Annotated in this window: 50 protein-coding genes, 2 rRNA genes and 1 pseudogene (1 of these 53 running past the window's edge); 22 read left to right on the top strand and 31 right to left on the bottom strand. The window is 43.4% G+C overall.

What is annotated here, in order from left to right:
- From AXF12_RS05605 to AXF12_RS05585, 5 genes are all read left to right on the top strand, one after another.
- Nucleotides 1-153, top strand: partial view of an LUD domain-containing protein gene (locus AXF12_RS05605; RefSeq protein WP_066429073.1) — the 3' portion only. The gene continues 456 nt to the left of window position 1, outside the view; only the last 153 of its 609 coding nucleotides appear in the window; the start codon falls outside the window, past its left edge; the stop codon is at nt 151-153.
- Nucleotides 154-156: 3 nt separating this feature from the next.
- Complete coding sequence (locus AXF12_RS05600) at nt 157-1,044, top strand: phosphatidate cytidylyltransferase (protein WP_066429071.1); 888 nt, start codon at nt 157-159, stop codon at nt 1,042-1,044.
- A gap of 9 nt (nt 1,045-1,053) precedes the next feature.
- Nucleotides 1,054-1,839, top strand: a complete 786-nt coding sequence (gene dapF / locus AXF12_RS05595) for a diaminopimelate epimerase (protein ID WP_066429069.1) — start codon at nt 1,054-1,056, stop codon at nt 1,837-1,839.
- A gap of 6 nt (nt 1,840-1,845) precedes the next feature.
- Nucleotides 1,846-2,367 (top strand): GNAT family N-acetyltransferase, encoded by a 522-nt coding sequence (locus AXF12_RS05590; RefSeq protein ID WP_066429067.1) that lies wholly within the window; start codon nt 1,846-1,848, stop codon nt 2,365-2,367.
- A gap of 189 nt (nt 2,368-2,556) precedes the next feature.
- Nucleotides 2,557-3,375, top strand: coding sequence for a ZIP family metal transporter (locus tag AXF12_RS05585; protein ID WP_066429066.1), 819 nt, complete (start codon nt 2,557-2,559; stop codon nt 3,373-3,375).
- A 59-nt stretch (nt 3,376-3,434) separates the two neighbouring features.
- Here AXF12_RS05585 and AXF12_RS05580 read toward each other — a convergent pair whose 3' ends face one another.
- From AXF12_RS05580 to AXF12_RS05560, 5 genes are all read right to left on the bottom strand, one after another.
- Nucleotides 3,435-3,761 (bottom strand): hypothetical protein, encoded by a 327-nt coding sequence (locus AXF12_RS05580; RefSeq protein ID WP_066429064.1) that lies wholly within the window; start codon nt 3,759-3,761, stop codon nt 3,435-3,437.
- Between the two features lie 42 nt (nt 3,762-3,803).
- Nucleotides 3,804-4,358 (bottom strand): hypothetical protein, encoded by a 555-nt coding sequence (locus AXF12_RS05575; protein ID WP_143325067.1) that lies wholly within the window; start codon nt 4,356-4,358, stop codon nt 3,804-3,806.
- Between the two features lie 13 nt (nt 4,359-4,371).
- Complete coding sequence (locus AXF12_RS05570) at nt 4,372-4,920, bottom strand: hypothetical protein (protein ID WP_066429060.1); 549 nt, start codon at nt 4,918-4,920, stop codon at nt 4,372-4,374.
- An 83-nt stretch (nt 4,921-5,003) separates the two neighbouring features.
- Nucleotides 5,004-5,327 (bottom strand): hypothetical protein, encoded by a 324-nt coding sequence (locus tag AXF12_RS05565; RefSeq protein ID WP_066429059.1) that lies wholly within the window; start codon nt 5,325-5,327, stop codon nt 5,004-5,006.
- Between the two features lie 88 nt (nt 5,328-5,415).
- Nucleotides 5,416-6,441: a hypothetical protein gene (locus AXF12_RS05560; RefSeq protein WP_143325066.1), complete on the bottom strand. Its 1,026-nt coding sequence runs from the start codon at nt 6,439-6,441 to the stop codon at nt 5,416-5,418.
- A gap of 451 nt (nt 6,442-6,892) precedes the next feature.
- Here AXF12_RS05560 and AXF12_RS05555 point away from each other — a divergent pair, with 451 nt between their 5' ends.
- The 3 genes from AXF12_RS05555 to ftsH all read left to right on the top strand — a co-directional run bounded on the left by AXF12_RS05555 (nt 6,893) and on the right by ftsH (nt 11,967).
- Nucleotides 6,893-9,109, top strand: coding sequence for an FAD-dependent oxidoreductase (locus tag AXF12_RS05555; protein WP_066429055.1), 2,217 nt, complete (start codon nt 6,893-6,895; stop codon nt 9,107-9,109).
- A gap of 413 nt (nt 9,110-9,522) precedes the next feature.
- The gene (gene rsfS / locus AXF12_RS05550) at nt 9,523-9,894 is read left to right on the top strand and encodes a ribosome silencing factor (RefSeq protein ID WP_066429053.1); all 372 of its coding nucleotides are present in this window, start codon (nt 9,523-9,525) and stop codon (nt 9,892-9,894) included.
- A gap of 3 nt (nt 9,895-9,897) precedes the next feature.
- Entirely contained in the window at nt 9,898-11,967 is a 2,070-nt protein-coding gene (gene ftsH / locus AXF12_RS05545; protein ID WP_066429051.1) for an ATP-dependent zinc metalloprotease FtsH, read from the top strand.
- Nucleotides 11,968-12,297: 330 nt separating this feature from the next.
- Here the strand turns inward: ftsH and AXF12_RS05540 are convergent, their stop codons facing one another.
- From AXF12_RS05540 to AXF12_RS05480, 13 genes are all read right to left on the bottom strand, one after another.
- Entirely contained in the window at nt 12,298-14,169 is a 1,872-nt protein-coding gene (locus AXF12_RS05540) for a BamA/TamA family outer membrane protein (protein ID WP_066429049.1), read from the bottom strand.
- Nucleotides 14,166-14,603: a nucleoside deaminase gene (locus AXF12_RS05535; RefSeq protein WP_066429048.1), complete on the bottom strand. Its 438-nt coding sequence runs from the start codon at nt 14,601-14,603 to the stop codon at nt 14,166-14,168. Before AXF12_RS05535 ends, AXF12_RS05540 begins: the two co-directional genes overlap by 4 nt.
- Before the next feature lie 143 nt (nt 14,604-14,746).
- Entirely contained in the window at nt 14,747-15,133 is a 387-nt protein-coding gene (locus tag AXF12_RS05530) for a DUF937 domain-containing protein (RefSeq protein ID WP_066429047.1), read from the bottom strand.
- Between the two features lie 11 nt (nt 15,134-15,144).
- Nucleotides 15,145-16,095, bottom strand: coding sequence for a D-2-hydroxyacid dehydrogenase (locus AXF12_RS05525; protein ID WP_066429046.1), 951 nt, complete (start codon nt 16,093-16,095; stop codon nt 15,145-15,147).
- Between the two features lie 208 nt (nt 16,096-16,303).
- Complete coding sequence (locus AXF12_RS05520; protein ID WP_066429045.1) at nt 16,304-16,987, bottom strand: cell division ATP-binding protein FtsE; 684 nt, start codon at nt 16,985-16,987, stop codon at nt 16,304-16,306.
- A gap of 8 nt (nt 16,988-16,995) precedes the next feature.
- Entirely contained in the window at nt 16,996-17,910 is a 915-nt protein-coding gene (locus AXF12_RS05515; protein ID WP_066429043.1) for a UDP-3-O-(3-hydroxymyristoyl)glucosamine N-acyltransferase, read from the bottom strand.
- A gap of 14 nt (nt 17,911-17,924) precedes the next feature.
- The gene (efp, locus tag AXF12_RS05510; protein WP_066429041.1) at nt 17,925-18,491 is read right to left on the bottom strand and encodes an elongation factor P; all 567 of its coding nucleotides are present in this window, start codon (nt 18,489-18,491) and stop codon (nt 17,925-17,927) included.
- A 74-nt stretch (nt 18,492-18,565) separates the two neighbouring features.
- Nucleotides 18,566-19,351, bottom strand: a complete 786-nt coding sequence (gene lpxA, locus AXF12_RS05505; protein ID WP_066429039.1) for an acyl-ACP--UDP-N-acetylglucosamine O-acyltransferase — start codon at nt 19,349-19,351, stop codon at nt 18,566-18,568.
- Between the two features lie 6 nt (nt 19,352-19,357).
- Complete coding sequence (locus AXF12_RS05500) at nt 19,358-20,746, bottom strand: bifunctional UDP-3-O-[3-hydroxymyristoyl] N-acetylglucosamine deacetylase/3-hydroxyacyl-ACP dehydratase (protein WP_066429038.1); 1,389 nt, start codon at nt 20,744-20,746, stop codon at nt 19,358-19,360.
- Between the two features lie 13 nt (nt 20,747-20,759).
- Nucleotides 20,760-21,785 (bottom strand): UDP-3-O-(3-hydroxymyristoyl)glucosamine N-acyltransferase, encoded by a 1,026-nt coding sequence (lpxD, locus tag AXF12_RS05495; protein ID WP_066429036.1) that lies wholly within the window; start codon nt 21,783-21,785, stop codon nt 20,760-20,762.
- Between the two features lie 199 nt (nt 21,786-21,984).
- Nucleotides 21,985-23,637 carry an MBOAT family O-acyltransferase gene (locus AXF12_RS05490; RefSeq protein WP_066429034.1) on the bottom strand — a complete coding sequence of 551 codons (1,653 nt, stop codon included), beginning with the start codon at nt 23,635-23,637 and terminating at the stop codon, nt 21,985-21,987.
- A 26-nt stretch (nt 23,638-23,663) separates the two neighbouring features.
- Nucleotides 23,664-25,229, bottom strand: coding sequence for a LysM peptidoglycan-binding domain-containing protein (locus AXF12_RS05485; protein ID WP_066429032.1), 1,566 nt, complete (start codon nt 25,227-25,229; stop codon nt 23,664-23,666).
- Nucleotides 25,230-25,256: 27 nt separating this feature from the next.
- Complete coding sequence (locus tag AXF12_RS05480; protein WP_394336594.1) at nt 25,257-26,786, bottom strand: GDSL-type esterase/lipase family protein; 1,530 nt, start codon at nt 26,784-26,786, stop codon at nt 25,257-25,259.
- A 687-nt stretch (nt 26,787-27,473) separates the two neighbouring features.
- Here AXF12_RS05480 and AXF12_RS05475 point away from each other — a divergent pair.
- A complete protein-coding gene (locus AXF12_RS05475) occupies nt 27,474-28,592 on the top strand; it encodes a toxin-antitoxin system YwqK family antitoxin (protein ID WP_066429028.1) in 1,119 nt (372 codons plus the stop codon).
- 101 nt (nt 28,593-28,693) lie between these two features.
- Here the strand turns inward: AXF12_RS05475 and mtaB are convergent, their stop codons facing one another.
- The 3 genes from mtaB to AXF12_RS05460 form a co-directional block, all read right to left on the bottom strand.
- Entirely contained in the window at nt 28,694-30,034 is a 1,341-nt protein-coding gene (gene mtaB / locus AXF12_RS05470; protein ID WP_066429026.1) for a tRNA (N(6)-L-threonylcarbamoyladenosine(37)-C(2))-methylthiotransferase MtaB, read from the bottom strand.
- 92 nt (nt 30,035-30,126) lie between these two features.
- Nucleotides 30,127-30,480 (bottom strand): hypothetical protein, encoded by a 354-nt coding sequence (locus AXF12_RS05465; protein ID WP_066429024.1) that lies wholly within the window; start codon nt 30,478-30,480, stop codon nt 30,127-30,129.
- Nucleotides 30,481-30,488: 8 nt separating this feature from the next.
- A complete protein-coding gene (locus tag AXF12_RS05460) occupies nt 30,489-31,247 on the bottom strand; it encodes a tetratricopeptide repeat protein (RefSeq protein ID WP_066429022.1) in 759 nt (252 codons plus the stop codon).
- A 463-nt stretch (nt 31,248-31,710) separates the two neighbouring features.
- Here AXF12_RS05460 and pfkA point away from each other — a divergent pair, with 463 nt between their 5' ends.
- From pfkA to AXF12_RS05445, 3 genes are all read left to right on the top strand, one after another.
- A complete protein-coding gene (pfkA, locus tag AXF12_RS05455) occupies nt 31,711-32,691 on the top strand; it encodes a 6-phosphofructokinase (protein WP_066429020.1) in 981 nt (326 codons plus the stop codon).
- A gap of 73 nt (nt 32,692-32,764) precedes the next feature.
- Nucleotides 32,765-33,766, top strand: coding sequence for a type I glyceraldehyde-3-phosphate dehydrogenase (gap, locus tag AXF12_RS05450; protein ID WP_066429018.1), 1,002 nt, complete (start codon nt 32,765-32,767; stop codon nt 33,764-33,766).
- 134 nt (nt 33,767-33,900) lie between these two features.
- Complete coding sequence (locus AXF12_RS05445) at nt 33,901-34,758, top strand: N-acetylglucosamine kinase (protein WP_066429016.1); 858 nt, start codon at nt 33,901-33,903, stop codon at nt 34,756-34,758.
- 46 nt (nt 34,759-34,804) lie between these two features.
- Here AXF12_RS05445 and AXF12_RS05440 read toward each other — a convergent pair whose 3' ends face one another.
- Together AXF12_RS05440 and AXF12_RS05435 are read right to left on the bottom strand one after the other, a co-directional pair.
- A complete protein-coding gene (locus AXF12_RS05440; RefSeq protein ID WP_066429014.1) occupies nt 34,805-35,419 on the bottom strand; it encodes a deoxynucleoside kinase in 615 nt (204 codons plus the stop codon).
- A gap of 4 nt (nt 35,420-35,423) precedes the next feature.
- Nucleotides 35,424-35,924, bottom strand: a complete 501-nt coding sequence (locus AXF12_RS05435; RefSeq protein ID WP_066429012.1) for an Lrp/AsnC family transcriptional regulator — start codon at nt 35,922-35,924, stop codon at nt 35,424-35,426.
- 383 nt (nt 35,925-36,307) lie between these two features.
- On the opposite strand from AXF12_RS05435, the gene AXF12_RS05430 reads away from it, so the two are divergent.
- From AXF12_RS05430 to AXF12_RS05385, 10 genes and pseudogenes are all read left to right on the top strand, one after another.
- Complete coding sequence (locus tag AXF12_RS05430) at nt 36,308-37,390, top strand: AMP-binding protein (RefSeq protein WP_066429011.1); 1,083 nt, start codon at nt 36,308-36,310, stop codon at nt 37,388-37,390.
- Entirely contained in the window at nt 37,390-39,216 is a 1,827-nt protein-coding gene (locus tag AXF12_RS05425; RefSeq protein ID WP_066429010.1) for an ABC transporter ATP-binding protein, read from the top strand. The genes AXF12_RS05430 and AXF12_RS05425 overlap by 1 nt, the downstream gene beginning before the upstream one ends.
- A 735-nt stretch (nt 39,217-39,951) precedes the next feature.
- The gene (locus AXF12_RS05410) at nt 39,952-41,046 is read left to right on the top strand and encodes a hypothetical protein (protein WP_143325065.1); all 1,095 of its coding nucleotides are present in this window, start codon (nt 39,952-39,954) and stop codon (nt 41,044-41,046) included.
- Nucleotides 41,047-41,261: 215 nt separating this feature from the next.
- The gene (gene dnaN, locus AXF12_RS05405) at nt 41,262-42,380 is read left to right on the top strand and encodes a DNA polymerase III subunit beta (protein WP_066429004.1); all 1,119 of its coding nucleotides are present in this window, start codon (nt 41,262-41,264) and stop codon (nt 42,378-42,380) included.
- Nucleotides 42,381-42,530: 150 nt separating this feature from the next.
- Nucleotides 42,531-42,695: pseudogene (locus tag AXF12_RS12720) on the top strand (MarR family transcriptional regulator); the annotation flags it as partial.
- Nucleotides 42,696-42,842, top strand: a complete 147-nt coding sequence (locus AXF12_RS12505; RefSeq protein ID WP_231909938.1) for a helix-turn-helix domain-containing protein — start codon at nt 42,696-42,698, stop codon at nt 42,840-42,842.
- A 158-nt stretch (nt 42,843-43,000) separates the two neighbouring features.
- Nucleotides 43,001-43,135: a hypothetical protein gene (locus AXF12_RS12650; protein WP_257721647.1), complete on the top strand. Its 135-nt coding sequence runs from the start codon at nt 43,001-43,003 to the stop codon at nt 43,133-43,135.
- Nucleotides 43,132-43,374 carry a DoxX family protein gene (locus tag AXF12_RS12500; protein WP_231909939.1) on the top strand — a complete coding sequence of 81 codons (243 nt, stop codon included), beginning with the start codon at nt 43,132-43,134 and terminating at the stop codon, nt 43,372-43,374. Before AXF12_RS12650 ends, AXF12_RS12500 begins: the two co-directional genes overlap by 4 nt.
- Nucleotides 43,375-43,500: 126 nt before the next feature.
- Nucleotides 43,501-45,621, top strand: a complete 2,121-nt coding sequence (locus AXF12_RS05390) for an LTA synthase family protein (RefSeq protein ID WP_066428999.1) — start codon at nt 43,501-43,503, stop codon at nt 45,619-45,621.
- Nucleotides 45,605-46,837 (top strand): HD domain-containing protein, encoded by a 1,233-nt coding sequence (locus tag AXF12_RS05385; protein ID WP_066428998.1) that lies wholly within the window; start codon nt 45,605-45,607, stop codon nt 46,835-46,837. The genes AXF12_RS05390 and AXF12_RS05385 overlap by 17 nt, the downstream gene beginning before the upstream one ends.
- A 280-nt stretch (nt 46,838-47,117) precedes the next feature.
- Here the strand turns inward: AXF12_RS05385 and AXF12_RS05380 are convergent, their stop codons facing one another.
- The 8 genes from AXF12_RS05380 to AXF12_RS05350 all read right to left on the bottom strand — a co-directional run bounded on the left by AXF12_RS05380 (nt 47,118) and on the right by AXF12_RS05350 (nt 57,577).
- Nucleotides 47,118-47,930: a DUF6261 family protein gene (locus tag AXF12_RS05380; RefSeq protein ID WP_066428996.1), complete on the bottom strand. Its 813-nt coding sequence runs from the start codon at nt 47,928-47,930 to the stop codon at nt 47,118-47,120.
- A 142-nt stretch (nt 47,931-48,072) separates the two neighbouring features.
- Nucleotides 48,073-48,384, bottom strand: a complete 312-nt coding sequence (locus tag AXF12_RS12070; RefSeq protein WP_143325064.1) for a hypothetical protein — start codon at nt 48,382-48,384, stop codon at nt 48,073-48,075.
- A 299-nt stretch (nt 48,385-48,683) separates the two neighbouring features.
- A complete protein-coding gene (locus AXF12_RS05375; protein ID WP_066428995.1) occupies nt 48,684-49,349 on the bottom strand; it encodes a hypothetical protein in 666 nt (221 codons plus the stop codon).
- Entirely contained in the window at nt 49,350-50,519 is a 1,170-nt protein-coding gene (locus tag AXF12_RS05370; protein ID WP_066428993.1) for a hypothetical protein, read from the bottom strand. It lies immediately after the preceding gene.
- Nucleotides 50,520-50,627: 108 nt separating this feature from the next.
- Nucleotides 50,628-51,902, bottom strand: a complete 1,275-nt coding sequence (locus AXF12_RS05365) for an NAD(P)/FAD-dependent oxidoreductase (protein WP_066428991.1) — start codon at nt 51,900-51,902, stop codon at nt 50,628-50,630.
- Between the two features lie 26 nt (nt 51,903-51,928).
- Entirely contained in the window at nt 51,929-54,352 is a 2,424-nt protein-coding gene (locus AXF12_RS05360) for an efflux RND transporter permease subunit (protein WP_066428990.1), read from the bottom strand.
- A gap of 158 nt (nt 54,353-54,510) precedes the next feature.
- Nucleotides 54,511-54,618: ribosomal RNA gene (rrf, locus tag AXF12_RS05355) — 5S ribosomal RNA — on the bottom strand.
- A 112-nt stretch (nt 54,619-54,730) separates the two neighbouring features.
- Nucleotides 54,731-57,577 (bottom strand): 23S ribosomal RNA (locus tag AXF12_RS05350).
- Nucleotides 57,578-57,671: the final 94 nt, after the last annotated feature.

The raw sequence follows: 57,671 nt of genomic DNA, 5'->3' as shown, positions 1-57,671 counted from the left end.
AACTCAAAATATCCACAGCAAAAGCCTACAGGGCTAATTACCTTAAAGTGTTTCCGAGAGAAGAAAAGCGATAACAATATCAATGATTTAGGTAGTAAATTCAAAAATACCTATCTTATTTTGTTGGAAGATTTACCCATTGAAAAACCATAATTTATGAACGAACTGTTCAAGCGAACGATAACAGGCTTCATCTACATATTTTTGCTCCTATCAGCCATTATGCTTGATGCGAGCGCTTTTGACTTTTTATTTTTGTCCTTTGGGATTATATGCTTATTTGAGTTCAAGAGGCTTATCCGCTTAAAGGAATTGCACATTTTTCTGATATTTTTATTCACTTGGTGGCTATATATCCATTTAAAAGTGAGTGTTTTTGCTATTTACACCTTACTTTTAGCTACTTTACTGACGAATATCTACCTAACGATGTCACTTTTTAATGAGAAATTGCCCTTGCGCAAGAGGAGCAACAACACAAAGTTACTCGTTAGTCTGCTATATGTGGGAGGAGGCTGTATCTTTGTACCTCTTATCTACAAATTTGAGTCATCAGTTTACAGGACGCAGTTTTATACTGACTTTTTTGGTCAGTTATTTTTCAATAACACCATACCACAAGAAGGCTTTCCCAATGCTGCACAGATTACAATGATAGGGATTTTATGTATTATATGGGCGAGCGATAGCTTTGCCTACCTTTCGGGTAAAGCCTTTGGTAGGCACAAACTCTTTGAGCGTATTTCTCCTAAAAAGACAATTGAAGGTTTTATAGGAGGGCTACTTGGGGCAGTATTTGTAGCGGTACTTATCGCTTATTATTACAGTGAAAAACCTATATGGCAATGGGTGGTTTTGGCAATTGTACTGGTGGTTACTGGCACAGTTGGTGATCTTGTAGAGTCGAGCTTTAAACGCACTGCTAAGGTAAAAGATAGCGGCACTATCCTCCCAGGACACGGAGGACTTTTAGACCGCTTAGATAGCTTGATTTTTGCTTCTCCATTTGCCTTTCTCACTTTATTGATTTTTGAACTCTTCTAAAACAAACAAATGAAGGTACATTTCTACAAATACCAAGGTACAGGCAATGACTTTGTGATGATTGACAATCGTAGTCTTTTTTTTCCAAAAGAAAACCAGCAGCTTATCACTTCACTATGTGATAGGCGTTTTGGCATAGGTGCTGATGGGCTTATCCTTTTGGAAAATACCTCTAATTACGACTTTCGTATGATATACTACAATTCTGATGGGAGGCAAGGAACTATGTGTGGCAATGGGGGACGCTGTGTAGTCGCTTTTGCCAAACAACTGGGAATCATTACTGAAAAAGCGTTGTTCATTGCTGTCGATGGTGAGCATAATGCACTAATTGACCCTAAAAACGAAGTACAATTGCAGATGAAGGATGTCAATACTATTGACGTGCACGAAGGTTACACTTTTCTCAATACAGGGTCGCCTCATCACATAATATTTGTAGATGATGTAGAAGCAATTGACGTGAAGACCGAAGGGGCTGCTATTCGCTATGGGGTATTGTATCGAGATAAAGGCGGCAGCAATGTTAACTTTGTTGAAAGGGTGAGCCCAACGGTGCTTAAAGTGCGTACTTATGAGCGCGGCGTAGAGGATGAGACTTATTCCTGTGGCACTGGGGTAACTGCGGCAGCCATAGCAGCTTTTCACACTAAAATAACTACTTCAAGCCCTGTAGAACTCCATACCAAAGGGGGAAACTTAAAAGTGCTTTTTGACATAGAGGATAATAGATATAAAAATGTATACCTCTGTGGAAAAGCCTCTTTCGTTTTTGAAGGAACTATCACTACATAACAAACTATGAACCATAACACTGCACTAACATCTTGCTATCTGCGTGCCTTAGAACCTGAGGATATAGATTTTCTTTATCATCTTGAAAATGAAGAAGAGCTCTGGGAGGTAAGCCAAACACAACTTCCTTTTTCAAAATACCTCCTGCTATCGTATATCCAGAATGCTACCCAAGATATTTATGAGGCTCATCAATATCGATTTGTAATTTGTGATAATGACAATCATCCTGTAGGATTAATTGATTTATACGACTTTGACCCTAAGAATAAACGCGCCTCAGTGGGAGTTGCCCTTTTAAAAGAAGCAAGAGAAAAGGGATATGCCTCTGAAGCTTTGCAATTACTGATGCAGCACAGCCAAACTTACTTAGATCTACATCAACTTGTAGCCTACATACCGAATGATAATCAGGCAAGTATAAAGCTCTTTGAGAAGACTGGTTTTGCTAAATCAGCTCTGTTAAAAGATTGGATTTACTTCAAAGGTAGCTATAAAGATGTGCTTATTTATCAATATATTTTTTAGTAATACCAGTCTTAAATATATCAGTTCAAGTGAAATAATCTATTCATTTATAGCTATATAAGAGTATTACACACTATACACATTAAATATTATTATAAAAATATTTTTCCACTTATCTAAAAATAATTACTTTTGCAGTCTGAAAATAAGATTCGTAGGATATGGTATTATCCTCAAAAACATTAGACGATGATACAAAGTATTATAGATTATTTAGAGACTATCAACCCCATATTGGCAGCGGGTTATGCCACTATCTTTACGTGGGGAGTAACGGCATTGGGGGCTGCCTTGGTGTTTTTCTTCAAGAAGGAAAATAAGTATGTGATGGACGGGATGCTCGGCTTCACGGGTGGGGTGATGTTTGCCGCGAGTATTTGGAGTCTTATCATTCCTGCCATTAGTATGTCGGGGGGTGAAGGCTTTGTGAAGGTGATGCCTACCATTGCGGGTATCTTTATGGGGGCAGGCTTCCTTTATTTGCTCGACAAGCTGCTGCCACACTTCCACGCTAATTTTAAACAAACAGAAGGTATCAAAACGCACTGGCAACGCACTACACTGCTAATCCTCGCTATTACGTTGCACAATATCCCTGAGGGATTGGCTGTGGGGGTGCTCTTCGGTGGAGTGGCAGCGGGTATTCCTGAGGCGTCTATCGCTGGGGCAGTAACCCTCGCCATTGGTATTGGCTTGCAGAACTTCCCTGAGGGGATTGCGGTCTCAATGCCTTTGCGCCGTATGGGCGTGGGCAGGTTTAAGAGTTTCTTCTATGGACAGCTATCGGCGATTGTGGAGCCTATCTTTGGGGTACTCGGTGCCTTTGCGGTACTCTTCTTCACCCCTATCCTACCCTACGCACTTGCGTTTGCCGCTGGGGCGATGCTCTACGTGGTGGTTGAGGAGGTGATCCCTGAGGCACAACAGAACGAAAATACCGACGTCTCAACCATCGGCTTCCTTGTAGGCTTTGTCATTATGATGGCGATGGACGTGGTACTTGGGTAAGAGAGCTAAGAGCAATAAATCAATTGTTAGTGTTGAAGCTAAATCATAATGTCTATACGCTATTTCCTTTTGATTACAATGTCTTTTGCTTGCAGTCTTAGAGTCTGTTCTTCAATGAGAAGCTCCCGCCAATACGTGCGGTTATCTACATCATTGTCGTCTACTATGCGGTATTCTGAGCTATTGGTAGCAGTCGGCGGCAGTGAGATAATCTCATCTATATCTTTTCGGGTGAGGTGATACTTTTCATACAACGCTATCAGAAATAATATATCCAATAAGGCTTCTTTTTGTGTTATAAGGTTAAGGTGATCTGCATTGGGTTGCCTCAATGTCTTTTCTATGTGTTGTACAATGGTCTCTATGTGGTTTTTTAGGTCTTTCATTTTAGGTGTTAGGATTTAGTGTTAAGCATCAGATATTAATACTTACTTATACAAATAAATAAAATTTTTATCTCTTTTTAGGCTTTTAGGTATAATGGAATACGTTGCTATATGTTTCTTTCTAAATTTTAGTGTGAGTTGCCTATTTGAGCAGTATATCTCCAAAAAGTCTTTAATATCAATACTATCAGAATTATGCCTTGGTTCTTTCACATAGAATTGTTTTATAATACTCCCATTATCTAATAAAATAATATAATACCAAGCTACTCCAATATCTGCTGTTGCTTCAATTACAATTACTTCTGTATTGGAGTGTTGTTTGTTTTTATAGGAATATATCTGAAATCCAGGTCCTTCATAATTAGTATCTAATGAAATATTACTTATTACCTTATTTACTTTCTTCAAGGTTAATACGTTGGTATTATTTATCACTATGTTAATATTTTCCAATGTATAAGAACTATTATCTTCCTCAAATCTACTTATCTCATTAAAATAAATTGTCTCTAAGTTGTTTTTCATAGTTTGATTTTGAGAAAAACAATTTAGAAATGCTGAGAATAGTGCAATGAAAAAGAAATTGTATTTCATAATCAATTGTATTTTAATCTGTTTGTAACTCTTTTTTCAATGAAAAACTAACATTGTATGATTTTACTTGTTTTTTAGTTGCATCGTATATCAAACCTATTACGAGAGCATTTTTACAATCCTTAAGTTCATAATGCCAGCCTCCTTCTAAATCGGAAGGTATCTCAAATGGCAGTTTCTTTAAGAAATATATCTTATCATTGTTTTTGTAGAAGAGCAATACATCTGAACTATACTCATACAATAGCTCAACCAAAAATATTATATTATTGGCTTTCTTATACATATACATATTGGTATCTATACCTGAGAAATCATCATCTATGGTATAAATCCATCTCTTTTTATGCAGTGAAAAGGAAATGTGATAAGGGTGGCTCCACTTAAATGATACGAATAAATCTTTCATAGGCTTACAAGATTGTAATTCGTGGTCACCCTCATATCTACAATTCATTGGCTGCTGCGAATAAATCTTATTCTTTACTTGTTGTGCTTTGATACTTTCTGGCAGAAAATAACAGGAAAGAATAGCAAATACTAAAATTATTTTACTGTTCATTACTCTTTATTATTTTCAATATGCTATAAACTATACTGCTCTGATCCGGCTGAGGCTTTGCGGGGTATCCGCTCTTTTCCTAATTAATGTAAATGTACAGGAATTTGATTGGCTTCCATTTCTTGTTTGAATCTTGTACATACTTCATAACTATTTGAGGCATTAGGAATAATAAAGCCTCTTTTAGTCCCATTTTTTAGAGAGATTACAATAAAGAAGCCCTTTAAGGTCTTCTCAATCTTAGCATTCTCTATTTCACTTAAAGAGATTTTAAAACCAAATAGACCTTTTACAATAAGGATGTTATCTATTATCTCAAATTTATTGACTTTGTAAATATTCCAAGTGTAATAACTTGAGATACAAATAATGATAAGAAGTGCTACAATAAACAAAATATAACTCATAGTATCATAGCTTTTAGGGCTAACGCATCTTAAATACTCATTATCTCAAATTAAGCAGTAGGGCGTAAATATCAGATTCTCAAAAAGGCTAATCTCCTGAATAGATTTTTCGCTTGCTATTTTTATACTCTCCTTCACATTCTGCGTGGAAAAGCGTAGTTTTCAAAGGTTTAAACTTCTTAAAAGGCAATGCTTTTATGGGCAACTTTGTATATTTATTTTTTACCATTGTTTCCATTGCCTCATCGTAAAGTGAATAACTATCTTTTCCTACCTCCTGCGAATGTTCTTCATCCTTATACCATTTCTCTCCCTCTATTTCAATAATTTCAAATTCTTTATAAGGGGTTATATTTCCATTCTTTGTCCTCATTACAAAGTCATTATGCAAGTAAGGATTTTCAGTAGATATGCTATTAAAAAACGTAATATCTTCTTTATTAAAGTCGCTCTCTTTATTCTTTTTGATTACATTCCCTTCAAAGTCCTCAAGTCCATTTTTCCCCACTACAAAATTGAAGAATATAGGATTTTCATCTTCTGCTGGTATATAGGCTACTAAAAAATTGTTATAATTCCCTACTGGAAATGAAAATAAATTGTTGTATTTCTTCCCTTCCGAATGCCTATTTTCGTTTAAATCTGCTAAAATAAATTCATTGGATAATGGGCTTTTAGTTTTATAAATATACTCAGACTTAAAGCAATTAGGCGATGGATTGAAAAACGCCTGCATCTGCTCCAAATCTGTTCCTATATAAACCTCATCCATTTGCATAAAATTCCCTCCAACATATTCAATTTGATAGCCTTTTTTTATTTCGGGATCCTTTCTACCCCAAACCATAAAAGGATACTCTGGGCGATAAGGTGTAAGAAACAGTAATTTCTTGCGCTTTTTTGTCTTATTCATAAGATCTGGTACTTCGGCTTCTTGTATATCCCAAGTTCCCGTGATAATGGTAGCATAGCCCATCACCAAAAAAGTTTTATCTTCTTTGATATAAAACACGCCTCCACGATAGCTATAATACCCTGTAAAGTTTGATGTCTTCATCTGTGCAAAAGATTCATTTAAAAATAAAATACTGAATACCAATAAAATATATCTCATACTTTTTAAGTTTATTGTTTGTTAGCAAGTGTTTGACTATACAAAGTAGATAAAAAAATCAAGGGCTACTTACATATTTTATAGGGCAAAGATACGGATTAATTTATAATGCACAATGGATAATGGATGATTTTAATAGGGATAAACACACACTACAAAAATGTATTACGTTGTAGTAATAAAACTATGGGGTTACAGTGTTTTTCTAAGAAGATTGATTATTGTAGTTTTATTCACTAAGAAAATAGATTTTTGTAGAGGTAGGATGTCATAAAAAGGGGTTTTCTTTGTATAAGGTTCGTGTAAGGTCCGTATAAGGTTCGTATAAGCTCCGTATATGATAGTATATATTACTGTTGTAAGTTTGTAGGATGTGCCTTGTGCATTTCTTAACATAGGATAATTGTCGGGTGGGGCGTGAGTTGTACTTTTGCCAAAAAATCATACGACAATGAATAGATATAACAGTATTATTATCGGTAGTGGTCTGGGGGGACTTACCGCAGGGGCTGTGTTGGCTCATAAGGGTTGCAAGGTGCTCGTTTTGGAGCAACACTACGTGGCGGGTGGCTGTGCTACGGCTTTTAAACGAGGCGATTACCTGATGGAAGTGGGTTTGCACGAGATCGATGGCTTGCACGAGGGGGATCCTAAGCGGGATATTCTCGAGATGCTGGGGGTTTTCGATGCGGTGGAGTTTGTGAAGGCTCCTGAGTTCTACGCGCTGCATAAGGGCGATTTTGAGTATGTGTTCCCCGATGGTTGGGAGCAGTCAAAGGGGCAGTTGCTGCGTGATTTCCCCGAGGAGCGGCAAGGTATTGAGGCGTATTATAAGCTCCTGCGGAAGGCATACCCCGAGGCATTGCGATTCCCCAAGCAAAAGTGGCTGCAAGTGCTTACTTATCCGTTGGTGCCGCTGTTGTTTCCTAACTTGGTAAGAGCCTCGAGCACTACGGTGGGTGTGTGGATGGATAAGCATATCAAGAGCAAGCAACTCAAGGCGATACTCACGGCGAATATCGGCTATTATAGCGATGACCCTTATGAGCTTTCGATGCTGCTATTTTGTGTTGCGCAGAGCTGCTATATCGTTGGGGGTGGACACTTTATTAAGGGCGGCTCGCAAAGGCTGTCGAACTACTTAGTGCAGTACATCGAAGCGCGGGGCGGGCAAGTGCTCTTGGGTAAGATGGTGGATAAGATCCTCATAGAGAAGGGTAAAGCGGTGGGGGTTGCCTATCGTGATACGTTCAACGAGGGAGCGGGGCACGAGGAGGCTTTTGCCGATGTGGTGATTGCCAATGCCGCTCAGCCAAATGTAGTGGCGATGTTGCCCGAGAAGGAAGGGGCTCAGCTGCATCAGCAGATAAAAGACCTCAAGCCTTCGTGTGGGCTACTGACGATTTACTTAGGGTTCGATACCGACCTGAAAGCGTGGGGTGTACGGCATTACTCCACCTTTATACAGGGTGAGGAGCCTCGCACACTCAAGGAGATAAAGGCGAATAATCAAGGAGATTACAGGCATCGGTCGTTTATCTTTTTGGATTACTCACAGATTGATGCGCAGTTGGCACCACAGGGCAAGAGTGTGGCGGTGATTTGCACAACGGATTACCTCAGCGAGTGGTCGGATTTGGACGCGGCGACCTACGAAGCTCGTAAAGAGGCATTGGCACAGAGCTACTTACAGCGTTTGGAGGCGGTGTATCCGCATATTTTAGAGCACTTGGAATACTACGAGGTGGGTACGGCAAAGACCATTGCGCGCTATACGCTCAATCCGCACGGGACGCCTTATGGGTATGCGCAGAGTAGGGAGCAATCGGGTCCTGCAAGGGTAAAGGCAACAGCATCACCTGTGAAAAGACTGTATTTTGCCTCAGCGTGGTCGCCTACAGGTGGCGGCTACACAGGGGCAATATTCAGCGGTTACCTGACCGCAGAAGGTATTAAAGGCGTGCCTTGGAGGAAGCTGCCGCCTTCGCATATTGAGGATACAAGGGAGGTGCGATTGCTCTCTAAGGAGATGATTGCCGAGAACACTGTAGAACTGACCTTTGAGAGGCCTAAGGACTTGCAGTATGCCGCAGGGCAATATGCGGTGGTGAAGTTGAGTACCCCTGCTTACACTGCGCTGGACTTACCTTGGCGTCCGCTGTCGATGGTTTCACACCCTGATGAGGAGGTACTGCGCTTTGCAATGCGCCTTAGCGATAGCAGCTATAAGAAGAGCGTAGCTGCGATGCAGGTGGGCGATCGGGCGACTATCTTTGCCCCTATGGGCGACTTTACCATAAAAAGTGAAGGCAGGAAGATTGCTTTTTTGGTATCGGGGATAGGCGTTACCCCTGTGCTGTCGATGCTCAAGGAGTTGGAGAAGAGGGGCTACACTGAAGAAGTGGTGGTCATCTACAGCAATAAGACCATAGGCAAGGCGGCTTACCACAAGGCGTTGCAAACTGTTCTGCTGGAGCGTTATAGGTATATCCCTGTGTTCACTGCTGAGCACAGTCGTATTGATGCCGCTTTTTTAAAGGAGCAGTTGGATGCGCTTGATAGGTATGATTATTACGCTGTGGGTGCGCGTGTCTTTACTGGTGCAATGCAGGAGTTATTGCTCACTGAGGGTGTGAAGCGGGAGGCAGTGCACAGTGATGCGTTTTAGAAGGAAAGCCTGAGGTTTGAGTCTAAGTTTTTAAGGTTGAGTTGCTAACATTATAAGCCGAAGTAATCAATATAATTACTTCGGCATTTTTGTTTTCAAAAGGAAGTTTGGCACGATTTTTTAATATATCAAAGGGAGAAAGGGTATGTAGAGACGTGATATTAGTTTTACAAGGAGGTAATAAATAGTATTTTTCTGTTAATCAATTAATAACATTTATAATCCAACTACTGACAGAAGTATGGCAAGAGTACTCTCTACACCTGACAAAATGTCAGGAAAGAGTATGGAGAGATTCGTAAGTGTTAAATTTATTTTTTTTCAGTGTAAAACTTTGCTTATATTGTAAAAATGAGTAATTTTGCCGATTGGTAATCTGTAAAATAAGTTAAACTTTAAAATAATTAGGAGTATTGAATAAGGAAATATCATCAAACCAGCTACTTACAAACATTATTGCTGGTATAGAAAAGGTAAAGGGAAGTGATATTACTATTATGGACTTGCGTGAGGTAGAGAATGCCGTATGCGAGTATTTTGTATTGTGCAATGGGCAGTCGAACACACAAGTGAGTGCTATTGCAGGTGCTGTACAAAGAGTAGTAAGTCAGGCAGAAGGACACGTAAAACCTTGGCACGTAGAGGGTGAAGCTAATGCAGAGTGGGTGCTGATAGACTATGTAGATGTAGTGGTACACATCTTCCAAACACACATACGTGAGCATTATGACCTCGAAGGGCTATGGGGCGATGCAAAGTTTATTAACTTAGAAAACAAGCAGTAATATATGGCAGAGAACAATATCAATAATAACGCTACTAATAATAGTAACAATACTAATAATAACAAGCCACGATTTTCGGCTTATTGGCTCTACGCCTTGCTGTTGGCTATTCTTTTAGGTTTTAATTTCTACTCAGGAGGGGCTCTTTGGGTACAAACTAAGGAAATCCCTCAGTCAAAGTTTGAAGAGTTCTTAAGCAATGGCGATGTCGCAAAGATTGTAATAGTTGATCGCAAAGAAGCAAAGGTATTCTTGACCCCTGATGCCCTAAAGAAAGAAGAACATAAGGATTTAAAGAACAGCAACTCTATATTTCAAGGTTCTAATTCATCAGAGATTCCGCAATACAAGTTTGAGTTGGGTGACTTGAGTAACTTCGAGCGAGATGTAAAACAGATTATTAAAGATAACAACTTAACAACTACTATTGAAAACAAGACTAACGATACTACACTTATAGATCTATTAATGTCTATACTTCCATTTGCATTCCTAATTCTTATTTGGGTTTATGTAATGCGTCGTATGGGAGGTGGCGGAATGGCTGGAGGGCTCTTTGGTATCGGTAAGTCGCGTGCAAAGATGTTCGACGAAACAAAGGTTACCAAGGTTACCTTTGCTGATGTGGCAGGCTTAGAAGGGGCTAAAGAAGAGGTGCAAGAGATTGTAGATTTCCTTAAAAACCCTGATAAATACACAGCACTGGGGGGTAAGATACCGCGCGGTGCACTTTTAGTAGGTCCTCCTGGTACGGGTAAAACGCTGCTGGCAAAGGCAGTAGCAGGCGAGGCAGAAGTGCCTTTCTTCTCGCTCTCAGGTTCTGACTTCGTGGAGATGTTTGTAGGGGTGGGTGCCTCACGTGTGCGCGACCTTTTCAAGCAGGCAAAGGAGAAATCACCGTGTATCATCTTCATCGATGAGATTGATGCTATCGGGCGTGCCCGTGGCAAAAACGTGATGACAGGGGCGAATGACGAGCGCGAGAATACGCTCAACCAGCTCCTTACCGAGATGGATGGCTTTGGCTCGCACACGAACATCATCGTGCTGGCAGCGACCAACCGCGCCGATATTCTCGACAAAGCGTTGATGCGCGCTGGGCGTTTTGACCGTCAAATATATGTGGAACTGCCGAACCTCAACGAGCGCAAGGAGATATTCAAAGTGCATTTAAAGCCTATCAAGGCTGCAGAGGAACTTGATGTGGATTTCCTCGCCAAGCAAACGCCTGGTTTCTCAGGGGCGGACATCGCCAACGTCTGCAACGAGGCGGCATTGATTGCGGCGCGTAAGGGCAAACAGGCGGTGAGCAAACAGGAATTTCTAGATGCAGTAGATAGAATTATAGGCGGTTTAGAGAAGAAGTCGAAGATCATCACTCCTGAGGAGCGCGAGGCTATTGCCTTCCACGAGGCAGGACACGCCACTGTAAGCTGGCTCTTGGAGCACGCGGCACCATTAGTGAAAGTAACGATCGTACCCCGCGGACAGTCGTTGGGGGCAGCGTGGTACCTCCCCGAAGAGCGACAGCTGGTACGTACCGACCAGATCCTCGATGAGATGTGTGCTGCCTTGGGCGGTCGTGCTGCCGAAAAAGTGATATTCAACCAAATATCCACAGGTGCCTTGAGCGACTTGGAGAAGGTTACCAAGCAGGCACGCGCTATGGTTACTATCTACGGACTTAATGATGTGATTGGTAACCTCACTTATTACGATTCGTCAGGGCAAGCGGACTACAACTTCACCAAGCCTTACAGCGAGAAGACGGCACTGCTGATTGACGAGGAAGTATCTAAGATCATTGAAGCTCAGTATCAGCGTGCAATACAGATACTCAGTGAGCACCGCGAGCAGCTGACCCAATTAGCGACCTTACTCCTTGAGCGTGAAGTGATATTCCGCGATGACCTCGTAGCCATCTTCGGCGAACGCAAGTTCAAGACTGCCGAGGAGAAGATTGCTGAGGCAGAAGAGAAGAAAAAGGCTTTGCAAACAGAGGTTGGAGATGATGAGAATGAAGCAGCGGCAACGACACTCAACCCCGATGGGAGTATCACAGTGAAAAGTTAGGAATTTAGAAATTAGAAAATTAGAAATTAGAACTCATACTCTATTAAAATAAAAAGTCCTTGAGCAGTGTGCCCAAGGACTTTTTCATTATCCATTATCCCAAATTCAGCTTTTAAGTCTCAGCTTTTAGCGTTTAGGGCTAGCGCGCTGAGCTTTCGTTCTTGTTATCAACAAGATAGTGTAATAGTTTGCTTCCTAATACTCTATTGTAAAATGATGAAGTATATCTTTCATAACCAATTAGTTAGATTGAGTGTATACTTCTACTGCGTAATTTGAGATTATACATTATTCATTATCCCTCATACCGCACACCTCAGACCTCACACCTTACCTGTATGGTACCAAATAAGGTGCTTGATAGTTAAAGCTCTGCAAGCGGAAATCGTCGTTCGTTACCCCTGTAAACTTAAAGATTTGGTTGCCACTACCTGGGATACGTGGGTAATACCCAAAGGAAAACTGTATCGCCCCGAAAGGTAGATAGTCGTTAGAGATATAAAAACCGATGGAGAGGCGGGAATACATATCTGCCTGTGGGAAGACTGTCTCCTTCTGCCCTATAAAGGCAAGGTCAGCCGATAGGAAGGGGCTAAAGCGGAAGCCTATAAACTGAAAGGGAGCGTACACCTGCGTCTGTGAGGAGAGTACCAATTTGCGCGTACCGTAGACGCGAGTGCTGCTAAAGCCCAAGATGCCATTATCACCGTTGAGATTAATACGGTCGCGGTTGTTCTCATTACGACTAAAGCCTACGACAATTTTGCTTCTGAAGAACTGACGGAAGTGCCAATCACCCAAAGTGAAGAGGTTGGAAAAGAGGGTAGCTTCAAGCCTTAATACCGTCTGTGAGAGCTGTTTATCCTTCAGGAAAGTACCCCCTTCAACATTGAGGGCGTAATAGCCCTTATCAGCATAGCGTGCGTGCGAGTAGCCTAATGCAAAGTAAGGGTTCGTACTCCTGAGCTTGTGCAGTACACCTGAGGTAAGGAAAAAAGTATGCCCTACCCCTACGTCCTCAACGTCTCCATTGCGGAAGATATAGCGGGCTTTCTTAAAATTAGTACGCTTAAGACTCAATTGGGTGAGTACTAAATCCTGATTGGCATAGTACTCTTCAGGGTCGAAGATAGCCGCTGGTTTTTCAAAGAAATAGGTGTTCTGAAAGCGCGTGGAGATGATGAAGGTGTTGATATCCTTATTGCGAGTGGTCTTTATAGGGAAGACGACACTGCCAAATATGTCGAAAGTCTTAGTGCCCAGCACAGGGGTATAGATGCTATCGCTATGGATGATACTCTGATCTTGATAGCGGTTCTCAAAATAGCCTATACGTCCCGCCCAGCGTGCCAAAGGTGAATAGAGCGGACGTTCGGCGGCAAGAGACTTGTCGTAGAAATTCTCGTAATCCGTATAGTAAGAAGTGCGCAGATTGATATAAGTGTTCTGTATATTGCGCCATACATATCCAAAACCTTTCCCATTATCAGAAAATTTGGAGAAATACTGCCGATAAGTAACATAAGCCTCGTGCCCCAAGCCAAGTAGGTTTTGCTCCGTAAGGCGTGTCCACCCGCGGCTATCGGTGAGGTCGCCATCAAAATATAAAGACCAGCTATCGAGTACATTCACCTGTATATCCACGGAGTCAGAGGCTTGCCCCACCTCCACAGGCTGCACTAAGGCGCGCCGCACATACCGCTGGTTACGCAACACACGCTCTGTTTCCTTAAGCAGGAGGGTATCCATTGGCTGGTTTTTCTTGAATAAGAGAAACTTGCGCACGGTGCCTTCACGGGTCTTCACGTGCAAAGCGTTGCCATAGCGTTCTAACTTTTTCTGGGGTTGCTTACTTAGGTCGCGCTCATCAAAGCCAAAGGGGTCAAGCGTAGTGATGGTGATTTTACGAATAATTTTACCTTGATAAGCCCCGTAATTCGGTGCCTCAGGTTTAGTTTTTTGTTGTTTTTTAACACTATCTTGGGGAGAGTCTATCTCTATGAGATTTGTAAGATCTTTGGTAGCTTTATGCCGCTCAAAACGCTCTTTAAGTTGTTCATAAAAGGCTTTGTTCTTTGCCTCGCGTTCAGGGGGTATGGGCTTAGGAATGGTATCCTTCACTTTCAGCGTGTCTTTGGTTTGGGAGAAGAGCGTACTTATCCCAAGGAAGAAAATGAGTATGAAAGTGAAGTGTTTCATTATTTGCGTTTTGAGGCAAAGAATTGTTGTATAAGGGTAGCAGCTTCAGTAGCGAGTACTCCGCTGGTAACTTCGGTTTTGGGGTGTAATTTCCCGCCCATAGCACGATATCCACGATGCACATCTTCTGCGGCGTAAACCACCCGCCCTATTTGGCTCCAGTAGAGAGCCCCCGCACACATCGCACAAGGTTCTAAGGTGATATACATTGTGCAAGGTTGGAGGTATTTTCCGCCAAGATATTCTGCAGCCATCGTGATAGCCTGCATCTCAGCATGGGCAGTAACATCGGTGAGCCGCTCAGTGAGGTTGTGCGCCCGCGCAATAATTTGTCCCCCAGTGACTACTACCGCTCCCACAGGGATCTCGCCTTCCTCAAAAGCCAGCCATGCCTCCGCAAGAGCTTGTTGCATAAAGTAAATATCCGTCATTAGCATTTAGCTTTTAGCTTTTAGCTTTTAGCTTTTAGCTTTTAGGACATAGTAAAATAGCGAGTAGTATTATCGCCAGCGATACCGCCCCTGCGACGAATACTATTCGCTACTTTCTAAAAGCCAAAAGCTATAGCTAAAAGCTGATTCTACTTACCTCCGAAAAGTCCTGATATACCACTCTTGATGTCGTCCATCACATTGCCATCTTTGTTCTTATCAAGGAAAGAGGTAAACATTTCGCTGATGTTGCCCCCTTTGCCTGAGAAAAACTGACTTACCATAGGAGTAAAGTTCTCAAAGATTTTGCTTACGCTATCAAGCGATACACCACTCTTCTCACTGATGGTCTTTACTGCATCACCGCTGGTGAGTTTGCTAATTGCACTTGCAGCATCACCTTCGCCACCAAACATCGACTTTACAGAGTCCATCACTGAGGTTACTTTATCTGATGAAATGCCTGTCTTTTCACTCAATCCACTGACGAGCTTCTGGAGGTTATCTCCTTGTAAGAAATCTAATATTCCTGCCATTTTTATAATTATTATTTAAGTAAATTTACTATTTGAGTTGCCAATTCGCTACTAATGCGATCTTGGGCTTCAAGAGTTGCCGCCCCAATGTGCGGTGTTAATGATATTTGTGGGTGCATCAACACGTGGATAGATGGCTGAGGTTCATTCTCAAAGACATCTAAGCCCGCAAAGGCTACCTTTCCGTGCTCAAAGGCGTGTAAGAGGGCTGCCTCTGAGAGTACACCACCGCGCGCTAAGTTGATAATCCCTACTCCGTCCTTCATCATATTGATTTCCTTCTCATCAATGAGGTAACTGTTTTGCATAGGGCTATGCAGTGTGATGAAATCTGATTCCATCAGCACGCGCTCTTTCTCTACAGTTTTAATGTCGAAGGATACTTTTTGTCCATCAAAGAAACTGAGGGTAATGGTTGCTTCTGCTACGCTGGGGTCATAAGGCAATACTTTCATTCCTAAGCCAATAGCGATCTGTGCTACCGCTTGCCCAATGCGCCCAAAGCCAAAAATACCGAGGGTTTTACCACGCAGTTCTACCCCATTGTTATAGTCTTTTTTGAGTTCGTTAAAGCGGGTATCACCATCTAAGGGCATATCGCGATTGGCATTGTGCAAAAATCGTACTCCTGTGAAGAGGTGTGCAAAGGTGAGTTCTGCCACTGAGAGGGCTGAAGCCGCAGGAGTGTTAATCACGTGTAATCCTTTGGCTTTGGCATAGTCTACATCGATGTTGTCCATCCCCACCCCACCACGCCCGATGAGCTTCAGCGAAGGGCAGCCATCAATGATGTCCTTACGCACCTGAGTGGCTGAGCGCACCAACAAAGCATCTATCTGATGCTTATTGATATAATCTATGAGTTGATTTTGAGCTACTTTTGTAGTGAGTACCTCAAATCCGTTTTCTTCTAATTCTTGCTTTCCTAAGTCGGAAATACCATCATTTGCAAGTATTTTCATTTTATGAGCTTTGAGTTTTGAGCTTTGAGCTTTGAGTCATTATCGCAAAACTTGCTATTACTACTAAAGTTCTATCTCAATCTCTTATTTATTATTCATTTAAGTTTATTACCGAGCTTTCCAGTTTTTGAACTTTTACACTTCAAAACAAAACAACCCTTGTAGGTCGCCTTCTCAAAGCTCAAAGCTCATACCTCAAAGCTCTAAACTACACTCTTCTCTGCACTACTTCAAAGATGCGTTCCCCATCGCATTTAAGGGTTTTCGAAGGAAACTTTAAGATGAGTGCATAGTCGTGAGTTGCCATTAGTATAGTACGCCCAGAGGCGTTGATTTCCTTGAGCACCTGCATCACCTCTACGCTTGTCTCTGGGTCAAGGTTACCGGTAGGCTCATCGGCTAAGATAAGTTCAGGGTTATTGAGCAAGGCTCGTGCTATGGCAATGCGTTGCTGTTCACCGCCTGAGAGTTCATGCGGAAATTTGAAGCCCTTATTCTGCATCTTCACCTTTGCGAGCACTTTCTCAATGCGTTGCTTTATCTTTGCCTTATCATACCAACCTGTAGCCTTGAGTACAAAAGCGAGATTATCGTACACATTGCGGTCAGAGAGCAACTTAAAGTCTTGGAATACAACGCCTATCTTACGCCTTAGCAGCGGTATATCGTCCTCTGTGAGCTTTTTCAAGTCAAAGCCCACTACCTTTCCCTCCCCTTTGGTCAGGGGTAGGTCGCCATAGAGCAACTTGATGAGGCTACTCTTGCCTGAGCCTGTCTTACCTATAAGGTAGATGAGTTCCCCTTTGCCAATAGTGAGGTTCACATCCGAGAGGATCAGGTTACTGCGCTGATATACCGATACTTTTTCTAAGTGTAATACTACGTTGTCCATTCGTTCTGCTACTTGTTGATGAGTTGTCTCAAGGCTCCCATCTCCTTGTATTTCTTGCGTGCTTCCTCAGCTGGGTAGCCGAAGTAGGTCTGCCCACCCTCTAAGGACTTTGAGATGCCACTCTGTGCCAATATCACAGCCTTTGTGCCAATGGTGATGCCGCTGGTCATACCCACTTGTCCCCATATCGTTACCTCGTCCTCAATCACTACGCAACCTGCTATGCCTGTCTGCGAGGCAATGAGGCATTTCTTGCCTATCACGGTGTCGTGCCCTACGTGCACTTGGTTGTCAATCTTAGTGCCCCGCCCGATGGTGGTATCTCCTGTTACACCACGGTCGATAGTGCAGAGAGCTCCGAGGTCTACCTCATCTTCTATCACTACACGACCGCCCGATTTGAGTTTGTCAAAGCCTTCAGGTCGCTTTTTGTAATAGAAAGCATCTGCACCGAGCACCGTTCCCGCGTGGATAGTTACATTGTTGCCAATCAAACAATTATCCCCAATAGTAACATTGGCGTGTATCAGGCACCCCTCACCAATCACCACATTATTGCCGATGAACACCCCAGGTTGCACTACACTGCTCTCGCCGATCTTCGCTGTAGGGGCTATCATTGCCGTCGCCCGCTCAAAAGGTCGGAAGAAGTCAGTGAGCTTGTTAAAGTCGCGAAAAGGGTCATCAGAGATGAGCAGTGCCTTACCCTCAGGGCAATCCACTTCCTTGTTAATCAACACTACGGTTGCCCGCGATTGCAAAGCCTTGTCATAATACTTAGGGTGATCAACAAAGACGATATCTCCTTCACACACCACGTGTATCTCATTCATTCCCAATACAGGGAAGTCATCAGCACCGACGTAGCGCGCCCCAATGATAGTCGCGATTTGTTGTAAGGTATAAGGTGTGGGAAACTGCATATCACTTAGTGGCGTTAGTCCTTCATACGTTCAACGTAAGTACCCTTCTCTGTCTCAATCTTGATGCGATCACCCTCATTGATGAAGAGCGGTACATTCACAGTAGCTCCAGTCTCTACAGTGGCAGGCTTAGTAGCGTTAGTCGCTGTGTTGCCCTTTACCCCTGGCTCTACGTGTGTAACAGTGAGGATTACATTAGCAGGCATTTCCACTGACAGAGGCGTCTCATCCTCAGCATTGAAGATAATCATCACATTCTCACCTTCCTTGAGTAGCTCAGGATAGTCGAGCATATCCTTGCGCACGTGCACCTGATTGTAGTCCTCGTTGTTCATAAATACGAAGTCTTCACCTTCCTCATAGAGGTATTGGTAAGAGCGTGTCTCTACGCGAATATCCTCAATTTTATGCCCTGCTGAGAAGGTATTGTCAAGGATCTTCCCTGTAGTTACACTCTTAAGTTTTGTACGTACGAAAGCAGGTCCTTTGCCAGGCTTTACGTGGAGGAACTCCACAATCTTGTAAATATCGTGATTGAAGCGTATGCACAATCCTTTCTTAATGTCTGCTGTTGTTGCCATTTATTTTAATCTATAAATTAATTTAGTAATTAGGATAGAAAATAGAAATCAGCTCTGACCTCTGACCTCTATTTTTAATCATTAATATGGTATCCTTTCATTATCCCGTGTTGTGATTTGCGAATAAACTGTAATATCTCATCGCGCTCCACAGTAGCTTCCATCTCTGCCTCGATATACTCTAAGGCGTGTGAGGTACTGAGCCGCTTTTGGAATATCACACGGTAAATATCTTGTATCTCACGTATCTTCTCAGTGCTAAAACCACGGCGGTGCAAACCAATAGAGTTCACCCCTACATACGAGAGCGGACTGCGCCCTGCCTTCACATAAGGCGGCACATCCTTGCCTACAAGCGACCCCCCTGTAACGAAGGCATAACTACCGATAGAACAAAACTGATATACAGCAGTCATCCCTGCCATCACAGCACAATCGCCCACCGTTACGTGCCCTGCAAGAGTGGTATTATTAGAGAAAATACAATTATTACCCACAATGCAATCGTGTGCAATATGCGAATATGCCATAATAAGGCAGTTATTACCCACTATGGTCTTCATACGATCGAGCGTACCCTTGTTGATGGTTGCACACTCTCTGATAGTAGTATTATCGCCAATGTGAGTGGTGGTTTCCTCGCCTTGATACTTCAAGTCCTGAGGTACCGCTGAAATGATTGCCCCTGGGAATATCTTACAGTTCTTCCCGATGCGAGCCCCTTCCATAATGGTTACATTAGGTCCTATCCAAGTGCCTTCACCGATTTCCACATTATTGCTAATAGTGGTAAACGGCTCTATTACTACATTCTCTGCAATCTTTGCCCCTGGATGGACATAAGCCAATGGTTGAATCATATATCTTTATTTTACTTTTACTATTTGAGCCATTAGTTCGGCTTCAGTTGCCAACTTGCCATTGACGTACGCATACGCCTGCATATGGCAAATCCCCCTACGGATAGGGCTTAGCAATTCTAATTTAAATATAAGTGTGTCGCCAGGCACCACAGGCACCTTAAACTTCACGTTGTCAATCTTCATAAAGTAGGTGAGATAGTTCTCTGGGTCAGGTACTGTGCTGAGTATGAGCACACCACCTGTCTGTGCCATCGCTTCTATCTGCAATACGCCAGGCATCACAGGCGAAGAAGGGAAGTGCCCTACAAAGAACGGCTCATTCATCGTTACATTCTTAGAGCCCACTACGTGCTTATCCGAGAGCTCAAAAATCTTATCTACCAAAAGGAATGGCGGACGGTGTGGCAAGAGCTTCATAATCCCGTTGATATCAATCAGTGGTGCTTGGTTCAGGTCGATAGAGGGTACATTATTTCTGCGCTCGTTCTTGATGATCTTTGAGAGCTTCTTAGCAAACTGTGTATTGGTAAAGTGCCCTGGTTTGGTAGCAATGACCTTCCCACGAATGCGTGTACCTACGAGTGCTAAGTCGCCAATCACATCGAGTAATTTATGGCGCGCAGCCTCGTTAGAGTAGTGCAGTGTGAGATTGTCGAGTACCCCATTAGGCTTTACAGAAATATGCTCTTTGTTGAACACCTTCTTGAGCTTTTCCATTGTACTCTCTGAGATCTCCTTATCCACATAAACGATCGCATTATTGAGGTCACCCCCTTTGATTAAGCCGTGATCTAAAAGCGTCTCAAGTTCGTGCAAAAAGCTAAAAGTGCGCGCAGGGGCTATCTCATTCTTAAACTCCGAAAGGTGATTCATATAGGCGTTCTGTGTGCCCAATATCTTTGTACCAAAATCCACCATAGTCGTTACTTGGTACTCCTCAGCAGGGATAAGCGTAATCTCACTGCCTGTCTCTTCATTTACATAAGTGATCACATTCTTTACGATATACTCGTCTCTGTCAGCATCCTGAGCTACAATACCCGCCACAGCAATAGCCTCTACGAAGTACTTAGAAGAGCCATCCATAATAGGCGGCTCTGAGGCATTAAGCTCAATAATCACATTGTCAAGATCCATACCTACAAGGGCTGCCAGCACGTGCTCACAAGTCTGTATCTTTACGCCTTTCTTTTCTAAGACAGTGCCACGCTCCGTATTCGACACATAATTAGCATCTGCCTCTACCACAGGGCTACCCTCCAAATCAGTGCGCACAAAGGTAAACCCATTGTCCACAGGGGCTGGTTTGAGCACCATCTTCACCTCTCTACCGGTATGCAAGCCAATGCCTTCTAATGTTATTTCCTTCGATAAGGTATTTTGCTTTACCATAATAACGTATCTATTATTTGTCTTTTAATTTCTTTTCTAATTCCTCAATGCGTTTTAGTAGGTTAGGTAGTTTCCTGAAAACCACGTATGCCTTGTTATATTCCGCATAAGGCAGTGCGGGCGAACCTTGTATTGCCTCATCATCTTTCAGATTGCGCCCTACACCTGTTTGTGCCTGTATCTTCACACGATTGCCAATCGTAAGATGCCCTACAATGCCCACTTGCCCACCAATAGTGCAATGTTCACCTATTTTAGTAGAACCTGCCACCCCTGTTTGTGCCGCAATTACAGTATTCTTGCCCACTTCCACATTATGGGCGATCTGTATCTGGTTGTCGAGCTTCACCCCCTCACGGATAATCGTCGAGCCAAGTGTAGCCCTATCCACCGTGCTGCCCGCGCCAATCTCCACATTGTCCTCAAGCACTACGTTGCCTATCTGTGGTACTTTGTTGTAAGAACCATCTTCGTTGGGGGCAAAGCCAAAACCATCAGCCCCAAGCACCACACCGCTGTGCAATGTACAACTCTTACCGATCACCGTCTCAGAATAGATTTTACAGCCTGCAAAGATAGTACTATTTTCGTCAATACGCGAATTATCGCCAATATAAGTGTTAGGATAAATCTTCACATTATCAGCAACTACCACATTTTCACCGATATACACAAAAGCACCGATATACACATTTTTACCTATTTTAGCCGTAGGAGCAATAAAAGAGGGCTGCTCTACACCTTGTTTATTGAGCTTTATTTCGTTGTAAAAAGCCAAAAGTTTTGAAAAAGCTGCATAAGCATCGTCCACACGCACCAAGGTAGCCGACACAGGATGTTCTGCCTCGAAGTCCTTACCGACTATCACCACCGATGCCGCTGTAGTGTAAATGAAATGCTTGTATTTTGGGTTCGCTAAAAAAGAAATAGAACCTTCTGTCCCTTCCTCAATTTTTGAGAGCGTAAACACCTCTTTTTCGGGGTTTCCTTCTACTTCTCCACCCAAAACATTCGCTATTTGTAATGCTGTAAATTTCATTTAATCAACTTATAATCAAAATGGTAGAAACTAGAACACTATGCGTAATTCAAGTTTTTACCTCAAAATTCCGCCCCAAAAATAGTAAAAATATTTCAAACCAAAGCAAAAAGTGAAAAATTTAACAAAAAAAACTCTAATCTCTCCTACGAATACACCATAAAGGAAGAACGAATGAACCTCCCCTCTCCTACCCTATTTAGAATTGGAAGTAAATAAATGGTTGTGCCTCACTCGAAGCGGTTGCATATACCACCCAAAAGACTAATGCAATAACCGCAGCCTTAAATATTATCGGCATTGAGTCATATAGATTTTTGAGTGAGTCGTTCATTGATTGAGGGAAGAAGTGCCAAATATATCCAAATATAATCAAGATAAATACACTTTGATACCCTTGGAAGATCACTTGCCATTGCTGTGGATTATAGGTAATATTTTGTATATTATTGATGATATTCAGTGCTATATCAAAATCCTTAGCGCGAAAGAAGATCCAACAAAAAGCAACAAAATGGAAAGTGATGAGTACAAATAACGGAGTAAATAAGCTACCAAAAAATGATTTCTTATCAGGGTCACGCTTAGGAAATAACTCTTTAAAACTCTTATGTAGCGATAATGCCAAACCGTGTAATGCACCCCAAACGATGAATCGTAGGTTAGCGCCGTGCCACAACCCACCCAATAGCATTGTGGTCATCTGGTTAAAACCGCTTCTAAGTGCTTTTTGCTTATCTGAGGCAATAACAATTGATAGAAAGAACACTGCTAAGCCTCCTAAAACAATATACAAAGGCACCATCGTGTAATTCATCATTTTCAACCCCCAAAACAGTGAAGAGGCGAAGAAGACTGTCGGAAAGAAATACCCCCAGAAGGTGCCTCGCCTATTGCCACCCACAGAGATATATAGGTAGTCCTTTAACCACGTAGAAAGCGAAATGTGCCATCTACGCCAAAATTCAGTAATATTCTCTGACTGGTAAGGTGTGCGGAAGTTAATCGGTAGCGTAAAGCCCATTAAAAGTGCTAAGCCTATTGCCATATCAGAATAGCCTGAGAAGTCACAATAAATCTGCAAAGCATAACCATACACAGCCATCAAGTTCTCAAAAGGCGTATAATTATTCGGTGCATCAAACACACGATCTACAAAATTCAGCGAAATATAATCGGAGATAACGGCTTTCTTTATCAGCCCTCCGATGATTAAGAAAAGCGCAAAAGAGGCTTCTTCTTTAGTAATGTTTATCTTCTTATAGATCTGAGGAATAAAGTCCTTTGCACGTACGATAGGTCCTGCAACTAATTGCGGAAAGAAGCAAACAAAAAAAGTAAAATCGAGAAAGGATTTTGCGGGCTCTATCTCACGCCTATACACATCAATGGTATAGCTCATTGTCTGGAAAGTATAGAAGGATATCCCAATAGGCAACACAATATCTAAAAGGGCAAAATTTGAACTGAACAGTTGATTAAAACTATCAATCAAAAAGTTAGTATACTTAAAATATCCAAGAATACCCAAATTAGTAACCATACTCGCTGCCAGATAGAACTTTCGAGCAATAGGCTTCTCACTCTTATAGATCTTCCCTGCGAAGAAGTAATCCAATGCTGATGACAGCACTAAGAGCACAAAGTAATTCCCCCCCGCTTTGTAGTAGAAAAACAGTGAGAAGAGTGTCACATAAACAGTACGGAAGTGAGCGTGCTTCTTGGTGAGAATGTACAGCAAATAAAAAGCCAAAAAGAGCCCCAAAAACAAGCTACTGTTAAATAGTAGGGGGTGATTGGGGTCGTAAGTAAACCAGCTTTTTATCTGTTCCTCACTCGGACAAAACTGCATTGCCCAGAGCTGCAAATTTTCTAAATTCAATTCAGTATGGGTTTTAAGGGCTGTTTATTCTTTCTCTTGTAGTTGAGGTAGTTACTCATAAAAGCATCGTAAAAGAGCGTCCCTTGTTCGAGGTAACCTTGGCGTGTGTAATGCACACGGTCACCCGCAATAAGGTTATGCTGTATAAAGCGATTCATCGCCTGACTTCCTCCCACAGCACGATAAAGGTCGAACACACTGTAATTATCCTTCACCGAGTTGTCGATCAAGCGGTCGGCATACTCCTCACACAGCGGATTAGGACTCTTGCGCTTATAAAGCGACGGTGGTGGCGAAGTAAGCAGTATGGGGCACTCGCCATACGTATTGCGCAAAGCATTGATGAACTTCGTAGCTTGCTCATCATAACGGTCAGCCGACATCCTGCCGAAAGTCTCGTTAGTACCAAGCGATACAATAATTAGGTCGGGCTCTAAGGCTTTTATCTGTTCAAAGAATAACTTCGACTTATTGTAATCAGAGAAGTGCGCCCCATTCACCCCTATAGCGTGATAGATAATACCGCTGTTGTTGTTCTCCAATACGATACCACTAAGTGTAAATGAGTCACTTTTACTATTAGGAGTGAGATATATCTTATCTGAAACGTTCAGCCCTTCATAAGTGTAATAACTAAAAAGTGAATTACCGCTTAGTACTTTTGCCTCTGAAAGGTCTACTCGGCGAGCTGCGGGTGCTGCTGCTACTTTTTCAGCTGTGGGAATATGCAACACCTGCCCAATACGTATATTAGCTGAACTAAGCCTATTCGCATTCTGTATTTTAGATACCGTTGTGTGGTATTTGTGTGAGATACCGTAAAGTGTTTCACCTTGTGATACTTTATGAGTAAGCATTTTCTGAACAGTTGGGCGCAATGGCGCTGCACTCACTCTTCCTACATTCCCTACATTCGTAGCCACCTCAAAGAAACGCTCGTTATTAGGAGTGATAATCTTTAAGGTGTTGAATGCGTATTTCTTATTTTTAAGATTAAGCTCAATCACAAAATTCTTATTCTTAGTAGAAAGTGAGTAGCCGCTGATACCCACTTGGTCACCTTCTCTACCAATATTCTTCTGCACTTCCCACGCAATATTCGAGCTAAAAGAAACATTATGCCCTCCATTGGTGCGTATCAACGAGTAAGGGAACACTAACCCCAAACCTGCATTGCCAAAACTCTCTTGAAAGCGTTGTCGTACTACACCCGTCATCACGTCGGCTTGTATATGCGAATCGCCGATATGTACGATATTGAGCTTCCCTTTTTTAGCAACCTCTAATGAGGCGAGCTTTTCAAAGAATGGATCTAAGGCGGTAGCATTATACACATAATTGTATTCTACGGGGGTCTCTTCCTCACCGCTATAAGCTAAACGATCATCAATAGCAGGCTCAAAAGCCTCCTTAGCGATCTTCTCTCCGTTCTCATATCTTTCCCCATTGAATGAAAAAAGACTAAATGCAGTTGTGTAATTTCCTCTCAGATAGAGCAAAACTGTAACTGCTAACAAGCCCGTTATCACTGCTCCTTTGATGTATTGTACATACTTTTTCATTGCTAAAGTTATTAGTGTTGTGTAAAATTACTTGCGTAAACTATCCTTATGTTGCTTAATAGATTCTTCCTTCGGTTTATTACTGATCGTAGCGCTTGATGTAGCTACGTTTGTCTTACTTGTTGTTGCAGGACGTGGCGCTGCGGGCACAGTGGTTCGCTGTGGGGCACTTGTCGCAGGGGCACTCGCCCTCTGAGGTACACCTGCTGGAGGTGTATTCACTCTTTGGCGTACACTCCCCGCTGGGGTGTTCACCCTTTGCGGTGCAGAGGCAGACGGAGCGCTTTCTCTGGTAGGCGTAGTCACCTGTGGCGTTGAGGTAGGCGTAGCTGTTTGTACTGCTGGCACCTCTGGGGTAACTTTCCTCTTCTTGCTCGCATTTTTATACTGATGATAATCCTCCATTAGTTGATTGTAAAGCAAGTGAGCAACCTTCTTAGCACCTCTTGCGTTAAAGTGCGTATAATCCTTTCCAGCTAATGATGGCGAGGCTTCTACCCATTGCTTCATCGAACCTTCGCCTCCCATTAACTCGTAAAGATTGATAAAGCCCGAATGGGTGTCCTTAGCATATTTGCGCTGTGCATTTGCCAAAGGCACTACTGCCTTATCTGTTTTCATCTCCATATCCACCTTGGTCGACTTATCCGCAGTGGAAATAATCAGGATCGACGTATTAGGGAAGCACGCTCTGAGTTGGTTCACCACTTTGGTCATTCCACGCTCATAGAACGAATAGTCAAGTGAGCCATAGCCCAGTACATTCGCCCCGAAGTGCAACACAATCAGGTCATAGCTCAGTGTCCTATCAAAATCACGCATCAGGTCGACATTGAACAGCGATAGCGGCAATCCTGAGTTGCCACGACTTGAAAAGTTATCGACATAAACGCCCTCTGCACTATCTGAATTCACACCGTAGATAGGTATCGAATCCGCCTTGATAAAATTCACTCGCACCATCTTCACACTGCCTTCAGCCAGCACCAAACGGTTCAGCAGCCTATCAGTAGGCATCGGTTTGACCACCTTGAGGGTATCGCCGTAGCTAATCTCCACCATTGCTGCTTTATTACCCGAAGAGCCATAATACAACGTTGGCGTATAGAGCATACTGATGTGTGGCTGGTTCGACGCCTTGTATTGCACCCAAGTACCTTTCGGATTCTGAGCAAAGAACACCTGACCACTCACCCCAAAAGGCCGCCACGGACGCTTTACATTCACATACGACTGTGTTTTCCAAGTAGGTGAATATCGATGTATCACACTTCCGCGTGACATTGCCGACTCCGATGCTATAGGCAAAAAACCAATGCCATACCCTCCAAAGGCTTCTTGAAATAGGGCGCGCAAATCCTGCACAATGAGGTCGCCATCAGTCATTGAGTCGCCGTAATAACCAATGCGTATTTTGCCTTGCTTAGTACGCTCAAGCGACTCCAACTTCTGGAAAAATGAACTCAGCCCTTGCTGCGACTCTTCTAACTTTGTTGCCTTTGCCAGCGAATCGTTCACTAATGAGTCAAGGTCTTTACCCTCCATTGTTGCCAGCATTAGGCTGTCAACCACTATGTTAGTCGTAGGCTTACTCTCTGGAAAAATACGCTTAGGCAAGAACTCTTTAAAGGCTATAAAGAGCGCAGTTGCCAATACAATTATAAAAAATGACTGCCTAAAATATGATCTTTCCACAGGAACAAAACTACGTTACATTCAGGCTGCAAAATTACAAAGAAAAAATAAACTGACAATACTTTTATAAAAAATTTTAAGTCAAGTAGGTTCAAACTGCCCACAAGGATCTCGTCTCGCCGCTATTATCCTTGCAAGGATCTCGAACACATTACGAACACATCTCGAAGGAACATCGAAGGAACACCGAACGACAGTATTACTGTAGTATTAAGTTAGTATTAGGTTAGTATTAGGTTAGTATTAGGTTAGTATTAGGTTTAGCGAAAAACTATCGAACAATCAACGAATTACAAAGCCTCTAAGAACGGCCATTTTACACACTTTGCATCCTCATAACTTCGCATTCCCTCACGATTGACCTAATAAAAACGGCATATAACACATAATCAGCGAGTTATCAAGCAGTAAAAGCCATACTTAAAACACATATTCTCCCTTATATTACATTTGTAAATATAACACATTTAAACTATTTTGTGATATTCACAACATTTAGTTGCTACCAATAAAAATAATCGTACATTTGTGGCTCAAAATGTTTAAGCAATGAAAAACATCCTACTTATGGGGCTATTACTCTCAGCCTCAACAGCTTTTGCACAGAAGTTAGCTTCAAAAGATGAACTTGAAGAACAGAAATTCGGCACCGAAACCGTTTGGCGTTTCAAAAAAAGCCAAGAACCTCTTGAGGGCAACTTTAAAGTAGCACAGGGAGAAGGTGCATACTTCGATGGCACTTTCTCCAAAGGGCGTATGAACGGCACCTTCAAATACTTCGACAAGAAGGGAGATAAAATAGCTGAAATAAGCTACAAAAATGGGGAGCAAGATGGCAAATCAATCTTCTATGAAAATGGCAAAGTGGAGCAAGAACACTCCTACCGTGCAGGCAAACTCAATGGCGAGCAGAAACGTTTTGATGAAAAAGGGAAGCTCGTTGATTTAAGCACTTATAAAGACGGCAAGAAGGACGGTAAATTCTGGAAAAAGAAAACTTACCGCACTCGTGAAGGTGAAATTGATGGTTTTAAAGAAGAGTTTTACAAAGATGACAAGCCTTTTGGCAAATGGATCGAGAAAGCTAACAACAATATGGTGCACATTGAGTACGACTATAAGGATGAAGGCACTTACACCCGCGTAGAATACTGGGATAATGGCAAAAAGGAAAGCGAAAAGTCCTATAAAGATCATAAAGAACACGGCAGCCATAAACGCTACGACAAGTACAGCGGCAACTTAGAAAGAGAGAATATTTACGACAACGGTGTACGCACTTGCGAAAAACGCTTCTCTACCCGCAATGGTAAGCAGACTTATGAAATGAACTACAAAAATGGACAACGCAACGGACACCATTTCTCAAAATATGAACCTGGATTTACCGATGAAGAAGGCGACTATAAGGATGGCTACAAAGATGGCTTGTGGAAAACCTATTACCGCAATGGCAATCTTGAGAGTGAGACTCGCTACGCTATAGGGCAGCGTGAAGGTCCTTATAAAGAGTACAGCGAGGAAGGCAACGTAACGATTGAAGGTAACTTCAAAAACGATCAGATGGACGGTATTTGGAAGTACTACGAAGCAAAAAAACTCGTACAAGATAAAATCTACAAAATGGGTGACTTAGTAAAAAGCACACGCTACAACGAGAATCGCTAATCATCATTCCTTCAAATACAAAATGGACTATCTGAGAAAGCAAAACTCAGAGAGTCCATTATATTTTAAAGTTAATCCCTAAAATTCACCTTAGTATGTTATTATTCAGGCACAGCGTCTAAGAAGTCAAAGCGTACCAACCCATCGGTATCTATCTTGGTGAGGCGTACGCGGTGTAAAGTGTTTACCAGCATTGGGTTCCAAGGGGCTTTTACTTTCACGTAGTTCTCCGTAAAGCCGTGTATATAGCCTTGCTTATTGTCGCTCTCAAAGAGCACCGTGCGCTCCTTACCCAGCTGGCTCTCATAGAAGGCATTGCGCTTCTTAGCCGAAAGCCCACGGAGCATCTTGCTGCGTTTGGCGCGTACCACATCAGGCACTACGCCACCCATTAGCACCGCCTCCGTATTGTCACGCTCCGAATAGGTAAATACGTGTAAGTAAGAGATATCCAGCTCATTGAGAAAGTGATATGTCTCCAAGAAGTGCTCATCTGTCTCGCTAGGGAAGCCTACAATCACATCTACCCCTATACAAGCATCGGGCATCACCGAGCGTATCTTCGCTATTCTACTGCTGTAAAGCTCCCGCAGATAGCGGCGTTTCATCTTCTTAAGGATATCATTGCTACCACTCTGCAAAGGAATGTGAAAGTGCGGCACAAAGGCTTTGGACTGTGCTATGAAGTCAATCGTTTCGTCCTTCAAGAGATTAGGTTCTATGGAGGAGATACGCAAGCGTGCAATGCCCTCTACCTCATCTAACGCCTGCACGAGTTCTAAGAACGTATGCTCGTGCTTCTTATTGCCAAACTCACCCTTGCCATAGTCGCCGATATTCACCCCTGTGAGTACAATCTCTTTGATGTCTTGCGCCGCTATTTTCTTAGCATTGGCAAGGATATTCTCAATCGTATCACTGCGCGAGATACCCCGCGCCATTGGGATAGTGCAATAAGTGCACTTGTAGTCGCAACCGTCCTGCACCTTCAGGAAAGCTCGCGTACGATCGCCTAACGAGTAGCTGCCCACGTAGAAGTCTGTTTCGGCAATCTCGCAAGAGTGTACGATGCCCTCGTTGTTCTTCGTCAGGTCGTCTATGTATTGGGTGATGTTAAACTTCTCCTTAGCCCCCAGCACGAGGTCTACCCCGTCTACTTGGGCAAGTTCCTCCGGCTTCAGTTGCGCATAGCAACCCACCGCTGCCACAAATGCCTTGTCGTTTACCTTGAGGGCTTTGCGCACGATCTGCTTAAACTGCTTATCGGCATTATCGGTTACCGAGCAGGTGTTGATGACATAAATATCCGCAGGGTCTTCAAAATCAACCCTAATATAGCCCTCTTCCTCAAAGCTCCGCGCAATGGTGGAAGTCTCTGAGAAGTTCAGCTTACAGCCGAGGGTGTAAAAGGCAACCCTCTTTTTATCAATAGTCGAAAGCATTCTTTTAGTGATTAGTGATTAGTGATTAGGGGTTAGTGATTAGTTAGGGGCAGCAAAAGTACAAATAAAAAGATAAATAGCCCCTATTTACGCTATAAAAAATCATTCTCTGTAAAGTAACGCACGATAGCTTCCTGCATCAGAAGTGTTTGCTGTTCAGGGCTTAGAGCGGGTAGAGGTGTAGCGATAGTATAGTGAGGCCAGCCCTCTTCGTCGGTATGCGCGTACTGATAATACCCATAAGGCTCTAAGAGGCGACATACGGCAATGTGCATCAAGTTCACCTTCTCGTCCTTGTAATAGCGGCGAACGCCCTGCCCGAGCTCCTGTACCCCAATGAGATAAAGGATACCATCAAGGTTAATGCGCTCTCCTTCTGCAAATATCGCTGAGAGCTTCCCCACTAAAGTCTCCCAGCGCAGTTGTAAGTTTTCTTCTTTATTCATACAAATTATTACTCCTCTTCATAGTCAGGTATAGGCATATCGCCATACATAGCACCATCCATCTTCTTGTGTGTGCGGGCATAACCCTTATCTATACGGCGGAGCTCGTTGTTGGCTAATATCTTTGTATAGCCTGCTATATCTTGATTTGCAAGGGCTTTTTTAAGCCAGAAGATAGCTTTCTTTCGGTTCTGCAACTGCAAGTAGAGCATTCCTGTTTTGTACTGTGCCTCGCTATCACCATACTGAGCTGCCTTTTCATACCATTTCTTAGCAGCTCCTTGGTTGTTGAGCTTATTGTCATACATCTGGGCAAGCTCATAAGCTGCCTTTGCATCACCGTCTTTTACCTTTGCTTCTTGTTGTTTTACAGCTTTCTTAAAGAGTTGCTGACTTTGGCTATTGTAATACAATGCCAATAGATACATAGCCTTAGCATCATTCTTTTCAGACTGGGCATTGGCACGCTTTAAGAAGCGTTTAGTCCACTGGTGTGCCTTTTTCTCATTCTTAATATGAGTGCTGTATATGTCAATGAGCTTAAACTGAGCGTCAAGCTGCCCTTTTTCTGCTGCTTTTTTATACCATTTAAAAGCCTCTTTGTAATTAAGTTCGGTACCCCGCCCCTTGTCATAGCGGTCAGCTACCTCGTATTGGGCTTGGGCATCGCCTTTTTGAGCCTTCTTCAAAAGGGTTTCAAAAGGCGTTTCTTGTGCTTGTAGATAGCACGAAATCACGATTGTAAGTAGGAATAAAACTTTCTTCATCACTTGCGTATTAAATTAGTATTCATTGCTTAAAACACACTTAGGCTTCCCTAAGAGAGGGCAAAGGTACAAAAATATTTCATAAAAGCACTTTTCTTAGAGATTATTTACAAAAAAAAGACGTAATGGGGTAGTTTGCTCAATGAAAGAAAATAAGTTTTTAAGTAGGGCTTTTCCGTTATTGATCCGTTATCGGTTCGATAAGATTAGGAGATGGCATTGACCTTAGTATGAAAATATTTCACCTATTATTATAGTATACCCCAAGAGAGCTATTTGAGGGGTATGTAATGAATTTTATACCAAATTTATGTAAAAGTACGTACGTTATTACGAAAATTATTTTAGGGTTATTAATTGATTTACTATAACTTAAAAAAAACATCACAAAAAAAGTGTTAAATTTATTTTGCCAATTGAAAAAATCGTCGTAATTTTACGCCGCAAAAAATTAAAAGGAACAATGTCAATTAAGAAAGTAGCAGTACTTACTTCAGGGGGAGACGCCCCTGGTATGAACGCCGCTATCCGTGCAGTGGTGCGCACGTGTGCTTACCACAAGGTGGGAGTTGTAGGCGTGTATCGCGGCTATCAGGGAATGATAGAAGGCGATTTTGAAGAGATGAACGCACGCAGCGTTCGCGATATTATTAACAGAGGGGGAACAATCCTCAAATCAGCGCGCTCCAAGGACTTTAGGACGCCTGAAGGTCGTAAGGTGGCTTACGAAAACTTGAAAAAAGCGGGTGTAGATGCGCTGGTGGTCATCGGGGGTGATGGTTCTTTCACGGGGGCACTGCTCTTCAACAAAGAGTTCGGATTCCCTGTGATCGGTATTCCAGGGACGATCGACAACGACATCTACGGTAGCGATTTTACTTTGGGCTACGACACCGCACTCAACACAGTGATTGAGGCAATCGACAAGATTAGAGATACAGCAAGCTCGCACAACCGCCTTTTCTTTATCGAAGTGATGGGGCGCGATGCGGGGCACATCGCACTGAACTCGGGTGTGGGCGCAGGTGCTGAGGAAATATTGATACCTGAGGAAAACATCGGGCTGAAGCACTTGTTGGAGTCGCTTGAGAAGAGCCGCAAGGCAGGAAAGACTTCAAGCCTTGTAGTAGTAGCCGAAGGTGATAAGATCGGCAAGAATGTATTCGAATTGAAAGAATACGTAGAAGAAAATCACCCTGATTACGACGTACGCGTATCGGTGCTCGGACATATGCAGCGTGGGGGTGCCCCAAGTTGCTTCGACCGTGTGCTGGCGAGCCGTATGGGCGTGAAAGCTGTGGAGTCGCTCTTAGAGGGCAAGTCAAACTATATGGTGGGTATCCGCAACCAGAAGATGGAACTTACTCCTCTTGAAAAAGCCATCAAAGGCAGCACTGCGGTAGACCCTGAACTGCTGAGGGTTGCTGAAATTATGGCAACTTAGGCAGTGTATAGTGCACAGTGTATAGTGTACAGTTAAATAATAATCAAATAATAATTAAATAAATAATAAAATTATGTCAGTATTAAAAATTGGAATTAACGGATTTGGACGCATTGGTCGTTTGGTGTTCCGTGCAGCTTATGAAAGACAAGATGTAGAAATCGTTGGTATCAACGACTTGCTCGATGTAGATTACATCGCTTACTTATTGAAATACGATTCAGTACACGGCAGATTTAAAGGCAAAGTAGAGGTAAAAGACGGTCATTTGGTGGTTGACGGCAAAACCGTACGTATCACTGCTGAGAAAGACCCTAACAACCTTAAGTGGAACGAAATCGGGGCAACCGTAGTGGCTGAATGTACAGGTATCTTCACTACCCTTGAGAAAGCGCAAGCACACATCAACGCGGGTGCTAAGAAGGTAGTTATTTCAGCACCATCAGCTGATGCGCCTATGTTCGTAATGGGGGTAAACCACAAGAGTGCAAAGGCAAGCGACACCATCGTATCTAACGCATCTTGCACCACAAACTGCTTGGCACCCGTTGCAAAAGTGCTTCACGACAACTTCGGCATCGAAGAAGCATTGATGACAACCGTACACGCTACTACCGCTACACAGCTTACTGTGGACGGTCCTTCAAAGAAAGACTGGAGAGGTGGTCGTTCAGCCTTGAACAACATCATTCCATCTACAACAGGGGCAGCTAAGGCAGTAGGTAAGGTAATCCCTGAGCTCAACGGCAAACTCACAGGTATGGCATTCCGCGTACCAACTGCGGACGTATCAGTAGTAGACCTTACTTTCCGCACTAAGAAAGCCACTACATTAGACGCAATCAACGCTGCAATGAAAAAGGCTTCAGAGGGCGAATTGAAAGGTATTTTAGGCTACACTGACGAGCTGGTGGTATCACAAGACTTCGTAGGTTGCAAAAACACCTCTACTTTTGATGCAAAAGCAGGTATTGGACTTAGCGAGAACTTCTTCAAGGTAGTATCTTGGTACGATAATGAAGTAGGCTATTCAAACAAGTTGGTTGATTTGGCTCAACATATCGCGAGCTTATAGTCAGTAGAAGAATAGAAAGTAGAAAAGTAGAAAAAGAGGAAAACAACAAGGAATACACAAACATATATCATCCTAATTTTCCCTTTTTCTACTTTTCTTTTTTTCTAATTTACAAATATTAAAACTAAAACAATATGATATTAATTATTGACAGTGGCGCTACCAAGGCAGACTGGACAGCCTTGAATAGCAAAGGAGAGAAATTATTCTTCACCCAAACATTGGGGCTAAGCCCTGAGGTGCTCACCGAAGAAATCTTCGTAGAACGTATCACCACTAACTACCAGCTCTTCGAAAACCGCAATGCCATCGCTGAGGTTTACTTCTACGGAGCAGGTTGCGGCACCGAGCGCGCGCGTTTGTTCGCACAACGCTGCCTTACAACCATCTTCAAGAATGCGAAGATCGAAGTTAAGGAAGATACGTTTGCAGCCGTATTCGCAACTACCAAACCGGAGGACAAAGCCATCGTCTGCATTATGGGGACAGGCTCTAACTGCTCCTATTGGAATGGTAAAGAACTCGAACAAGCCGTTGACTCATTAGGTTACATCCTTATGGACGAATCAAGTGGCAACTACTATGGCAAACGCCTGATCATCGATTACTTCTTCAAGCGTATGCCTGCCGAACTATGCGCTAAGTTCGAGAGCCAGTACGAACTCAACTCCGATACCGTGAAAAACCATCTCTACAAGATGCCTAACCCCAACAGCTACTTAGCCAGCTTTGCAAAGTTCATCGTTGAGAACAAAAACCACGAATACTGCCGAGCATTGGTAAAACGCGGGATGCAGCTCTTCGTCGACCACTGGATTTCACAGTACGAAGCCCGTTACGAAGTGCCTATCAACTTCGTAGGAAGCATCGCATTCTTCCTTCAAGACATCTTGGAAGAAGTGCTCACCGAAAACAACCTGAAAATAGGCACCGTACTGCGCAAGCCAATCGACGGATTGGTCGCTTTCCACGTAAACAAGTATTTCCAATAGAAATCATCTTCAAAACAAAAGGCTCTCAATCGAGAGCCTTTATTTTTTAAAACAATCCGTATAATAAACCATCTACTTTGTTGATAATATCACCCAAATCCTCAGGATTATCCACGAAATTGATATGATCAACATCAATAATGAGCAACTTACCCTTGTCGTACTCCTTAATCCACTTCTCGTAACGCTCATTAAGGCGGTTGAGATAGTCGATAGAGATCGAATTCTCATACTCACGCCCGCGTTTTTGGATCTGATTCACCAAATTAGGCACCGAACTGCGCAGATATATCAACAAATCCGGCGGCAGCACCAAACGCTCCATCAGCGTGAAGAGCGAGCGATAATTCTCAAAATCGCGCCCCGTCATTAGCCCCATTTCGTGCAAGTTCGGCGCAAAAATATGCGCATCCTCGTAAATGGTACGGTCTTGGATAATATCATTGCCACGTTCGCGAAAATCCAATATCTGGCGGAACCGACTGTTAAGAAAATAGATCTGCAAGTTAAAACTCCAACGCTCCATCTGGTGGTAAAAGTCGTCCAAGTACGGATTATCCACCACATCCTCGTAATGCGCCTCCCAATGGTAATGCTTTGCCAAAAGCGAGGTAAGCGTCGTCTTGCCTGCACCTATATTTCCTGCAATGGCTATGTGCATTTGCTTATTTATTAATAGTTATCACACTTTCAGCCTCGCCGCGCAAGCATTTAATCATCGAAGTATTCTTAATCTCCTGAATAACGAACGAACTCTGGATATTGGCGATAATTTCCAGCTTAGAAATCTTGTGAACCACAAAATTCTGGTATTCATCCATATCGTTGAGCACCAATTTCAGCAAGAAATCATAAGCCCCCGCCATATAAGAAGCCTCAAGCACCTCGTCGAGCGTTTTGATATAATTCTCAAACTCCTCAAACAACTCACCTTGGTGTCGAAGCAACTTCACTTGGCAGTAAGCCACCAACTTTTTGCCTATTTCCTTCCCGTTGATCACCGCAACATACTTCTCGATGACGCCCAGCGACTCCAATTTCTTGATGCGCTCGTGCACAGGAGTGATCGACAGGTTTACTTTCTCCGCTAACTTCTTGATAGATTGTTTACTATCCTGTTGTAGCTCGTCTAATAACATCAAATCAATGTGGTCTAATGTGTACATAACTTTATCTATTTAGTGGGGGTAAAATTAGTAATATTTTTTTAAACAGCCGCCAAAAAAACACATTTTTTTTGCATTATTTTCTGAAACCTTTGTTAATCAACGATATATAAACTTCTTTTAATATAACTATCTCTCGAAAAAGTATTATTTTAATCTTAATATTCTGGCAAAAATATTGCTAATTTATTAGAGAAAGTCTTTCTCAAAATATCAATACAAAAAAGTAGATAGCAAACCTATTTTAGTAAGATTTACTTTGATAACAGTCCTTTTAAAATTCATATTTTAAGCCATCAAAAAAGTTTTCCAAAGATATTTTTGTTCATCTCGGCGAAAAGTACTACTTTTGTCGCCTATTTTAGTATTAAAAGTTTTAGAAAATGAATGATATAGATTACAGATTCATACACAATGATTTTAAAATCAACGGATTTTCTATTAATAAGAACCGTATGATTATCTTAGCCTCCGCGTATATCAAAGATGGCGAGCCTTACCGTGTGTCGGTAGGCAAATTCTTGCTCGATTGGTTGGACAACAACGATTATATCGAGGCCACAACATCTGGTTCGACAGGCATCCCAAAGGTTATCCACCTAAAGAAGCAGAATATGGTCAATTCAGCGCTTGCTACGGGTCATTTTTTGCATTTACACCCCAAGGATACGGCGTTGTTGTGCCTTCCTGCGGACTTTATCGCTGGTAAGATGATGATTATCCGCTCTATTGTGCTCGGTTTGAACTTAGATATCGTACAACCGTCGTCAATGCCGCTTGCTTTGACGCATAAGGATTACGATTTCTCGGCGATGATCCCTTTGCAAGCCTCAAAATCGCTGTACGACTTGCATCGCATTAAGAAACTCATCCTCGGCGGGGCGTCAATCGACGGTGAGCTAGAGGCTAAGTTGCAAAGCGTGCCTACGGAGATCTATTCTTCTTACGGGATGACTGAAACGATCTCGCACATTGCGATGCGCAGAGTTAATCACAGCACTCACCACGAAAGTACTTACAAGGCGATGCCTAACGTTACCTTTTCACAAGACGATCGACACTGCTTGGTGATTGATGCGCCGCTTATCGCGGATCACAAAGTGGTTACCAATGATATGGTCAAGCTCCTCTCCCCTACCGAGTTTGAGTGGTTGGGTAGATACGACAATATCATCAATTCGGGCGGCTTTAAAGTATTCCCTGAGAGCGTGGAGTGCAAGCTAAAGAAGTATATCAAGGGTGATTACTTCATCACCAAGGAGCCCGACAACGAGCTGGGGCAGCGCGCTGTGCTTTACGTTGAAGGCAAGGAAGAGGATTATGCCACCTTGTCGCACGATTTGTATATGGATAAGGATATCTTAAAGTACGAAGTGCCCCGCAAGATATATTTCGTCCCTGAGTTTGTTTACACAGACAATCAGAAGATAAAGCGTGAAGATACGGTAAAGAAATACGCTAAATAATGAAGTTAAAGAAGTTTATTCCTTTTATATTGCCTTACAAAAGGTACGCAGGCTTGAATATTTTTTTTAATATTCTCTACTCACTTTTTAGTGCCCTATCATTTGTGGCGCTGATCCCGATGTTGGATGTTCTCTTTGGCAAAGCTGAGCGGCTAACCACTGCGCCGGTGTATTCTGGCAGTGTGTTTGACTTAGGCACTTATGGCAAGGCGTACTTGAACTATAAAGTAACGGCGTATGCGGGCGAAAGCGGTTCAATGGCGCTGGGCTTGGTCATTGCATTGGTATTGTCGCTGTTTTTGATGAAGAATTTGTTCAGTTATCTGGCGTCTTTTTTCATTACATATCTTAGAAATGGTGTTCTGAGGGATTTGCGCAATGCGCTCTACAACAAGATTGTGCGTATGCCACTTGCCTTTTTCTCTGAACAGCGAAAGGGCGACATAATGTCGCGTATGGTGGGCGATGTCAATGAGGTGCAATACTCATTGCTATCGGGTTTGGAGACTTTCATACGCGAGCCACTGACGATTATTTTCTCTATTTTGGTGATGCTGGGCATCAGTTGGCAATTGACGTTATTTACCTTTATTTTTATTCCGATTGCGGCAGTTGTCATCTCTAAGATTGGTAAATCACTCAAAAAGCATTCTACGAAGGTGCAACAAGAGCAGGGAAAGTTTCTCTCATTGATAGAGGAAACGGTGGGGGGTTTGCGTGTAGTGAAGGCATTCAATGCGGAGGGTATTTTTGCTAAGAAGTTCAATGAGTCGAGTAATCTTTTTAGCCGTATGAGCAATGGGTTGATGAATCGCCAGAACCTTGCCTCCCCTACCAGCGAGTTCCTTGGGATATTAATGATTGCGGTGCTTTTATGGTTTGGGGGTATGTTGGTATTAGACAGTAAAACGCTTGATGGCACGCAGTTTATAGCCTTTATGGGCTTGGCATATAACATTCTAACGCCTGCCAAAGCTATCAGCAAGGCATCGTATGATATGCGTAAAGGCAATGCTTCGGCTGAGCGTATCCTTGAGATTCTCGAATATGACAATCCTATTAAGGAAAAGGCTGATGCGGTAGCGATTTCTGATTTTAAGGAGCTTATTTCTCTAAGGCATATCACTTTCAGGTATGACAAGCAGGATGTGCTTACAGACTTTTCACTTGATATACCCAAAGGGAAAACGGTTGCGCTGGTGGGGCAGTCGGGTAGTGGGAAGAGCACGATTGCCAATCTGCTCACGCGCTTCTACGATGTGAATGAGGGAGCAGTGCTCATCGATGGGGTAGATATTCGGGATATGAAAACGAGCAGTTTACGCGCTCTTATCGGTGTAGTTTCGCAGGATTCGATACTTTTTAACGATACGGTGCGCAACAATCTATTGATAGGCAATCCGCAGGCAAGTGCTGAGGAAATCACAGAGGCGGCAAAGGTGGCTAATGCGCTTGAATTTATTGAGAATCTGCCGAGAGGTTTTGAGGCAAATATCGGTGATGGGGGCAGTAAGCTCAGTGGCGGACAAAAACAGCGTTTGAGCATTGCCCGAGCGGTATTGAAGAATCCACCAATAATGATTTTGGATGAAGCAACCTCTGCACTCGATACCGAAAGCGAACGATTGGTGCAAGATGCGCTCGAAAAGATGATGAAAAACCGCACTTCGATTGTCATTGCCCACCGCCTTTCAACCATACAGAATGCTGACCTTATCGTGGTGATGCAGAAGGGCAAAATAGTGGAACAGGGCACCCATATAGAGCTACTACAGCGTGGCGGAATGTATAAGAAACTCGTTGAAATGCAATCGTTTGAGTCGTAAAACCTACGAACCGCTCTCATAAACCTCCGAAGGGTTAAAGTGATCCTTCGGAGGATTTTTTTAATCATACGGATGAGTAATTTAATGCTCCAGATGATTAATTTAATGCTTCGGAGGGGTAATTTAAGGGTTCAGACCATTAATTTAATGGTTCAGATGAGTAATTTAAAGGTTCGAACCATTAATTTAATCATAAATATGAGTAATTTAATCATACGGATGAGTAATTTAATCATAAATATGATTGATTTAATGCTCCAGACCATTAATTTAATCATACGGATGAGTGATTTAAAGGTTCAGATGAGTGATTTAAGGGTTCAGACCATTAATTTAATGATAAATATGAGTAAATTAAACCTTTGAAGGATTAATTTAATGGTTTATATCATTAAATTAAACATAAATATGATTGATTTAATGCTCCAGACCAGTAATTTAATGGTTCGAAGCAGTCATTTAATGCTTCAGACCATTAATTTAATGATAAATATGAGTAATTTAATGCTTCGGAGCGGTCGCGGACTCATAATTATGAGTAAATCACTCATATTTATCACTCGCGCTGTGATAATTATTATTAAACGACTGATAAATATGATTGACTTACTTATATTTAGCATAAATCGTTAAATAATTATCATTAAAAAACTCATTTTATTGCTAAAATCACAAAAACAGCCCCTTCAATGAAGCCTTAAAAGCATTCGTTGAAGCCTAAAAACCGTTAAAATAATGATACGAAACCTTATTTTTACCCTTTTGAGCACTCTTTGGAGTCTCAACAGCTTTGCCAATATGGGTCAACCTTATACCGATGGCAACGATACCTCTGTCATCTTCGGAAGTAGGGATTGTTCAGTGGATAAAGAGCATATTTTGATTGAATTTACCCCTTATAAAAACCCTATTTACCCTGAAAGTAACGTAAAATGGATAGCAAAATACGAAATTACCTATCATATTACCTCCGAAAAGGATGGAAAACTGCCTTTGCTCTTCATCGCAAGCGATTATAACCCCGAAATGATAACTAAAATCATTGCAAATGGGAAAAATATCCCTTTTAATACCTTTAATAAGGATAATTTGAGTGAATTTCCCTTTCTAAAAACGCACGACAGTCTCCCAGGAGTGGATATAGACTTCAACGGTGATGGAATGGCGCGTTATTCAGTGAGCCCAGAGGAACTTATATACTTCTCGGTCGATCTCAATAAGGGTGAGAACGTCGTTTATGTAGAATATAATGCTTTTTTTAGCGAAAATGTACGTGGTTTTGGTCAAAAATACGATCTGAGATACAATCTATACCCTTCACAATTCTGGAAGAGCTTCGGAGAAATACAAATAGAGGTAAAAATGCCCAAAGATATTACATTTTTTCCCAACGGAAGCTATAATATTACCGATGTGAGCGTTAAAAATAACATTTTGAGGTGTAAAACAAACATTTCAGAGGAAGCATTTGTGCTTTTCTTTGAAAAAAAATACACTTGGTGGCAAGAAGCATTGACTTATATAGGTCCGTTTGGCTATGCAGTGATAGCAGCGCTGATCGTGATGTATTTTCAGGCGCGATGGTTGATAAAAAAACACTCTTACTGGGTGTTATGGCTCGGAAGTTTGGTTGCGATGGTGGTGCATTACTTCGCTTTTCTCTATGCTCACGATCTGATACACTTCATTTTAGACGACGGAGGCAAAGGAGACGGCTACGCGGTGCTGTATTTCATTTTCCTACCAATCGCTCTGGGCATCTATATGGCTATACTGCTAAGTATCGTGTATTATATACGAGGAAAGCGAATAATGAAGGGCATTCGATAGGTTCGAAGACTTTTATTTAACAAAAATATACCAGTGCCAACGAAAATATAATTCACTTATTAACAATGGGTTATATTTTTATCGAAAATAAAAGTTAAACAAAAGGTAAATAAAGTAGAAGAAAAATTTGGTTGGTTTATTTTTTTTAACTACTTTTGCAATGGAATTTCCGAGAAATATTCGGAAACGATATTTTGACTAAAAATTATAAAGAAATGAAGTTTATTGTATCAAGTTCAGCCTTATTAAAGAAATTACAGATATTAGGAGGCGTTATCAACAGTAACAACACGATGCCAATCCTTGATAATTTCCTATTCGAGTTATCGGCAAACACATTGACGCTTTCAGCATCGGATTTAGAAACTACAGTAAGGGGTTCGTTGGAGGTAGAGTCTGATTCAGAGGGTAGTATTGCAGTTTCAGCAAAGCTATTGACGGATATTTTGAAGACTTTCTCAGAGCAGCCGCTCACCTTTTTAGTAAAGGACAATAATAGTATCGAAATTAGTTCTACTACGGGTAAATACTCGCTTGCTTACTTAGATGGTGAGGAGTTCCCGCGCCCTGTGGAGCTTCCTGAAGCACATAAAGTGAGCATAATGGGTGATATATTGGCTACAGCTGTTCAAAAAACGATTTTTGCGACAGGTAGTGATGATCTACGCCCCACTATGAGTGGTGTTTTCTTCGAATTTGGTCAGGAGGGACTGACTTTTGTAGGTACTGATGCTCATAAATTGGTGAAATATGAACGTAGAGATATCAAAGCCAGCGAAAATTCAGAGTTTATTGTTCCTAAAAAGCCTCTGAACATCCTCAAAGGGATATTGGCAGGCAGCGAGAGCGAAGTTGTAATCGAATACAACGAAAGTAATGCTAAATTTTCATTTGATGAAATGGAATTTATCTGTCGCCTAATTGATGGGAAGTATCCGAATTACGATGCGGTGATTCCAAAAGAGAATCCGAACAAACTAATACTGAATCGTTCGCAATTTTATAACTCTATCAACCGTCTATCACTCTTTTCGAGCAAAACCACACACCAAGTACGCTTAAAGATAGCGGGGTCGAGCTTAGTAATTTCAGCCGAGGACGTTGATTATAGTAATAAAGGTGAAGAGCGATTCACTTGCAACTATCAGGGAGACGATATGGAGATCGGTTTTAACTCCAAATTCCTTAAAGAGATGATCAGCAACCTTAGTTCTGACGAAATTATGCTTGAAATGTCCTTCCCGAACCGTGCAGGTATCATCACTCCAAACGACGGACTGGATGAAGGCGAAAAAGTATTGATGTTAGCGATGCCGATTATGCTCAACAGCTAAAAAAACGCATATTTTTTCATAAAATTAATAGAAGCACCTCGAATATTTTTTTCTACGAGGTGCTTTTTTTTCTCAATTTTCTTTGTCAGTAATTTAAAAAGTAGTACATTTGCCCCCTGAGATAAATATTCTAGTTAAATTTTTATAAAAATGAAGGTTTTTGAGAAAGAAAAACAAGATCTAATAGTAGCAATATCCGAACTTTTCAGACGTTTATACAAAATTTCACCTATAACAGCAAAAATACTTTCTGCCTTAGTAATCGATGGTAGCAAGCAAGGGCTTTCGTTTGTTCAATTACAAAAACAATTGGATATGAGTAAGAGTACACTCTCTGAAAGCCTCTCCGCGTTGGTCAATTTAAACCTTATATTCTACGAAACTCGCGATGGCAAACAACGAAAATACTACCGATCCTTCCCTTTTGACAAACGATTTAGTGAGTTCTTAGAGAACTTATGAAAAAGATTTCGTATTACGAGTAATCAACTATTTGGGTATGCAGCAGTTCGAGGATGATATGATGCGCATCAAGAAGTTAGAAAAACTAAACATCTTTGCCGAATACCTCACTGAGATCGAAAAAATAACCACTGAGTTTTTAGTAAAAATAGATTAATATGAACAAAACACTTAAAATCTTTGGCTACATCTTCTCAGCCTTGGTGAGTTTTTGCTTTTTATACACAGGCGCATCGAAGTTCACGGGAGGTGCAGATAATGAAGCCACCGCAGCACTGTTGCAGGCGGAATGACAACCCTTTATATGCTGGGAGCTTTGCAGATCCTCTTCGTAGTACTCTTTTGGATACCGCGGACAGCTATCTTAGGCTTCCTCTTGATGGCGTGCTATATGGCAGGCGCGATGGCAGTGCATCTGGCAAGCAAAGAGCCATTGGCGTTGCAGACGGGCATCGAAGTAGCCATCTGGATAGCGGGATTCTTGCGATTGCCAGAACTCAGCGCACGACTTTGCGGAAAACACGTTTGCTAAACCTAACCCAAAGAATAACTATTGGCAAAGGAATTTCTCTTATGAGATTTCTTTGCCAATATTTTTTGCATTCATATTTTACAGTTCCAAATAATTATCGTACCTTTGCCACCAAATTGCTGAATAATGAAATACTTTATCGACAAGCTAAAACCATTTTTATACATCGGAGGACTCTACGTAGTGCTCTCGATGGTGATGCGCTTCGTATTTATGTTGCACCCGATTACCACCGCTGCCTTTTCTGCGTGGGATGTCATCAAGATGCTCGTCATCGGTGCCATTTCCGACACATTGCTCATCACACTTGCCAGCAGCATCTTAGTGGTTTACTTCCTTTTTATCGCCGATGTCAAGTACAAAAAGCCGTACGGGCTTATCATTCTGGTGGCTTTGCTGCTACTCTTAGGCTACATCCTCTTTATTCCGAGCAATATCTTCAACCAGTACGGCGGCGTTATCCCTGAGATCGCCCTTGCATTCTTCGGATTTAAAACCTTCTGCTTCGCGCTCTTGCTGCTGCTACCACGTATCTATAAAGACGCCGATCGCCAGAAACGCCTGCGAGCCAAACTCCGTGAAGCCCTCTACTTTTTAACCCTCTTCATCTACGTGCTCGCCATCATTTTCAACGCGGTGAGCGAATATTTCTTCTGGAACGAGTTCGGCATTCGATACAATTTCATCGCTGTCGATTATCTGATATACACCAACGAAGTCATTGGCAATATAATGGAAAGCTACCCCGTCGTGCCGCTATTTACTGCTGTCGGCGTGGTAACCCTCGCTATCACCATCTTCCTTTTCCTCAGAACGCGCGTCGCCCTGAAATCCATTCCCAATTTGGCTGAAAAAGGCATCTTGCTCGGGGCATATTTAGTGGCGGCATTGCTGAGTTTGTGTTTATTGCCAGCCCTCAGCAGCATTAAGGGCAGTACACTCTTCGCCGAGGAAATCCAAGCCAATGGCGTTTACAAATTCTATTACGCCTTCACCCATAGCGAGCTCGATTACGATCAGTTCTACCCCACCTTGCCCGAGAAGGTCGCCGAAAACACCCTGCTACGCCAACTCCACGCCCCCGCCATCGAGCGAACTATCAGCAACGAAGGCGACGAGCAGCGCCGCAACGTGGTACTCATATCCGTCGAGAGTCTATCGGCTGAATACCTGACGATGTACGGCGACACCGAGCACCGCACCCCTTTCTTGGATAGCTTGGCAAGCAACAGCCTTTTCTTCACAAACCTCTACGCCACTGGCAACAGAACCGTGCGCGGCTTGGAAGCCCTTACACTTTGTATCCCGCCAACAGCTGGGGAGAGCATTATCAAGCGTGAGGATAACAAAAATAAGTTTTCGACAGGAAGCCTCTTCAAGAGCAAGGGCTATCAAGTCAAATTCCTCTACGGCGGATACAGCTATTTTGATAATATGAAGGATTTCTTCCAAGGCAACGGCTATGAAATTGTCGATCGCGATAGTTTCCAGCCATCCGAGGTAACTTTTGCTAACATCTGGGGCGTTTGCGACGAAGATATGGCTGTAAAAGCTATCAAAGTGATGAACGACGAGGCTAAAACAGGCAAACCATTCTTCAATCACTGGATGACCGTCAGCAATCACCGCCCGTTTACCTATCCAGCGGGTAAAATCGATATTCCTAACGACAAAAAGTCGCGTTCAGGCGGTGTCAAGTACACCGACTACGCACTTAGGCGTTTCTTCGAGATGGCTAAGGCACAGCCTTGGTACAAAAATACCATCTTCATCGTCGTTGCCGATCACTGCGCGTCGAGTGCGGGCAGCACCGAGCTTCCTTTGGATGGCTACCGTATCCCTTGCTTCATCTACGCCGATTTTATCGAGCCTCGCAAGGTCGATACCCTCATCTCACAAATCGACATTATGCCCACCGTGCTCGGACTTATGAACTTCACCTATACTTCGAAATTCATCGGGCAAGATGTGCTAAAAGAAGGTTATCAGCCACGAGCTTACATCGCAACTTACCAAGATTTAGGGTATCTGACCCCAGATAAACTCACCATTATCTCGCCGCTGAAGAAAACCGTGCAATACGACCTGAAGCAACGCCCAGAACAGCCGTCGCCAGCCTATCCCATCCTCTACGATGAGGTAGAACGCAAGCAGATCGACAAAACCCAAGCCGATGAAGGCATATCTGCGTATCAATCCACCTCTTTTTGGCTAAAAAACAAGCAGCTCGATGCAATCCAGAAATAAATTAAAGATAATTAACGACCCCGTCTACGGATTTCTGCATATCCCCAGCGCGCTGGTGTTCGACATCATCGAGCACCGCTATTTTCAGCGGCTGAGGCGCATCAGTCAGATGGGCTTGTCGTATTTGGTGTTTCCTGGTGCCAGACACACGCGTTTTCAGCACGTACTCGGCTGCGTATACCTGATGCAAAAAGCGGTGGAATCACTCCGCAGCAAAAACGTCGAGATATCCGATCGCGAGGCAGAAGGGCTTTACATCGCTATCCTGCTACACGACATCGGGCACGGACCCTTTTCGCACGCTATGGAACACAGCATCGTCGAGGGTATTTCGCACGAGGAAATCTCATTGCGATTTATGCAGGCACTCAACCGCGAATTCAAAGGGCGACTCGACCTCGCCATACAAATATTCCAAGGCACTTACCCACGGAAATTTATGCACCAGCTCATCTCCAGCCAATTGGATATGGACCGAGCCGATTACCTCAAGCGCGACAGTTTTTATACGGGAGTTGCCGAGGGGAACATCAATTCCGAGCGCATCATATCGATGCTCACCGTTCGCGGCGACGAGCTCGTGGTAGAAGAAAAAGGAATTTACTCCGTTGAGAAATTCTTGGTTGCGCGACGCCTGATGTACTGGCAGGTGTACCTTCACAAAACGAGCATTGCTGCGGAACAGCTCCTCATCAAGTTGCTCCAGCGGGCAAAGGAGATCGTCAGCGAGGGCGGCACCCTCCCGATGAGCGGCGCCTTAGCATTCTTCATTTCGCAGCGCATTCACAAGGACGACTTCACGGAAGAAGTACTCGAACGCTTCGCCGCGCTGGACGATACCGACATCATCTTCGCTATGAAGCAATGGCAATTTCACCCCGACGCAGTGCTGTCGCGTCTAAGCCGAATGCTCCTCTACCGCGATCTACCCAAAGTAAAGGTACGCAGCAGCGAGTTCGATGCCGAGAAACTCAGTCGCCTGCGCGAGAAAATAGCAGCGATCTACGGCATTAGCAAGGCTGAGGCATCTTACTTCGTATTTACCGACCGCCTCAGCAACCGCGCCTATAACGCCGAAGAGCAACCCATAAAAATCCTGACGAAGAACGGACGCGTCATCGATGTTGCCCGAGCCTCCGATCAATCCAACTTAGAAGCACTGGCAAAACCCGTAGTAAAATATTATGTATGCTATCCTAAAAGAAAACACCCTTAGCGACACCGTTGCTAAGGGTGCTTCTTTATTATAAATTGACGACAAGAAAATTTCTCGTATATTTCTTTATTAGATATATACGGGAATTTTTTTTGCTATAAATTTCTATATATTTTAATTGGGAAATACCAAATTGCTACAACTTTATTTAGCTTTTAAGTTAAAAAAACTATACTTCTAGAAAAAGAAGCCGCAGGCGAATGCCTGCGGCTCCTCGGCTTCTAAAAATAGAAGGCCTTAAACATCAAAAATTTACTATAATCAAAAACCCCCTAAGGAATTATTCAGAGACTTCGGATGGATAGCCATTCTCCACTGGTTTTACCTCTGGCGTAGGCGTTTCTTCCGATTTTTCTTTTGATTTCTTCGTAGCGCTTTTGGTTTTACGTGTTTTTAACTGCGCACGGTGATAATCTAAGAGTGTTTTAATCTCCTTTATCAGTGGGTTGTAATCCTTATCGTCGTATTCCAATCGGCTGGCTTCGATGGTGATAAAAAGCTGGTCGATCACCTCATCTACTTTCTTTCGGAGCTGTTTGATGTCCACCTCGGGCATTTGCGCCTGCTCGGCAGTGCGGTTACGGAATAGCTCAGCCAATTCGTTGTTGAGAGTTTTGAGTTTCATCAGTGGCTGGAACAAACCCAGCACGTCGAATGCCTTCTTTATCTTAGTATTGGCTTCCACATCTGCGATAAGCTGTTTCGTTTTGCTGGTCTGCGATGTGTAGTTCTCATTTACCAAGCCACGCGTATACTCATTATCCTTGAAAAAAGTAGCTATCGTCTTTGCGCTTTCTGCATAATTATCAAAACCCGACTTGCGGTACGTATCAACAACGGTGAAAATCGCACGCGTGTGGCGGTCGCGAAGGTCATCCTTCTGTGTGATTATGTCAGTTGCTCCTGTATTCTTTGCTTGCGCTTTTATTTTTTCCAAATCAGGCACAAACGCATTTAATTTGTCGTATACCTTTTTAAGATGTAGCTCTTCTGGATTGTTTTTCTCAACAATTTTTAAAATGTTTTCTACCACCACAGGGTATTCACTATTCCACAAACGTGTAAAACTAAAAGATAACTTTTTTGCTTTCATATTTTACTAATTTTTAATTAAACAATTCAGTTGATAATAATTTTAATTTTTATATGTGTGTAATATATACATTTTATACGTATAATTATATAATTAATTTACAAAAAATGTCGTTTTTGCGTTTTCATCGAAATAAAATTTCTCAGCAGCAATGCGTCTGAGCGTAATTCTCGAAAAGTAGATCCAGCAGCAATGCGTCTGAGCGTAATTCTCGAAAAGTAGCTCCAGCAGCAATGCGTCTGAGCGTAATTTTCGAAAAGTAGTCCCAGCAGCAATGCGTCTGAGCGTAATTCTCGAAAAGTAGCCCCAGCAGCAATGCGTCTGAGCGTAATTCTTGAAAAGTAGCCTCAGCAGCAATGCGTCTGAGCGTAATTCTCGAAAAGTAGCCCCAGCAGCAATGCGTCTGAGTATAATTCTCGAAAAGTAGCCCTAGCAGCAATGCGTCTGAGCGCAATTCTCGAAAAGTAGCCTCAGCAGCAATGCGTCTGAGCGTAATTCTCGAAAAAAACTCTCAGCAGCAATGCATCTGAGCGTAATTCTCGAAAAAAACTCTCAGCAGCAATGTTTCCCAAAAACTTTATTTTTTAAAAACTACAAAAAACTGCGTTTCTAAAAATTCCTATAATAAAGTATTTCAAAGAACTTTCGACGCTTTATATAATACAATAATCGTGCCAAAAGAAAAGCGCACTCTGCCAATTATTGACAAAGTGCGCCCGCATATAAATGCTAAAAAATGAAAAAGCAATGTAATTACGATCCGCCGTAGAACGGATCGATAGTGCTGGTGATAAGGCTACGCCGCACCAGCAACGCTTGCAACGGATCGACCGTGAGAGGGTTCTCAAAGTTAGCAACCACAGTATCTATGCCCATCGATAGCGCGAGCACCCATTGACTGGTATCCTTCACATAGGCGATTAAAGGCAACTGAATATCCACACCCAACCGCTGCGATAGCTCGCAGGAAAGGGCGCGTAGCTTGCGTACTTTTTTCATCTCTTTGAGTAAACTATTGCGAAAGAAAACCATCACGCGGATTTTATTTGTCGGTACGCACTCCATCGAAAGCTCCTTATATATATAGGTGTAATAGTCAAGGAACTTTTCTAAACTTCTCTTCGACCCTAAGAGTAGATCCGAAAAGTAAATATTTTCGGCATCAAGCAGTGGATCAGTAGTTTCTAAGGATAAATTATTAGAAAACAGAATCGCTTTTTTATTGCCACGATATGCGTTGAAAGTCTCGAAGCTGCTACAAAGGATCTCTACCTCTTCGGGGATATCGACGGGCAAAAACGCTATATCATTGAAAAATGACACTGGCAAAATGCGCGGCGTGCAGTGCAAATTGCCCATCGAGCTGTAGCCACGCTCGTAAGGGGCTACGCCTGCTATTGGTGTGCTCTGTAATTCCATTTATGCTTGTTTTATAGAAGTTAATTCAAAATTCTGCCACAATCGTTTGGGTATCAGTGGAAAAAATTTAGTTATTGCATTCAGTTTTTTGGTAAACGGGTATAAGTTCCAGTGTTCCTCGCCGTAGATGTGCGTATTCTCAGGAGTGATGCCCGCCTCGATGAGTTGCGCATCGAATTCCTGCTGTTCCCGCTTATTTTGCCTTTTAATCTCCCATTGTAATTGCTCTTTTTGGTAGAAATTTAGCAAGCCATCTTGCGACTGTATATGTTCGTATTTTAGGCTTACTGTATGATAGATTTCTTTGGTGAGCGCCTGCACGGAATAAGCCTCATTGATGAAGCCGACACTCGATTTCTTGATGATACTTAGCAAATTTTGTATCTGTGTATGCTCCTTCATCTCGTTCTTATAACGATAGAAATCTGAGGTTTGGGTGATGATAAAATCCGCCTGCCCCAAAGCGGCTGCCTCATAAGCGAGAGGAATATAATCCTTATTGTAGTTCGATCGGACAAGGGTGAGCCTGCGCTGCAAAACCTCAGCGACGATGTGCGTTCTCCGCGTTGGGAACTGCTCACGGAGGAGTTTGCGCAAAGCTCTCAGGGCAGCTATTTCCAGCAAAAGGGCTTCGCCCACTGCCACGCGCAAATATATATCGGCGGTGTCGTTGTCAGTGTCGTATTCCTTTATTTGGGCTAAGGCATAAGCCATCTGATGGGTGAGGCTGGCGCCTGCCTCTCGATACAGCGTTGCGTTGAGTTGCAGCGGCGAGGAGAGGTCTGTACGCAAGGTGTTTGGGGGTAAAATGCCTCTGCGAAAGGCGTCGATGAGTGGGTCGGGAGTAAATAGCACTTGGGCGCCCTCGATACGCAGTTGCTTGGGGATCTGCTCGTAGGTGCACGGGGCAATGAGCGTCACCAAGAATAGATCGACCCCGCTATTGTGGAACTCTTGCATTCTCTGAAGCGTCAGCTCAGGGTCGGAACAGAAAAGGTGCACCCCTACCCTACTCCGCCCCTTGATGGTAAAAGGCTCCCCCACGTGCTCCTCAGTGTAAAACGGGAGGATGGGAATGCCCTCGCTGGTGGTTGTGATGAGCGTTTGGTAGTCGCGACCTTGTAGCGCGTATTGCAATTGTTGTTTCCATTGTTTTGATGCTATTTCCATCGGTAAATTGATAATTTTGGCGTAAAAAACGCAGTTTTTTAAAAATAACGCACCAGAATGCAAGCAATCCGATGCGTTACCTAAATATAAAAATTTTAATATATGGCCTTATCCTTTTGCTTTTTCATTCGGGCGTAACACCATTCGGTAGGATTGGTCTTTACTGAGGTAATAGCCCACCCAATTGTAGAAGGTACGCACTTTATTCTTAAAGTTGACCAGCGACATTATGTGGATGAACACCCAAATGAACCAAGCGGGGAATCCTTTTAGGAAGATATGTCGCGGCAAGTCAGCCACGGCTTGGTTTCGCCCGATAATCGCCATCGATCCCTTATCGTCGTAAATGAATGGCTTGGGATCTTGCATTTCTCGGTTGAGATTTTCAGCGAGATTCTTAGCTTGCTGTATGGCGACTTGTGCTTGCTGCGGATGGCCTTGGGGGAAGGCTGGATCGGTAGTCATTATCGAGGCATCGCCTATCGCATAGATATCCTCATATCCCTCCATTTTATTGAAGGCGTCTACTTTCATTCTGCGCCCACGCCCTAAGTGTTCTGGCGCATCGATGCCGTCGAAGGTCTTTGCTGCTACGCCCGCTGCCCAGATAAGGTTACGCGCATCAACGACGGTGCCGTCGGATAGCAGCACTTCGTCGTTTACGAAGTCCTTGACGAAAACACCCAGCTTGAGCTTGACGCCCTTCTTTCGCAGCACGGTTTCGGTGTAGCGTTGCGCTTTCTCGGACATTGGCGCCAGCACGGTTTGCTGTCCATCGATCAGATAGATATCGCCCAAATCTTCGTGCGACAGCTCTGGGTAATCTTTCTTAATGATGTTTTGCTTCATCTCTGCAAACGTGCCCGACAGCTCCACGCCTGTGGGACCAGCCCCAGCAATGGCGAAGGAGAGCAATTTGCGACGGTATTCTTTGTCATCGGTGCGAGTGGCGCGCTCTAATCGCGTGTAGACTAAGTTGCGGAGCATCAGCGCGTCGCCGACGGTCTTCATTGGCATCGCCTTTTCCTCAACGTTCTTATTTCCGAAGAAATTAGTCTCAGCGCCCGTAGCGATAACTAATATGTCGTAATGAAGTTCGCCGTTGCTGAGGATGATCTTATGTTCCGCAGGGACGACGCTCTGGAGTGCGCCCATCCTGAAGTTTGTGTTCTTACGATGTCGCAGCAATCGGCGAAATGGGTAAGAAATGGATGAAGGTTCCATAAAACCCGTTGCCAATTGGTATAATAAGGGTGGAAAGAAGTTGTAATTGTTCATATCCACCAGTGTGATTTGATATTTGGCGCCTTTGTCGAGGATTTTGTCTAATTGCAATCCTGCAAAACCGCCACCAACGATTACGATGTGTTTTCTTTTTTCCATAAGGTATTATCGATATAATTTCTGAATTATTTTACGTTTGAAAGTGCCTCGTCATCCTCGTCGCTGTCATCATCTTTCTCCTCGGGGAAGATGTCGATGGTCGGCTCCTTAATTGTCTCTTTGTTGGATACCGTGCGATCGAGTGACAGGATCAAGCTCGACAGTAGGAGTAGGTTCGTTCCCATTGCGAAGAATAGCGTGGCCGAGATAAGCCCGCCGAGGGCTTTGGTGCCGCCAAAACTCGAGAGGAGGAACACGGAAAAGCCGCACAGCAGCACGATGGAGGTGTAGAACATACTCACGCCCGTTTCTCTGAGTGCCGCGTACACGGATTTGCTAATCTTCCAGTTTCTGGCAACTAATTCCAAGCGGTAGCGGGCGAGGAAGTGTATCGTATCATCGACCGAGATACCGAAGGCAATACTAAAGACCAATATGGTTGATGGCTTGAGCGGAATGCCGAGATACCCCATCAACCCCGCCGTAATGAGCAGCGGCAACAGGTTGGGGATGAGGGAGATAATAATCATCTTCACAGAACGGAACATATACGCCATTATTAGGGCAATCAGGAAAATGGCTAACGCGAGTGAGCCTACCAGGTTCGTCGCCAGATAATCTGTGCCTTTCGTAAACATATACGCCTTGCCCGTGATTTGTAGCTCGTAATTGTTTGATGGGAAGAGCTTCTGCGCCTTGGTGTATATGTCGTGTTCGATTTGCTGCATCTTTTCGGTGCCGATATCCTTCATAAACGTTGTGATTCGGGCTGTTTGTCCTGTGGAATCGACGTATGCGGAGAGCATTTGGGCATTTCCTTTGGAATTTTTCACGTAAGAGAGGATGAAGCTCTGTTCTTGCGCGGTGGGGAGGGAGAAATACTTCGGATTGCCATTGTAATAGGCTTGCTTGGCGTATTTAACGAGATTCACGATAGAAATGGGCTTTGAAATCTCTGGGATTTCCTCAATATGGGCACAAAGCTGATCGATTTTGTGCAAGGTAGAGAGTCGCGTCACCCCGTTCTTGTGTTTGGTGTCGATTGTGATCTCCAACGGCATAATTCCCCCGAAGTTTTTCTCAAAAAACAGGATGTCGCTGAAGAACGGCGCCGATTTGGGCATATCCTCAATGAGGCTACCAGAAATCTTGATGCGATATATGCCGATGATGCTCGCAACCAGCAATATAATCGCCGTGGAGAAGACGGCAATGCGATGATGCTTCACCACGGATTCGATCCATCGCAGCAACCCGCCGATCCAGTTACGGTGCAGATGGCGCAGGTGTTTTTCGCGTGGGATGTGGAGATAACTGTAGATGATGGGGATGATAAGCAGCGACAGAAGGAAAATCGAAAGGACGTTGATCGATGCGATGATTCCGAACTGTTTTAGCAGTGTACTTTCTGTGAAAATAAAAGTTGCGAAGCCAATGGCGGTAGTAAGGTTCGTCAGCAACGTGACGTTTCCCACATTGCGGATCACGCGTATCAGGGATTTGGCTTGGTTGCCATGGTGGCTGATTTCCTGCTGGTATTTATTGATGAGAAAGACGCAGTTCGGGATGCCGATAACGATCACCAGCGGCGGTATGAGTCCCGTGAGGATAGTAATCTCATAATTGAAGAGTCCGAGGAACCCGAAGACCCACATTACGGCAATGGAGACGACTCCCATAGAAATAAACATCGCGCGGAACGAGCGGAAGAAGAAAAAGAATATCAGCGAGGTAGAAAGCAGCGCTGCAGCGATGAATAGGCCTATCTCGTCCATAATATTCTGGGCGCTCAGTGTGCGGATATACGGCATTCCTGAGGTGTGTACGCGTAGGTGTGTCTGTGCCTCGAAGCGCTCTACCAGCGGGATAAAGTCGTTCAATATAAATTCCTTGCGGGCTTTGGTATTGACGATCTTTTTGTTCATATACACCGCCGTTTGCAGGGTCTGGGTTTCTTTGTTATAGATCAAGCCCTCGTAGAATGGCAGCCGCTGCGAGAGTTCCGCCTTAAGACTATCTGCCTGTGCCTGAGAAGTTACTTTTCCTGTAATAAATTTATGGGTGGTAAAGCGTTGCTCGGTAGTATCCTTAGCGAGGATGGGGAGGTTGTTAATCGAAATCACCGCATCGATTTGCTTAAACTTCTGAAGCGAATCAGCAAGAGCAATCCACTTATTCAGCACCTCGGGGGTGTAGATCTTTTCATCGTCGATAGCCAGCAGGATAAGGTTGCCTTCCTCACCGAACTTTGAGAGGAATTTTCTGTACTGCACGTTCACCGGATGATCATCTGGCAGCATATTCGCCTCAGTGAAGGTAAAACGGATATTCTTCCACTGGGTCGCTAAGGCAATAGTTATCAACACAATAGCTGAAAGCCAAGCAATTCTATTGCGCAAAATAATGCGCGCCATAGTAGTCCAAAAATCGTTTCTGAGCCATTTAAGCATCTGCTGTATCTTTAAGAAAATTCGGCTGCAAAGTTACGGAAGATTTTAGAGATATGCAGTAAAAAAAGGATAAAAAATTATCCTTAAAGCATAAAAATTGTAGATACAATAAGCTATAGAAAATAAAAAAGCCCTCTCAAGATGAGAAGGCTTCTTAAAGAAGGCGGCGACATACTCTCCCATTTGCATAGTACCATCTGCGCGTAAAGGTTTAACTGCTCTGTTCGGTATGGTAAGAGGTGAGACCTTTAGCTATAACCACCTTAAGTCTTTAGCTCTGAGGTTTGAGGTATGGGGTATGAGTATACCACAACCTAACAACCCCTCTTTCGCTATCATATTTTAACACATTAGGATAAAAAACAAAGTAAGAGCTCGCGCAGCAAGTCTACGGGTGATTAGTATTACTCGGCTAACGTGTTACCACCGTTACACCTGTAACCTATCAACGTGGTCATCTCCCACGACCCTTAAAAGAAATCTCATCTTGTGGCGGGTTTCGTACTTATATGCCTTCAGCACTTATCCCATCCGCACTTAGCTACTCTGCTCTGCCCTTGGCAAGACAACAGATACACCAGCGGTGCGTCCAACTCGGTCCTCTCGTACTAGAGTCAGATCCACGCAAATTTCTAACGCCCACAGTAGATAGAGACCGAACTGTCTCACGACGTTCTGAACCCAGCTCGCGTGCCACTTTAATGGGCGAACAGCCCAACCCTTGGGACCTTCTCCAGCCCCAGGATGTGACGAGCCGACATCGAGGTGCCAAACCCCCCCGTCGATGTGAGCTCTTGGGGGAGATCAGCCTGTTATCCCCGGCGTACCTTTTATCCTTTGAGCGATGGCCCTTCCATACGGAACCACCGGATCACTATGCTCTACTTTCGTACCTGATCGACACGTCCGTCTCTCAGTCAAGCTCCCTTATACCATTGCACTCTACGCACGGTTACCAAGCGTGCTGAGGGAACCTTTAGAAGCCTCCGTTACACTTTTGGAGGCGACCACCCCAGTCAAACTACCCTCCACGAATTGTCCCCTGCACTCTGCAGGGTTAGACCTCAGATAAGCAAAGGGTGGTATTTCAACAACGACTCCTTGCCTGCCGGAACAGACAACTCATAGTCTCCCACCTATCCTACGCATCACTTATCCAAGACCAATACGAAGATATAGTAAAGGTGCACAGGGTCTTTTCGTCCCACTGCGGGTAATCGGCATCTTCACCGATACTACAATTTCACCGAGCTCATGGCCGAGACAGTGTCCAAATCGTTACACCATTCGTGCAGGTCGGAACTTACCCGACAAGGAATTTCGCTACCTTAGGACCGTTATAGTTACGGCCGCCGTTTACTGGGGCTTCAATTCAAATCTTCGCATTACTGCTAAACTCTCCTCTTAACCTTCCAGCACCGGGCAGGTGTCAGGCCCTATACCTCATCTTTCGATTTCGCAGAGCCCTGTGTTTTTGTTAAACAGTCGCTTGGACCTTTTCACTGCGACCTATTGTTTTGCAATAGGCGACCTTTCTCCCGAAGTTACAGGTCTATTTTGCCTAGTTCCTTAGCCATGAATCTCTCGAGCGCCTTAGAATTCTCTTCCCGATCACCTGTGTCGGTTTACAGTACGGGTTTCATACTTCGCTTTTCTTGGAAATGTTCTTAGAGCATTATCACCGCAGCCGAAGCCTTAGTGTACTATCAGTGCCATAACAGCACCTTCAACGTACTATTCCGTCAGTACGCAACTCTTACCTCATTCCGTCACTTTTATCAGTATGAAAGTACAGGAATATTAACCTGTTGTCCATCCACTTCTCCTGCTCGGATTCGCGTTAGGCCCCGACTAACCCTCAGCTGATTAGCATAGCTGAGGAATCCTTGATCTTTCGGCGGGCAGGTTTCTCGCCTGCCTTATCGTTACTTATGCCTACATTTTCTTTTCTATAACCTCCACAATGTCTCACAACACTGCTTCAACGACGATAGAATGCTCCCCTACCACTTGTGCTATTGCACAGGTCTATAGCTTCGGTAATATGCTTATGCCCGTTTATTATCCATGCCTAACTCCTCGACTAGTGAGCTGTTACGCACTCTTTAAATGTATGGCTGCTTCCAAGCCAACATCCTAGCTGTCGCTGCAATCAGACCGCGTTTGGTCAACTTAGCATATATTTGGGGACCTTAGCTGATAGTCCGGGTTCTTTCCCTCTCGGATATGGACCTTAGCACCCATACCCTCACTGCTGATCAACATTTATTAGCATTCGGAGTTTGTCAGGAATTGGTAGGCGATGAAACCCCCGCATCCAATCAGTAGCTCTACCTCTAATAAACTCTTGAGTCAACGCTGCACCTAAATGCATTTCGGGGAGTACGAGCTATTTCCCAGTTTGATTGGCCTTTCACCCCTACCCTCAGGTCATCCGAAGTCTTTTCAACGACAACCAGTTCGGTCCTCCACACTGTGTTACCAGTGCTTCAACCTGCCCAAGGGTAGATCACCAGGTTTCGCGTCTACTACTACCAACTCACCCGCCCTATTCAGACTCGCTTTCGCTACGACTCCGTATCTGAAATACTTAGCCTGGCTGGTAACAGTAACTCGTAGGCTCATTATGCAAAAGGCACGCCGTCACTAATTACTTAGCTCCGACCGCTTGTAAGCGTATGGTTTCAGGGTCTATTTCACTCCGTTATTCACGGTTCTTTTCACCTTTCCCTCACGGTACTGGTCCACTATCGGTCTCTCAGGAGTATTTAGCCTTACCGGATGGTCCCGGCAGTTTCAGTCAAGGTTCCACGTGCCCCGACCTACTCAGGATTCCTGTATGATTTACAAACCGTACTTATACGGGGCTATCACCCGCTATGGCTCGTCTTTCCAAACGATTCTAATTCTCATGTTTGCAACCAATCTCCAGGTCCTACAACCCCTATGTTGCCGTAACAACATAGGTTTGGGCTGCTCCGATTTCGCTCGCCACTACTCTCGGAATCACTCTTGTTTTCTTCTCCTCCGCCTACTAAGATGTTTCAGTTCAGCGGGTTCGCCCATCTTACGATGTACTGCACCTTCAATGCAGTGGGTTGCCCCATTCGGATATCTGCGGATCACCTCGTATGTGCCAATCCCCGCAGCTTTTCGCAGCTTATCACGTCCTTCTTCGCCTCTGAGAGCCTAGGCATCCCCCATACGCCCTTACATAACTTATTGCGCTTGTAGTGTCAATTACTCCTTGCAGAGTAATTGACTACCTCGTTCTCTTTGATTCTTTCTATCTTTTGATGTGTACTGTGCACTTTTAACT

Source organism: Capnocytophaga haemolytica (assembly GCF_001553545.1).
GTDB classification, from domain to species: domain Bacteria; phylum Bacteroidota; class Bacteroidia; order Flavobacteriales; family Flavobacteriaceae; genus Capnocytophaga; species Capnocytophaga haemolytica.
Note: the sequence above shows the minus strand (reverse complement) of the source record. Positions and strands in the feature narration are given on the sequence as shown.

Excerpts from the sequence above, each read along its gene's own strand:
- AXF12_RS05600 (WP_066429071.1), top strand. The coding sequence starts at position 157 with ATGAACGAACTGTTCAAGCGAACGATAACAGGCTTCATCTACATATTT.
- dapF (WP_066429069.1), top strand. The coding sequence starts at position 1,054 with ATGAAGGTACATTTCTACAAATACCAAGGTACAGGCAATGACTTTGTG.
- AXF12_RS05590 (WP_066429067.1), top strand. The coding sequence starts at position 1,846 with ATGAACCATAACACTGCACTAACATCTTGCTATCTGCGTGCCTTAGAA.
- AXF12_RS05585 (WP_066429066.1), top strand. The coding sequence starts at position 2,557 with ATGATACAAAGTATTATAGATTATTTAGAGACTATCAACCCCATATTG.
- AXF12_RS05580 (WP_066429064.1), bottom strand. The coding sequence starts at position 3,761 with ATGAAAGACCTAAAAAACCACATAGAGACCATTGTACAACACATAGAA.
- AXF12_RS05575 (WP_143325067.1), bottom strand. The coding sequence starts at position 4,358 with ATGAAATACAATTTCTTTTTCATTGCACTATTCTCAGCATTTCTAAAT.
- AXF12_RS05570 (WP_066429060.1), bottom strand. The coding sequence starts at position 4,920 with ATGAACAGTAAAATAATTTTAGTATTTGCTATTCTTTCCTGTTATTTT.
- AXF12_RS05565 (WP_066429059.1), bottom strand. The coding sequence starts at position 5,327 with ATGAGTTATATTTTGTTTATTGTAGCACTTCTTATCATTATTTGTATC.
- AXF12_RS05560 (WP_143325066.1), bottom strand. The coding sequence starts at position 6,441 with ATGAGATATATTTTATTGGTATTCAGTATTTTATTTTTAAATGAATCT.
- AXF12_RS05555 (WP_066429055.1), top strand. The coding sequence starts at position 6,893 with ATGAATAGATATAACAGTATTATTATCGGTAGTGGTCTGGGGGGACTT.
- ftsH (WP_066429051.1), top strand. The coding sequence starts at position 9,898 with ATGGCAGAGAACAATATCAATAATAACGCTACTAATAATAGTAACAAT.
- AXF12_RS05535 (WP_066429048.1), bottom strand. The coding sequence starts at position 14,603 with ATGCTAATGACGGATATTTACTTTATGCAACAAGCTCTTGCGGAGGCA.
- AXF12_RS05530 (WP_066429047.1), bottom strand. The coding sequence starts at position 15,133 with ATGGCAGGAATATTAGATTTCTTACAAGGAGATAACCTCCAGAAGCTC.
- AXF12_RS05525 (WP_066429046.1), bottom strand. The coding sequence starts at position 16,095 with ATGAAAATACTTGCAAATGATGGTATTTCCGACTTAGGAAAGCAAGAA.
- AXF12_RS05520 (WP_066429045.1), bottom strand. The coding sequence starts at position 16,987 with ATGGACAACGTAGTATTACACTTAGAAAAAGTATCGGTATATCAGCGC.
- AXF12_RS05515 (WP_066429043.1), bottom strand. The coding sequence starts at position 17,910 with ATGCAGTTTCCCACACCTTATACCTTACAACAAATCGCGACTATCATT.
- efp (WP_066429041.1), bottom strand. The coding sequence starts at position 18,491 with ATGGCAACAACAGCAGACATTAAGAAAGGATTGTGCATACGCTTCAAT.
- lpxA (WP_066429039.1), bottom strand. The coding sequence starts at position 19,351 with ATGATTCAACCATTGGCTTATGTCCATCCAGGGGCAAAGATTGCAGAG.
- AXF12_RS05500 (WP_066429038.1), bottom strand. The coding sequence starts at position 20,746 with ATGGTAAAGCAAAATACCTTATCGAAGGAAATAACATTAGAAGGCATT.
- lpxD (WP_066429036.1), bottom strand. The coding sequence starts at position 21,785 with ATGAAATTTACAGCATTACAAATAGCGAATGTTTTGGGTGGAGAAGTA.
- AXF12_RS05490 (WP_066429034.1), bottom strand. The coding sequence starts at position 23,637 with ATGCAGTTTTGTCCGAGTGAGGAACAGATAAAAAGCTGGTTTACTTAC.
- AXF12_RS05485 (WP_066429032.1), bottom strand. The coding sequence starts at position 25,229 with ATGAAAAAGTATGTACAATACATCAAAGGAGCAGTGATAACGGGCTTG.
- AXF12_RS05480 (WP_394336594.1), bottom strand. The coding sequence starts at position 26,786 with ATGCTGGCAACAATGGAGGGTAAAGACCTTGACTCATTAGTGAACGAT.
- AXF12_RS05475 (WP_066429028.1), top strand. The coding sequence starts at position 27,474 with ATGAAAAACATCCTACTTATGGGGCTATTACTCTCAGCCTCAACAGCT.
- mtaB (WP_066429026.1), bottom strand. The coding sequence starts at position 30,034 with ATGCTTTCGACTATTGATAAAAAGAGGGTTGCCTTTTACACCCTCGGC.
- AXF12_RS05465 (WP_066429024.1), bottom strand. The coding sequence starts at position 30,480 with ATGAATAAAGAAGAAAACTTACAACTGCGCTGGGAGACTTTAGTGGGG.
- AXF12_RS05460 (WP_066429022.1), bottom strand. The coding sequence starts at position 31,247 with ATGAAGAAAGTTTTATTCCTACTTACAATCGTGATTTCGTGCTATCTA.
- pfkA (WP_066429020.1), top strand. The coding sequence starts at position 31,711 with ATGTCAATTAAGAAAGTAGCAGTACTTACTTCAGGGGGAGACGCCCCT.
- gap (WP_066429018.1), top strand. The coding sequence starts at position 32,765 with ATGTCAGTATTAAAAATTGGAATTAACGGATTTGGACGCATTGGTCGT.
- AXF12_RS05445 (WP_066429016.1), top strand. The coding sequence starts at position 33,901 with ATGATATTAATTATTGACAGTGGCGCTACCAAGGCAGACTGGACAGCC.
- AXF12_RS05440 (WP_066429014.1), bottom strand. The coding sequence starts at position 35,419 with ATGCACATAGCCATTGCAGGAAATATAGGTGCAGGCAAGACGACGCTT.
- AXF12_RS05435 (WP_066429012.1), bottom strand. The coding sequence starts at position 35,924 with ATGTACACATTAGACCACATTGATTTGATGTTATTAGACGAGCTACAA.
- AXF12_RS05430 (WP_066429011.1), top strand. The coding sequence starts at position 36,308 with ATGAATGATATAGATTACAGATTCATACACAATGATTTTAAAATCAAC.
- AXF12_RS05425 (WP_066429010.1), top strand. The coding sequence starts at position 37,390 with ATGAAGTTAAAGAAGTTTATTCCTTTTATATTGCCTTACAAAAGGTAC.
- AXF12_RS05410 (WP_143325065.1), top strand. The coding sequence starts at position 39,952 with ATGATACGAAACCTTATTTTTACCCTTTTGAGCACTCTTTGGAGTCTC.
- dnaN (WP_066429004.1), top strand. The coding sequence starts at position 41,262 with ATGAAGTTTATTGTATCAAGTTCAGCCTTATTAAAGAAATTACAGATA.
- AXF12_RS12505 (WP_231909938.1), top strand. The coding sequence starts at position 42,696 with ATGAGTAAGAGTACACTCTCTGAAAGCCTCTCCGCGTTGGTCAATTTA.
- AXF12_RS12650 (WP_257721647.1), top strand. The coding sequence starts at position 43,001 with ATGAACAAAACACTTAAAATCTTTGGCTACATCTTCTCAGCCTTGGTG.
- AXF12_RS12500 (WP_231909939.1), top strand. The coding sequence starts at position 43,132 with ATGACAACCCTTTATATGCTGGGAGCTTTGCAGATCCTCTTCGTAGTA.
- AXF12_RS05390 (WP_066428999.1), top strand. The coding sequence starts at position 43,501 with ATGAAATACTTTATCGACAAGCTAAAACCATTTTTATACATCGGAGGA.
- AXF12_RS05385 (WP_066428998.1), top strand. The coding sequence starts at position 45,605 with ATGCAATCCAGAAATAAATTAAAGATAATTAACGACCCCGTCTACGGA.
- AXF12_RS05380 (WP_066428996.1), bottom strand. The coding sequence starts at position 47,930 with ATGAAAGCAAAAAAGTTATCTTTTAGTTTTACACGTTTGTGGAATAGT.
- AXF12_RS05375 (WP_066428995.1), bottom strand. The coding sequence starts at position 49,349 with ATGGAATTACAGAGCACACCAATAGCAGGCGTAGCCCCTTACGAGCGT.
- AXF12_RS05370 (WP_066428993.1), bottom strand. The coding sequence starts at position 50,519 with ATGGAAATAGCATCAAAACAATGGAAACAACAATTGCAATACGCGCTA.
- AXF12_RS05365 (WP_066428991.1), bottom strand. The coding sequence starts at position 51,902 with ATGGAAAAAAGAAAACACATCGTAATCGTTGGTGGCGGTTTTGCAGGA.
- AXF12_RS05360 (WP_066428990.1), bottom strand. The coding sequence starts at position 54,352 with ATGCTTAAATGGCTCAGAAACGATTTTTGGACTACTATGGCGCGCATT.